The organism is Mesorhizobium sp. M0968 (assembly GCF_040319065.1).
Taxonomy (GTDB): domain Bacteria; phylum Pseudomonadota; class Alphaproteobacteria; order Rhizobiales; family Rhizobiaceae; genus Mesorhizobium.
Genome location: NZ_JAMYNL010000014.1, coordinates 112386 through 153729, shown reverse-complemented (window position 1 = coordinate 153729; position 41344 = coordinate 112386). Strand labels below are relative to the sequence as shown.

Here is a 41344-nt window from a genome sequence, read left to right as displayed (position 1 = left end):
ACTCTCTCCACGGCATCAACACCTCCGGCCAAAAGCCAAAAGTGTTACCCATGTGTCCGGTACAAAACGTCACCTATGTCTCAGGTCGCGCATCTTCAATCCTGCAGGCATGATGTCGAGTTTTCCGCTCGTCGGATTCTTTGACTGCCTGGGTTTAACAGGCCGGCCCGCTTCGGGGAGAACCGCCGCTCTGCCCCATGCAGCGCACCACCTCTCGCGTCGCTGAGATGCGACAGGTGCTGATCGTGGCAACGATACCAAAGTACCGGTGACACCATTGCGTAATCAACAACCTGCCACAAAGCGAAGACTGTCGCCCGCCGCGCAGCCGCGCTTCGTCGGGTTGCTTTCTCCGCGCGAATATGGTGCTTCTCCCGCCTATGAATAAACTATTTTCTGCGGTCCTCGCATGGATGATACTGGCTTGGCCGGCCAGCGCGATGGACAGCGCATTGCGCGCCGGCCTGCTGAAACTCGACCCGCAAACCCGGCTGGAGCAGCGATGCGACGCCGAAATTCTCGACCGGATTACCCGCGACGACCACAAATACAAAGCCGATCGTGTCGTCGCCTACGCTTTTGCGACGCCCGAAATGGGCGCCGATGCGATCAAGAGCCCGGGTGCTGCGTTTCGCAGCAAGGGACAGTGGTACCGGCTGAAATTCAAATGCGAAACAGCGCCGGACCATATGGAAGTCCTGCAGCTCCGCTACCGGATCGGTGATGAAATTCCGGAAAGCGACTGGCCCAAATACAATCTCTATAACTAGGCATTCACGACCTGTGGCCGCATTTTGTCGGTGTTCGGGCCGATCGTCGCAAACTCTGTATATCGCCGCAATAACGGGCGGTTTGCCGACCGTGTTCCAACCAGTCCCTTGACGCGCGGGAACCATACACGTTAGGCCCTCCAGGCATTCGACGCGAACGCGGCCAACCAGCAAGGGACTTCCAGTCGATGGAAATTTTCACTGCCGCGGGCTTCTCTGCCCTGCTCCAGGTCATCGCCATCGACCTCGTGCTTGCAGGCGATAACGCCATCGTCATCGGCTTGGCCGCGGCCGGCTTACCCGTCGAGCAGCGCAAGAGAGCGATTCTCATCGGCGTGGTGGCGGCGACGGTGCTGCGTATCGGTTTTGCCGCGATCACCGTCACTCTGCTGCAGATTGTCGGCCTGCTGCTGGCCGGCGGCATCTTGCTGCTGTGGGTGTGCTGGAAGATGTATCGCGAGCTGCGCACGTCGCATGCCGACGAGGTGGAGGCGACCGAAGCGCTGTCCAATTCCGATATCAACAGCGATGATATGGTGGCCGGCAAGGCGCGCAAGAAGACCTTGGGTCAGGCGGCATTGCAGATCGTCATCGCCGACGTGTCGATGTCACTCGACAACGTGCTGGCGGTCGCCGGCGCGGCGCGCGATCACTTCCAGGTGCTGGTGATCGGCCTCGTCCTGTCGATCGCGCTGATGGGCCTTGCCGCGAGCTTTATCGCCAAGCTGCTGCACCGCCATCGCTGGATCGCCTACATCGGCCTTTTGATCATCTTCTATGTCGCACTCGATATGATCTATCGAGGCGCTGTGGAAGTATTGCCGCATGTCAGCAGTGCGATGAGCTGACGCATCGACTCGAACACGCATCGGCCGGGCCTTTCAGCTTCGGCGACGCTGGCGGTTGCGTTTCGCCGCAGCCGCCGCCCATACCAATGCCGCGACAAGTGTGATACTGCGCCGCCGATCCTGAAAATCCGGAAAGCTTTGATGTCCGCCCCTCGCGTCAGTTTCGTCAGCCTTGGATGCCCGAAAGCCCTTGTGGATTCGGAGCGCATTATCACGCGCCTGCGCGCCGAGGGCTACGAGATCGCCCGCAAGCACGACGGTGCCGACCTGGTCGTCGTCAACACCTGTGGCTTCCTCGATTCGGCTCGCGACGAATCGCTCAACGCCATCGGCTCGGCACTTTCGGAGAATGGCAAAGTCATCGTCACCGGCTGCCTCGGCGCCGAGCCGGACGTCATCCGTGAAAGACATCCGAACGTCCTCGCCATCACCGGCCCACAAGCTTATGAAAGCGTGATGGCGGCAGTGCATGAGGCTGCCCCTCCGAGCCACGATCCTTACGTCGACCTTTTGCCGCCGCAGGGCGTCAAGCTCACGCCGCGCCACTATGCGTATCTCAAGATTTCGGAAGGTTGCAACAACCGCTGCACCTTCTGCATCATTCCGGCGCTGCGTGGCGACCTCGTATCGCGGCCGGCCGCCGACGTGTTGCGCGAAGCCGAGAAGCTGGCCAAGGCCGGGGTCAAGGAGATCCTCGTCATCTCGCAGGATACCAGCGCCTACGGCATCGATATCAAATACCAGACCAGCATGTTCGGCGATCGCGAAGTGCGGGCGAAATTCCTCGATCTATCGGAAGAACTGGGCAAGCTCGGTGTCTGGGTGCGCATGCACTATGTCTATCCCTACCCGCATGTCGCGGACGTCATCCCACTGATGGCCGAGGGCAAGATTCTTCCCTATCTCGATATCCCATTCCAGCACGCCTCGCCGCAGGTGCTGAAGAACATGCGCCGGCCCGCTCATGGCGAAAAGACGCTCGAGCGCATTCGCGGCTGGCGCGACGTCTGCCCGGACCTTGCCATCCGCTCCACCTTCATCGTCGGCTTCCCCGGCGAGACGGACGACGATTTCGAGATGCTGCTCGACTGGCTGGACGAGGCCAAGATCGACCGCGCCGGCTGTTTCAAATACGAGCCGGTCAGAGGCGCCCGCTCCAACGAGCTCGGCCTCGAGCAAGTGCCGCAGGAGATCAAGGAAGCCCGCTGGCACCGCTTCATGCAGCGCCAGCAGAAGATTTCGGCAACGCAGCTAACCAAGAAAATTGGCAAGCGACTGCCGGTCCTGATCGACGAGGCGCATGGCAATTCGGCCAAGGGCCGGACCAAATACGATGCGCCCGAAATCGACGGTTCGGTCCATATCCAGTCGCGGCGGCCACTGCGCGCCGGCGACATCGTCACGGTCAAGGTCGAGCGCGCCGACGCTTACGACCTTTACGGCTCAGCCGTCTGATATTCCGTCCAAAATGAAAAGGGCGCCGCGTGGCGCCCTTTCGTTCGATATGTTTCCGACCGCCTACTGCGGCAGCTTGTCGTCGACGCCCTTCACGTAGAAATTCATGCCGAGCAACGTGGCGTCGTCGGCGACCTCGCCCTCCTTCAGCCAAGGTGTGCCGTCCTGCTTGGCGACCGGCCCGGTAAAGGGGTTCCAGCCGTCGGCGATCTTCTTGGTGGTGGCTTCGGCCATCGCCTTGACATCGTCGGGCATGTTGGTGAACGGCGCCAGCTTGACGGCGCCGTCCTTAATGCCGAGCCAGACATTATCGGGCTTCCAGGTGCCGTCGAGCGCCGCCTGGACGCGGCTGATGTAGTAGGGACCCCACTCGTCGGTCAGCGCGGTCAGCTGCGCGTGCGGCGCGAACTTGATCATGTCGGAGGACTGGCCGAAGCCGTGCAGCTTGCGCTCTTCCGCCACCTGCAAGGCAGCGGTCGAGTCGGTGTGCTGGACGATGATATCGGCGCCCTGATCGAACAATGCCTTGGCAGCATCGGCCTCCTTGCCCGGATCGAACCAGGAGTTCACCCACACGATCTTCGCCTTGAAGTTCGGGTTGATCGACTGTGCGCCGAGCATAAAGGAATTTATGCCCATCACCACTTCCGGGATCGGGAAGGAAACGATGTAGCCGGCGACGCCCGACTTCGATTGCTTGGCGGCGATCTGGCCAAGCACGTAACGGCCTTCGTAGAAACGCGCATTGTAGATGCCGAGATTTTCGGCGGTCTTGTAGCCGGTGGCGTGCTCGAACATCACCTTGGGGAATTTCTTCGCGATCTTCACTTCCGGGTCCATGAAGCCGAAGGACGTGCCGAAAATGATCTTGCATCCCTCGCGCGCCAGGCGCTCGAAGGCGCGGTCGGCATCGGGGCCTTCGGAGACGTTTTCGAGATAGGCGGTCTCGACCTTGTCGCCGAGTGCCTTTTCCACCTCGAGGCGGCCTTGGTCGTGCTGGTAGGAGTAGCCGAAATCGCCGATCGGGCCGGTGTAGACCCAGCACGCCTTCAGCTTGTCCGCCGCCTCGGCTGATGCCGCCAGCGACAATGCGGCCGTCGCCGCCATCAGGGCAATAAGCAGTTTTTTCATTGTGTTACCTCTCTGAGTTAAGCCTTGGAGCTTCCGTCTTTTTGTTGTCAACGATCCGGAACGAATGGCTGGCCCAAGGAGGCCGGCGTGTTCATCATCGTCAAACGCTTGTTGCGCGAGATTAGAACGAGAACCACGACGGTTGCCAGATAGGGCAGCGAAGAAAGCAGTTGCGAGGGAAACGATTTTAAGAACGCAATTAACTTGTAGAGCAACCAGGGCGCGTCGACGAAGTCCTGCAGATTTATGGCTTGGACGTGAAGCTGGCCAACCCAGATCGCGCCGAAAATATAGGCGCCGGCCAGCACCCGCCAGGGCCGCCAGGAGGCGAAGACGACCAGAGCCAGCGCGATCCAGCCGCGGCCGGCGGTCATGTTCTCCACCCATTGCGGTGTGTAGACCAGCGATAGGTGACCGCCGGCGAGGCCGGCACAAGCGCCGCCGAAAATCACTGAGAGATAGCGGTAGCGGATGACATGGATGCCAAGCGCATGGGCGGATGCATGGCTGTCGCCGATCGAGCGCAGCGTGAGCCCGGTGCGGGTCTTGAACAGGAACCACATGACGGCGGCGGTCAGCGCGATCGAGATGTAGAAAATTGGATCCTGGCCGAACAGCAGCCTGCCAACGACCGGGATTGCGGTCAGGCCGGGAATATCGAGGTTTGGCAGCCTTTCGCCCGGCTGGCCGACAAAATTCGTTCCCATCATGCCGGAAAGGCCGAGGCCGAGCAGTGTCAGCGACAGGCCGGTGGCCACCTGATTGGTGGCCAGCGACAGCGTCATGACGGCGAACAGCAGCGAGAACACTGCCCCCATGGTGATTGCCGCCAACAGCCCTATCCAAGGCGAGCCGGTGAGATAGCCGGCGCCGAAACCGCCGACGGCACCCATGATCATCATTCCTTCGACGCCGAGATTGAGCACACCCGAACGTTCGACCACTAGTTCGCCGATCGCCGCGATCAGCAGCGGCGTCGCCGCCGTAGCGATGGTCAAGAGGATGTTGACGGTGATGTCCATCAGCGGGCTTCCTCCAGCTTCGGCCCTGCCTCGAGCTTCGGCGCGGAAAAGCCGGTCAGGCGAATGCGGTAATGGATGAGCGTGTCGCAGCCGAGCACGAAGAACAAAAGCATGCCCTGGAACACGCGCGCCACCTTGTCGGAGATGCCGAGCGCGCTTTGCACTGCCTCGCCGCCCAGATAGGTCAGCGCCAGCACAAGGCCTGCGGCGACGATGCCGAGCGGATTGAGCCGGCCGAGAAATGCCACGATGATAGCGGTAAATCCGTAGCCGGGCGAGATCACCGGCTGCAATTGTCCGATGGCTCCCGAGACCTCCGAAATCCCTGCAAGTCCGGCCAGTGCGCCCGACAGCAGGAAGGCAAAGAAGACCATGCGGTTAAGGCCAAACCCGGCGAAGCGCCCTGCCCTCGGGCTTGAGCCGAGCACGCGGACCTCGAAGCCTTTCAGCGTACGGCTCATCAGGATCCAGATCAGTATCGCCGCGATCAGCGCGAAGACAAATCCCCAGTTTGCCCGGCCGGATTCCGGGAGGAGTTCCGGCAGTATCGCCGAGTCGTTGAACTGGATGGTCTGCGGGAAACCATGGCCCTGCGGATCGCGCCACGGCCCGCGTACGAGCCAATCGAGGAAGAGCTGGGCGACATAGACCAGCATCAGGCTGGTCAGGATCTCGTTGGTGTTGAAGCGCGTCTTCAGCAGTGCCGGGATTGCAGCATAGGCGGCCCCACCGACCATGCCGAGCAGAAGCATCAGCGGCAGCACCAATGGGCCTTCGAACTGCGGAAACAGCACGGGGATGATCGAGCCGACAATGCCGCCCAGGATGAACTGGCCTTCGGCGCCGATGTTCCAGATGTTGGCCTTGTAGCAGACCGACAGTCCGACCGCGATCAGGATCAGGGGGGCGGCCTTGATCGCCAGCTCATGCAACTGCCAGACCTGGCTGATCGGTTCGATGAAGTAGATGCGGAACGCGGTCAACGGGTTGACGCCGAGCAGCGCGAACATGATGGCACCGGCAATGATCGTCAAAACGAAAGCGATGAAAGGCGAGAGTGCCGAAAACAGCATCGAGCGCTGCGGGCGTTTTACAAGTTCGAGGCGCATCAGGCCGTCTCCAGCGTATGTTCGGCATGACCGGGTTCGGCGCCGCCCATCAGCAGCCCGATTTTCTCGAATGTCGCTTCAGCTATCGGTAGCGGCTTCGACAATTCGCCATTGTGCATGACCGTGATCGCATCGGAAATCTCGAACAGCTCGTCGAGGTCCTGGCTGATCACCAGCACCGCCGAGCCGCTGCGCGCCAGTTCGATCAGCGCCTGGCGGATGTGGGCCGCCGCACCCGCGTCGACCCCCCAGGTCGGCTGATTGACCACCAAGACGCTCGGCCGGCGGTCGAGTTCGCGGCCAACGATGAATTTCTGCAGATTGCCGCCCGAAAGAGCCGCAGCCTCCGGATCCGGCGCGCTCTTGCGCACGTCCATTGCCTTTATGATGCGCTGGGCAGCGGTATGGATCGCATCGCCCTTGACCATTCCACCGGCGCCGACAAACATCTTGCCATCGGTGGCGTGGCGCGACAGAAGCAGGTTCTCCGAAAGCTTCATGCGCGGTGCTGCGCCATGGCCGAGCCGCTCTTCCGGGACGAAGGCAGCGCCCATCAGACGCCTGCCGGTGATGGTGAGGCCGCCGGCATCCTTGCCGCGGATGCGGACCGAGCCGGCATCCTGCTGCAGCACCTCGCCGGAAACGGATTCGAAGAATTCGCCCTGGCCGTTGCCGGCCACACCGGCAATGCCGATCACCTCGCCGGCGCGGACCTCGAGATTGATGTTCCTGAGCGGGATCGAGAACGGGGTCGCCGGCTTGCGGGTGAGTTCGCGGATTTGAAGCAGCACCGGCGCGGTCTCGATACCCTCGGCCGGCGCCCGCACCACGGCCAGCACCTCGTTGCCGACCATCATCCGCGCCAACGAAGACGCGGTTTCCTGGCGCGGATTGCAATGGCCGACCACCTTGCCGTGACGCAGCACGGTGGCGCGGTCGCAGATCCGTTTGACCTCTTCCAGCCGGTGCGAAATGTAGAGGATGGACTTTCCTTCCGAACGCAGCCGTTCGAGCGTCTCGAACAACTTATCGGCCTCCTGCGGCGTCAGCACCGAAGTTGGTTCGTCGAGGATGATAAGTTGCGGCGTCTGCAGCAGGCAGCGGATGATTTCGATGCGCTGACGCTCGCCGACCGACAGATCACCGACCAGCGATAGCGGATCGAGAGGCAGGCCGTAACTGTAGGAGAGCGCCCTCGCCTTGGCCGCGATCGTACTGATCGGCGAGCCGTCATCCAGCGACAGCGCGATGTTCTCCGCCGCCGTCAGCGCTTCGAACAGGGAAAAATGCTGGAAAACCATGCCGATGCCGAGTTTTTTTGCGGTGCCGGGGCTGGTGATCCTGACCGCCTGGCCATTCCAGAAAATCTCGCCGGAATTCGGTTCCAGCGATCCAAACAGCATTTTCACCAGGGTCGACTTGCCGGCGCCGTTCTCGCCAAGCAACGCATGGATCTCGCCCTTGGCGATGTTGAGATCGACATGGTCGCACGCCGTCAACGTGCCGAATATCTTTGTGAGGCCGCGAACCTCAAGCAGGTTTGCGCCGTCCTGATCTGCACTCACGGTGCCTCCATCTGGTTTGCCAGACATGTTCTGTGTTCCCGCAAGCATCGTATGCGCGGGCTGCTCTCTACGGTAAGCGCCTCACGACTTGAAAGAGCTTCAAGAATTTCAGCGGAAACTCAAGCGGTAAAAAGCAGTTCGCAAGAACGGTGGCGTCGGCGGCCCGAAACGGCGGGCACCTAAGGGATAAGTATTGTTGTCCCGGTGGTCCGGCGCCCTTCGAGATCGGAATGCGCTTTGCCGGCCTCGCTGAGCGCGTAACGCTGGTTGATCTTGATCTTGACGGCGCCGCTTAGCACCACGTCGAACAAGGCGGCGGCGGAAACCTCGAGGTCTTCGCGCCTGGCATTATAGACGAACAGCGTCGGCCGCGTTGCGAACAGCGAGCCCTTCTGCGCCAGCAACGAGATGCTGAAGGGCGGGATCGGCCCAGACGATTGACCGAAGCTGACGAAAGTGCCGAGCGGCCGCAGGCAATCGAGCGAGGCTGGAAATGTGTCGTTGCCGACTGAATCGTAGACAACGTCGCATTTCTTGCCACCGGTGATAGCGGCAACGCCGGCCACGAAATCCTGTTCGCGATAGTTGATCACGTGGTCGAAGCCATGCGCCTTGGCGAGCTCGATCTTGTCGGTGGAACTCGCCGTGCCGATCACTGTCGCGCCGAGATGCTGGGCCCATTGGCCGAGGATCAGCCCGACACCGCCCGCCGCCGCATGAAACAGGATCGTGTCGCCGGCTTTCACCTTGAATGTACGGCGCAACAGATATTCGGCGGTCATGCCCTTTAGCATCATGGCTGCGGCCTGTTCGTCGCTGATGCCGTCCGGCACCTTCACCACGCGGTCGGCGGCGATCACGCGCTGCCCGGCATAGGCGCCGGTCGTCACGGCGTAGGCGATGCGATCGCCGGGTTTGAGCCAGTCGACATCCGAGCCGACATCCAAGACCACGCCGGCCGCCTCGCCGCCAGGGATCAGCGGAAATCCGCCCTGCGGCGGATAAAGGCCAGAGCGATAATAGACGTCGATGAAATTGAGACCGATCGCGGTATGCTTGACCAGGATCTGTCCCGAGCCCGGCTGCCCGGGATCGGCATCCTCATAGGTCAGGACCTCCGGGCCGCCATGGGCATGGATGCGGATCGCTTTGGACATTTTCTGGCTCTCTTGGGATCAGGCTTTCTTATCCGGCTTGGCGCCGAGATTTGGGAAGAACTGCATGATAGCGCCGATGCAAGCGAGGTAAAGCCCGGTGACCGTAATCCCGATCTTGATGAAATCGCTGACCTGCTCGCCCAGCACGCCGATCTGGTCGTAGAAGGAGGCAAGTGCGGCCTGCGCCAGCGCCAGCGCGCCGAAAGCGCACCAAAGCAGCGTCATACCGAGATTGATTGGCCGCAGCCGCTTCACCCGCACCGGATGGATGAAATTGATCGGCACGAAGGTGAGAATGCCGGCCACCACGACCACGGCGAAAGAAACCCATTGTCCGGGCTCGATGACGAACAGCGTGAACACCACCATGTTCCAGACGACCGGAAAGCCCTTGAAGAAATTCTCCTTCGTCTTCATGCCGGTATCGGCATAGTAGATTGCGCTCGACACCACGATGATCGCCGCCGACAGGAACGACAGGCGCTCGCCCATGAAGCCGCGCTGATAGAGCGCAAAGGCCGGAATCAACACGTAGGTCACGTAGTCGATGATGTTGTCGAGCAGTTCGCCCGACCAAGTCGGCAGGATTTCCTTGACATCGAGCTTCCTGGCGATCGGCCCGTCGATGCCGTCGACGAAAAGCGCCAGCCCCAGCCACCAGAACATCGCCGTCCAGCGCTGCTCGCTTGCTGCCACCAGCGACAGAAACGCCAGGAATGAGCCCGACGCGGTCAAGAGATGGACCGAGAACGCCCGCGCCTGAGGCCATGTGACTTTCTTCTTCGGCCGCGGAATCCGGTCGGCGATTTTCCTGGCCGTCGTCTTCTTGCTCACGGGCCCCGCCAGTCCAGCTTGCAGATTTCGGCCGAACGGCCAGCAAAGTTCCAGTTGCGGCCAAAGGCCCGCATTTTGCTCTTGTCGGATTTGGCGACGATGATTTCCGGCGCAATCCAGTATTCCGAATTGCTGATGACCGTATCCTTGTCGCGATCCTTGCCGGTGATTGGCGTCACCGCACCATCGATGATCTTCGGTATCTGAAAGATGCGTGTTTTCTCACGCGTCTCGTAGGTGATCGGCACCTGCTCGGCACCGAGGAACTGTCCGACCAGGATGGAGAGCAGCGATGTGGTTCCACCGGCCTTGCCGGTGAATATCTTCGTCAGTCCCTTCATAGCGTAAACCGAGGCGCGCTTGTCGATGAACAGGCCCGCCGTCCAGTTGCCGCGGCTCATATAACCGGGGATTTCCATGACCAGCCCAAGATTGAGGCCGGACAGGTCGACCTCGCCGAAATGGCCGGCATCGATCCGGAACCCCGCCCAGGTTTGGCAATAGCCTTCCGTAGGCGGATGATTGCCGAGCGACAGAACGCAAGGGCAAAAAACCGTGCAATTGCAGGAAAGGATGAGCTCTCCCTTCATTGCCCAGTTTTGATCTGTCATCGAATTCTCCCCCCTCATGCCGAGACTACTAGTAGCGCGGCTGCCCAGACAAGCAGTATCGCACCGCCCAACCGCGTCGGCAGATTGCCTGCCGTCTGTTTTTCGACCAGGCTAAACAAGCCGATCAGCGCCATCCAGAACACGTTCATCACACCGACGGCAAACATTACCAGCATCAGCGCCCAGCAGCATCCAAGGCACCACAGGCCCTGCTCCATACCGAGCCGGAAAATGCGAATGGGCCTGGCGCTCCAGTTGGCGAACAGGACCGAGAACGGATTTCTGCACTTCTCCAGACAGGCTTCCTTCAGCCAGCTGAACTGATAGAGACCGGCGATCGACAGCGCGGCTGCTCCGGCAATTCCAAGCAGCGGATCGAGCATCTGCCCGGATGACACGAATGCATGGACTGCGAGCGTCAGGGCAGCGAATATTGCCGAGGCGGCAAGCCAGACGCTCAAATATCCAGCGACAAGGATCAGCGGATGGGCAACGGGTTCCCCCTTGATCCGGGCGGTATCTGCGATCTCGCAATAGGTGCGGATCATCGGCGCCGCGGAGGGCAGCATGGTCGCGATGGCCATCAACAGCCACATCGCGGTGAGTGCCCCGCCTTGCGCGCCTACGCTTGCGCGAAGCGGCGCCGGCGCCAGACAAAGGGCGAAGAAACGCGCAAGGAAATCCGGCAGCGGCAGTTGCGGCAGGTATTCCAGCACGGCGTCGCCGGGTACATCGGCGCCCGGGAGCCGGCTCACCGCCCCCCGAACTGCCATTGCGCCGAGAAGGAGCCAGGCAAGGGCGATGCCCATGCCGGCAACGACGCCCACCGTCAGTCGAGGGCTGCGCGCAACGCTCGCCATCGCGCGGCCGGTGCCGTCGAGGTGGCTGAAATCGTCTTGTTGGCCGGTCATGGCAACCGAATGGGCCGAATCGCCGCGTTGATCAAGCTGCATCACCTGACCTATATGGACCAGCAGGTCGGACGGGCCTCACCTCGCAATCCGGAAGCCGAATTTGAACCATCGGGAAACAGCACGGATACTGGTCGCCGGCAGCGGCCCTGCGGGGCTGATCGCGGCGCTTGGCTTTGCCGAGGCGGGTTTTCCCGTGACGCTCGTCGGACCCGATGCAGCCGGCCCCGACGGCCGGACGACAGCCTTGATGAACCCTGCCCTGAAGATGTTCGAACGGCTAGGGATCTTCGACGGAATCAGGCCGCACGCAGCGCCGCTCAAGGTGATGCGTATCGTTGACGCAACCAACCGGCTGATCCGCAGCCCGACAGTGACCTTTCGCGCCAGCGAGATCAACGAAGAGCAATTCGGGCTGAACTTGCCCAACAGCGTTCTCAACCGCATGCTAGCGGAGGCTGTCGCGCATTCGGGCATCGAATGGCGAAAGTCGATGGTGGAGGCATGGCGCCTCGATGCCGACCATGCCCATGCCGTTCTCGCCGACGGCAGCGAGGTTGAGGCATCGTTGGCAGTTGCCGCCGATGGCCGTCAGTCGCCGGCCCGCGAGGCAGCCGGCATCCGGACCTCGATCCGATCCTATCCGCAGGCGGCGTTGGTGCTCAATTTCGGTCACCGCAGCGACCATGCCTTCACCTCGACCGAATTCCACACCGAGACCGGTCCGTTCACACAGGTTCCCCTGCCCGGCAACCGGTCCAGCCTTGTCTGGGTGCTCGAACCCGATATCGCCAAGGACCTTGCAGCACTCGACGACGCCGAGCTTTCGACGCGGGTCGAACAGCGAATGCAATCGATGTTGGGCCGCGTGTCGGTTGAGCCCGGCCGGCAGGTCTACCCACTTTCAGCGGTGAGCCCGTGGCGGTTTGCGCATCGCCGCGTGGCACTTGTCGGTGAAGCCGCCCACGTGTTTCCCCCAATTGGCGCGCAAGGCCTCAATCTCGGCATCCGGGACATCGACGACCTGATTGGTGCCGCAAGCAGAAACCGCTCGGACCCGGGCGCCCCCAAGGCGCTTGCAGCCTATGATTTCAAGCGGCGGCCGGACATTCTGGCGCGCAGCAGCGCGGTCAACCTGCTCAACATGTCGTTGCTTTCCGACATGCTGCCGGCTCAGATGGTGCGCAGCGCTGGCCTTGGCGCGCTTGAGCGGTTTGCGCCGTTACGGGCGTTTTTCATGCGCGAGGGTCTTCGACCCGGCAGCGGTTTTGCGGCGTTTTTTGGCGGATTGCGAAAACCGGCTGAGCGATAGCGATCTTGGCCACCGCCCTTGATCCGCATCTCGCGATGCTCAACCCGGCATCAAGGGGATCGGGATTGAATTGACGCGGCGTCTGCGCCAAATAATGACGATGTCGACCTTAAGGTCTGGGCCAATCTTTGCCGGACCGGTGCGTAAGAATCTAAAGTCCTGGAGCGTTCCTTGCGTGTTCCGAGATGCGTGGCGTTCAAGAAGTTCAAGTGGTGAGTGCGATGAAGACAGCCAAATTCTCGATCGGACAGGTGGTTCGGCACCGGCTGTTTCCGTTCCGCGGCGTCATTTTCGACGTCGATCCGCAATTCGCCAATACTGACGAATGGTACGAGGCGATCCCCGCTGACGTGCGGCCGCGCAAGGACCAGCCTTTCTATCATCTGCTCGCCGAGAATTCCGAAACGGAATACATCGCCTATGTGTCCGAGCAGAATTTACTCGAGGACCGGTCGGGCGAACCGGTCCGGCATCCGCAGATTGGTGAAATGTTCGACAAGAAGCCGGACGGGCGCTACGAGCCGAAGCACCAATTGAGACATTGACTTAGTCGGAATCTGGCTGGCCTGAGACATGGCTGGACCCGACAAACAGCCGGTCCAAACGAAAAAAGCGGGGCATGAACCCGCTTTTTTATTCGTCCGAAACCCGTCGATCAGTTGGCGGCCTTCGCCTTTTCCTGCTCTTCCTTGAGCTTCTTGGCAAAGTCCTGATTGTTCTTGGCGACGAACTCCTGGAGCTTTTTCTGCCGGTCCTCGATATCCGACTGCTGCAGCGGCGGGCCGTCGAAGGCGCCGCTGAAGCCGGTCAGCGCAATCTTGATCGGGTTCGGCTGGTTCTGGAAATTGACCGAGGTGAGCGTCAGCGCCGATCCCTTCTTGAAGGATGCGACAAGCTGATCGCTCAGCGGCACTTCCGCCACGCAGCGATCCGGAAAACAGATCACATAGTCGAGCTTCTGCGCCTTGCCGCCGTCGATCTGGAGGCCGATGCCGGGAGGAACGAGACGGCCGGTCGGAACCGTCACCTGGAACACCTTGCGGTTCACCTTGCCCTTCAATTCGATCAGGCTGACGCCAGTGATGAGCTGGCCGTTGCCGGCGGTGGTGATGTTCTGGACATTGCAGATGTCGACGTCTTCCTGCTTGGTGCAGGCCTTGAACCAGCCTTGCGGAATCTGCTGTTGCTGCTGCGCGGAAGCAGCGGGAATCCCGGCGCCCAGAATGCCGACCACGCCAGCGGCCATGACCGACAGGCGGTACGCGTTGCTGTTCAGGCTCGTCATGTCGTGCATTCCTCTCAAATGATCCCGGAACCGGCTTTTTTCATGCCGTGTGGTCCAGCTACCTGTTGCCGAAATGAGGCAACAGAATGACTTCGGACGGCGTGTTACACTGCAAGCGGTGCCGAATCCAGCCCGGGTCTCGCGAATCTTGGCCAAGGGATAGGCTCAAGGGGTTGGCCGGTGCACGACCGGCTCATGTATGCTGCGCATCGAATCGGGAAGGAGACGGTCATGGGCCGCGTTGTCGTTTGGCTGATCGCCGCAATCTTGTTTGTCGGCCTTTCCCTGCAGCCGGCCGTGTCGGAACCGGTCCACGCGCTTGCCATGCAGGGCGAGCCGGCGCTGCCGGCCGACTATGATCATTTCAACTACGTCAATCCCGACGCGCCGAAAGGCGGCAGCATTACCTATTGCGTCGTCGGCAGCATCGACAATCTCAATCCGTTCATCCTGAGAAGTCTGCGCACCACCGCGCGTGGCATGATGGATCAAGCCTATGGCAATCTCGTCTTTGAGCCCCTGATGCAGCGCAACTACGACGAGGCCTTCAGTCTCTACGGCCTGCTCGCCGATACCGCCGACATGGACCCCGAGCGCAAGAGCATCGAATTCCACCTCGATCCCAGGGCCAAATGGTCGGACGGCGAGCCGGTGACGCCGGAAGACGTGTTGTTTACCTATGACGTCTTCACCGAGAAGGGCCGCCCACCTTACAGCCTACGAATGAAAGCGATTGCCAAGCTCGAAAAGACCGGCGACCGCAGTGTGCGTTTCACCTTCAACGACAAGGCCGACCGCGAATTTCCGCTGATCATTGCGCTGACGCCGATCATCCCGAAACACGCCTTCAACAAGGACACCTTCGACAGGACGACGCTAAAGCCGGTGATCGGCAGCGGGCCTTACACGGTGGCGCAAGTCGTGCCCGGTCAGCGCATCGTGTTCAAGCGCAATCCGGACTATTGGGGCAAGGACGTGCCGTCCAAGCGCGGCTTCGACAATTACGACCAGATCACCATCGAATATTTCCTCAACGCCAACGCCAAGCAGGAAGCGTTCAAGAAAGGCATCTGCGCCATCGACGACGACAGCGACCCGGTCAAACGCGAGCGCGATCTCGATTTTCCGGCTTTCCACAGGGGCGAGGTCATCGCCGAAACTTTCGATACCGGCATTCCGCCGGTGGTCAACGGTTTCCTGTTCAACACGCGGCTGCCGAAATTTTCCAATCCGGTCGTGCGGCGCGCGCTCGGCATGCTCTACGATTTCGAATGGGCCAACAAGAATCTGTTCGGCGGCAAATACGCGCGCACGATGAGCTTTTGGCAGAATTCCGAGCTGTCCGCGCTCGGCCACCCGGCCAGCGAAAAGGAAAAGGCCCTGCTGGCCCCCTACCCCGGCCGCGTGCCCGCAGATGTCATGGACGGCACCTACAGGCCGCCCGTTACCGACGGCTCCGGCCAGGACCGCAAGGTGCTGAAGGCGGCATTCGAGCTGCTGAAGAGCGCGGGCTATGCGGTGCGGGACGGCGCGATGGTCGATGCCGAGGGAAAGCCGTTCGGTTTCGAGATCCTGACCGCCTCGCAGGACGAAGAGCGACTTGCCGCTATCTATCAGCGCACCCTTGAGAAGCTCGGCATCGATGTCGGCATCCGCAGCCTCGACGGAGATCAGATCCAGTCGCGCAAGCAGCGTTTCGATTTCGAGGTGCTGGTCGGCTCGACCGGTTTCAACAACTCGCTGTCGCCCGGTATCGAGCAAACCGGGCGCTGGGGATCCGCTGCTGCCAAGGCCGAAGGATCGTTCAACCTCGCCGGCGTCGCCGATCCGGCGGTGGATGCGGCGATCGAGGCGATGCTGAGAGCTCGTTCGAAGGAGGACTATGTAGCGGCCGTCCGCGTTCTCGACCGGCTGCTGATCTCCGGCAACTACATGGTGCCGACGCAGCACAACAACCAGCAATGGCTCGCTTATTGGAACTATCTGGAACATCCGCAAAAGACGCCCATATACGGTTATCAGTTGCCGACCTGGTGGCGCAAACCGAAGTGACCTCTTCACAACAGGAGATCAAGATGAACGACGAGAACTCGATTACCGTCGATGTGGTCTCCGACGTCGTGTGCCCCTGGTGCTTTATTGGCCAGAAACGGCTCGACAAGGCGATTGCCGCCGTCGATATCGACGTTCACATACGCTGGCGGCCCTTCCAACTCGACCCGACAATCCCGCCCGAAGGCAAGAACCGCCGCGACTATATGGTGGCGAAATTCGGCAGCGAGCAACGCATCCGCGAAATCCATGCCCGGATCGAGCCGCTGGGCGAGGCTGAAGGCATCGCCTTCGCCTTCGACGCCATCAAGGTCGCGCCCAATACGCTGGATGCGCACCGTCTCATTCGCTGGGCCGGCACGGCCGGCGAGGCCATTCAGAACCGGCTGGTGCGCCGGCTGTTCCAGCTGAATTTCGAGGAAGGCGCCAATCTCGGCGATCATGCCGTGCTGATCGAAGCCGCCCGCGAGGCCGGCATGGATGCGTCCGTGGTCGAAACGCTTCTGCCGACCGACGCCGATGTAGAGGCGGTGCGCACCGAAATCGCCACCGCTTCGCGCATGGGCATATCGGGTGTGCCGTGCTTTCTGCTTGAAGGCAAATATGCGGTGATGGGCGCCCAGGACGCCGATACGCTCGCCGATGCACTCCGCCAGGTCGCCGCGGCCAAGGCACGCGGCGAACTGGAGACGGCGAACTGAGTCGGACTATTTCCTATTTCACCGTCACCTTGGCCTTGCTGACGAAAAAGCCATGGCCATGCATGCCGGTGCAGGTCAATCCCTTGGTGGATGACTGGCAGGAAAACGGCCCCTTGCTCCAGCTGTTGCCGTACGCCAGCCTGGTGACGTCGCCGCCTTGCTCGCCCGGATTCTTGATCAGCGTCGCCGGACCTTTCGGGCCGAGGATGACGGTGACGTAGCTGGGCTCGACGCGCGAACAGCTCAACTCCGGTCCGCCATCCTGCGGCTCGTAGGTGCTGGTGCCGCCGTTCGGCGTGTAGATGCAGCCAATATTGCCGGACGGCGTGTTGAACTCGATCTGTCCCTCGGCGTTTGCGGGAACGGTCCGGCTGCCGGCCTATGTTTGCGGCAGCCAGGCAAACATCGCGAGCATCGCCACAAACAATGTCCGTGCAAGCATGGCGAACTTCCCCCCGGTTCAAACCTGGATGCGTCCGGCAGGTTCGATCCGCAGCGCATCATTGTCAAACGCAGTTTTGTTCGTACTCTAATAAAGCACGGTCTAATGGATGTTGGTCCGCATCCTGGACAGTGCCAGCGAAGTCATTGCTTGGCAGATTACGGGTTCCTGACATTGCGACTTCAACCACGAATCATACGGTCACTTTCTGGTCGCCGACGAGGTCGGAGCTGACCGTGAAGGCGGTTCAGGCTGTGAAGATCGACCGCTGGACGGCGCTTCTATGTTCACAAAGCTGTGTGAAGACCTTCCCTTAGGGAAGGTCACTGCTTGCTCCGGCTCAGGCAAGTAACTATTTGAAATTGCGTTGGTATTCCGCCCCTCGAAGCATGACGGCATAGCGCCATGATCATTCATTCTGTTGCTCCACTGCAACGGCCGGCAAGCTAAGCCACCTGCGACTGGTGAAAAGCTAATGGAAAATGATCAATTGGTGTTACTGTCCGTAACAAAAGAAAAATCGTTTGGGCGGGATAGTGATTCGGGTCGATAGACCAACGCGACATTCAATATCGGAAAAATGGCTCCGCGGTGCCGCAAGGCAGTCGCCCCTGACGCCCGTATCGTCGATGCGCAGCTTCTGGGGACTGATGCGGGCCTACTGGTTCTCGGACAAGTGGGTCGAAGCCTGGACGCTCACCTTGGTAATAGGCTTGCTGACAGGGCTCTCCAGCAAAGCCGACGTCTGGTTTACCGTGGCGGCGGCTGAACTATATACCTCAATCGCTTTTTTTCACGACGCCGCGAATACCACGCCGCTCAAAACGTTGCTGACCAATGCCGGCCTGCTCGTGCTGCTGGTCGTGCTCAAGGACATGGGCATTACCAGTACATGCAAGTTTGTATCGGCGACATTGCATCGCAAATGGCGCGGCTGGCTAGATAGCCGCTTCAATGCGGCGCTACTCGACCCCAACCATTCACACTACCACGCCCAGCATGGCTCGTCCGGCACGGCAGCGCCCGACAACATCGACCAGCGCGTGCAGGAATCGATCAAGGACATGACAGGCGGCGCTATTGGGCTTGCCATGGGAGTATTCAGTGTCTTTACCTCGCTCTACTTTGTCGGTGGAGCTTTGTTGGCAAATTCTGTGGAGGTAAAAGGACTCGAGTTCCTCGGCAGCTACGGGAGTGTCGTGCTTGCTCTGCTGGCGGTCGCTCTCTACGTGCCGTTCAACACCTGGATCGCAGTCAAAATCGGCGGAATGCTGGAGTGGCTCAACATCAGGATGCAGAAGGCTGAAGGCAGCTATCGGGGCGAACTGATCACGTTATTGCGCCGCAGCTTTCATGTGGCGGCCTCGCAAGGCGAAGTCGTGCAGAAGACGATACATAGCCGGCTCTATCTCGACATCGATAGGACTTGGTCGAAGTTCAACATCGTCAACACCATCTATTCGGGATTCGAATCGGTCTATAACTTTGTCGGTGCCAAAATTGTCGCCTTCGGGCCTGGCCTTGTGCCGTTTATCCATAACGGCCTCGACCTCAGGGGTTACATAACAGGTTCCGAACAGGTCAACGCGCTGATCAGCAAATGTTCGTGGTTCATCCATGTCATGCCAAGTCTTGCCACCTTGCGCGCCAACAGCTTGCGCGTCATTGAATTGGCGCAGGCGATCGAAAACGTCCAGCACCCGCAGGAATTCTATCAGCAGACCGGCCGCTCCGACTTCCGCTACGACCGCCAAAACCCGGTCTTCGGACTGACCATCCAGAAGCTCGAACTGGCGCATCAGGGCGAGGACGCAACGCCCTTCCTGAGTGCCGCGAACTTGCGCTTCCGGCGTGGCGAGTGGACTTTCCTCAAGGGCGAATCCGGTTGCGGCAAGACCTCGCTCGTCAAGGCGATCAACGGCCTGTGGCCTTATGGCCGCGGCACCATCGTCTTCCCGGAAGGGGTCAGGAGTTTCTACGCCGCCCAGGAGGTGAAGCTGCAGCAGGTTTCGTTGAAGCAACTGGTCTGCCTGCCCGGTTCCGAGCATGATTACGCCGACCTGCAGGTCGCATCCGCCTTGCACAAGGCCGGCCTCGGCGATTTCATCGAGCATTTGGCCGATGAGAGCCGTGAAGGAAAGATCTGGGATCAGGTTCTTTCGGGTGGGCAGAAACAGAAGCTGGTTGTCGCCCGCATCGTGCTGCAGCAGCCGGGATTGCTGTTCCTCGATGAAGCCACCGGCGCGCTCGACCCCGATGGACGGATCGCCTTCCACCAGGCGATCAAGGACAATTGCCCTGATGCAACCGTGATCTCGATCATGCATGAGGCGACGCCGCCGAGATCGCTCGCGGGCACCGAATTCTACCACAGCGTGGTTGCGATCGCCGACGGCGTCGCTACCAAGAAGCCGCTGGTTCCGAGTCTGCCGGTAGAGCTCACCACCATCCTCACGCAGCCGACACGGCCGGCCGAGGACAAGTGGCTGCGCTTTCCCCGCCGGCTGAAGCAGAGATAGCCGCGGCACCACTGCCGGCATCCAGCCAGCCTGCCACGTAGCCCGATCACAGTCTCGCGATCCAGTCGGTTTGCCGCCGTTTTAACCCGCTCTCGCGATTGACTCGGCAAGGCGCGCTCCTATGTTGCGCCGGCTTGCAGAATCTCAACTCGAACCCGCGAGCAGAAAGGTCACCGCGCCATGCCTGGCGACAGTCACAGTCGAACGCAACCGCCGTCCGCTTGACGTGACCTGACAGGCTCACGTCCTGCCGGACGGCAAGGAGTGAGCCATGAACGAGTTTTCCCCCGTCGCGGGCGGCGATGCCATCGCCATCGCTCGCGTACTTGCCAACGAACACGTCGCCGACATCGTCGAGGCCTTGAACCAGGAGCCCCGCGAGACGGCATCGGAGCTGCTTTGCGAAGTGCCGTTCGGGCGGCTGGTCGAGATCTTCGACCAGCCTGAACTCGACGGCGCATCCGAACTGGTCGAGGCGCTGCCCCGCATCAAGGCAGGCAGACTGCTTGCCGCCATGTCGGTCGACCGCGCCGCCGACATACTGCGCGATCTGAACGAGCCGGCTCGTTCCGAACTGCTTGGTGGCCTGGCGCCACCGCTGCGCGCGACGCTGCTTGCTATTCTCGGCTACCCCGAGGGCAGCGCCGCCTCGCTCATGACGACCGAATATGTCAGCGTGCCGCCCGACTGGAGCGTAGCCCGCACGCTGGATTATATCCGCAAGGTGGAGCGGACGCGCGAAACCGTCTACGCGATCTACATCGTTGATCCGCAAACGCATGTCCTGTTGCGCTCGACCAGCCTGCGTCGACTGATCGCTGGCGGGCCCGACGAGCTGATCATGGCAATCGCGCCGGATCGTGCGCCTGTCACCGTTTCACCGCTGACCGACAGTGAAAAGGTTGCTCAGCTGATCTCGAAATATGATCTGCTCGCCGTTCCGGTCGTGGACAACGGCAAACTGCTCGGCATCGTTACCATCGACGATATTATCGACACGATGATCGAGGAAACGACGGAGGATGTGCATCGTTTCGGCGGCATGGAGGCTCTCGACGAGCCCTATATGAAGATGGGCTTTCTGGCGATGATCCAGAAACGCGCCGGCTGGCTGTGCGCGCTGTTTATCAGCGAGATGCTGACCGCCAACGCGATGCAAAGTTACGAGGGCGAGCTGGAAAAGGCGATCGTCCTGACGCTATTTATTCCATTGATCATGAGCTCCGGCGGCAATTCCGGCTCGCAGGCGACCTCGCTCGTCATCCGGGCGCTGGCACTGCGCGAGATCGGCCTTGGCGACTGGTGGCGGGTGGCCCTGCGCGAGCTGCCCACCGGCCTGGTGCTTGGCTCGATCCTTGGCGTGGTCGGCGTCTGCCGCATCGCGCTCTGGCAGTATCTCGGCTTCTACGACTACGGCCCGCACTGGCCGCTGATCGCAATGACGATCGGCGCCACGCTGGTTGGCATCGTCACCTTCGGCTCGCTGTCTGGATCGATGCTGCCGTTCGCCCTGAAGCGCATGGGCTTCGACCCGGCCAGCGCATCGGCCCCGTTCGTCGCCACGCTGGTCGACGTCACCGGGCTGGTGATCTATTTTTCTGTGGCGCTGGTGATCCTGCGCGGAACGTTGCTGTAAGAAAACGCACGCACTTCCATCGCGGCAATTTCGTTGCCGCGATGGGTTGTCGTCGCGTCAGACGCGCTCACCATCTCTCACCCGGTAAGTCGGCTTGTACATGGTGACGAGTTCTTCCGCGGCGGTCGGATGCACCGCCATGGTGCGATCGAAATCATCCTTGGTCAGGCCGGCCTTCAGCGGTATGCCGAGAAGCTGCGCCATTTCGCCGGCATCCGGCCCGAGGATGTGGGCGCCGAGGACCTTTTTCGAGGCGCCGTCGACGACCAGCTTCATCAGCATCTTTTCGTCGCGGCCGGAAAGTGTGTGCCGCATCGGCCGGAAGGTGGCGCGGTAGATTTCAACATCCGAAAAGCGCTTTGCCGCCTCATCCTCCGACAGACCGACCGTACCGATCTCGGGCTGCGAAAAGACTGCGGTAGCGATCGTGTCATGGTCGGGCGCCGTCGGCTTGTCCTTGAAGGCGGTCTCGACGAAGCACATCGCCTCGTGGATTGCCACCGGCGTCAATTGCACGCGATGGGTGACGTCACCGATTGCCCAGACGTTGTCGATGTTGGTGCGGGAGTATTCGTCGACGTGGATTGCCCCGGTTTTGGTCATCTCGATGCCGACGCCTTCCAGGCCCATGTTCTCGGTATTGGGAATGCGGCCGATGGCGAGCATGACCTGGTCGACCGTCAGCACCGTGCCACCGGTGACAAGCGCGTCGAGCCGGCCGTCAGGCCGCTTCCTGACCCACTCGGACACGGCGTGGCAGAGGATTTTTATCCCTTTCTTTTCCATCGTGTCGTGCAGCATGCGTCTGAGGTCCATGTCGAAACGGCTGAGGATCTCCTTGCCGCGGTAGACCAGCGTCGTGTCGACGCCGAGGCCGTGAAAGATGTTGGCGAATTCGACGGCGATATAGCCGCCGCCCTCGATCATGATTGCCTTCGGCAGTTCCTTGAGGTCGAAGGCCTCGTTGGAAAAGATGCAGTGCTCATGGCCGGGCAATGCCGGATGCGGCGCCGGTCGCCCGCCGGTAGCGATCAGGATCTGGTCGGCGGTAACGGTGCGATCCTCACCAAGAAGATGCACCACATGCCGATCGACCAGGGTGGCGCGCGAATGAAAGACCTCGCCGCCGGCGCCCTGCACGTTCTTCTTGTAGATGGCCTCCAGCCGGCTGATTTCGCGGTCCTTGTTGGCGACCAGCGTCTGCCAGTCGAAACGCGCCTCAGGCACCGTCCAGCCATAACCGGCGGCGTCGGCGAAATGCTCGGGGAATTGCGAGGCGTAGACGTAGAGCTTCTTCGGCACGCAGCCACGGATCACGCATGTGCCGCCATAGCGGTATTCCTCGGCGATGCCGACCCGCTTGCCGAGTGCGGCCGCGACGCGCGCCGCCCTCACCCCGCCGGAGCCGCCGCCGATGACGAAAAGATCGTAGTCGTAACCGGCCATGGCTGAACTCCTTGCCCCTCAAACCCCGAGACAGGTAGGCTGCCGACTATCAAAAGAAAAGCCCGGACTTGCCGGGCTTTTGGTCCAGTGGCGGTCAGGCGGCTCGGAAGTCCGCAATCAATTCGGTGTAGCGTCCGCGGGAGCTGCGCCATCGGCCGGAGCGGTACCGTCGGCAGGTGCAGCCGGCGCCTTGGCATTCGCCGCCGCACCCAGGGTCTCGCCGACCTGCTGGGCGAGATCGCGAGCCAGGCCGTTCTGCCAGATCTCGGCAGCCTTCACCAGTTCGCGCGTCACGATCGGGCCGTTGTCGAGCAGCTTCTTGCCGGAATCGGAATTGTAGAAGGCGGCAATTTCATTGAGTTCCTTTTCCGAGAACACCTTTGCATAGGCGAGCGCCGCTTCCTTTTCCAGGTCGGCGCGGCGCGATGCCAAGGCCATCGCCTTCTCGTTGATCGTCTTGGCGATCAGTTCCTGCATGTCCGGGTTCTTCTGGATCAGCTGCTGCTCCAGTGCCGCGGCTGCTTGCGGCAGGATGCTGTCGAACGTATCCGTCGCATGGATCGCCGCGACGGCGGCGCGCGCCGCCTTCAAATGCGCATCGGTGACGTCCTGCGAAAACGCAGGCGACGAAAACGCGAAAACGGCCGAGGCCGCCAGAATGGCAAAAAAGCGGCCAACCCGGTTATGCAACATCATGATCGGTAAAACTCCCTGATTTTCGGGCGGCATGGACGGTTTGAATGCCGTCGCCGCCGGCTATGATGGCCGTTGATGCCAGCCCGATGAAAAGACCATGCTCGACCACGCCCGGAATGGCGTGGAGAGCATTCGAAAGCGCTCTTGTATCCGGAATGCGGCCAAAAGATGCATCGAGGATAAAATGGCCGCCGTCTGTAACAAATGGCTGGCTCCCCGTCATCCTCAATGTAACAGGGCCGGAAAGGCCAAGGTTTGCAGCCGCCGCGCCGACCGCAATTTCGGTGGCGCGCAGGCCAAACCGGTTGACTTCGATGGGCAGCGGAAAACGGCCGATCATCTCGACCATCTTGGAGCTGTCGGCGATGACGATCATGCGGGCGGAGGCCGCCGCGACGATCTTTTCGCGCAGCAGCGCACCGCCGCCGCCCTTGACCAACGTCAGCGCCGGATCGATCTCGTCGGCGCCGTCGATGGTGAGGTCGAGCTCGGGGGTTTGCTCGAGGGTGGACAGCGGCACACCAAGCTCGGTGCAAAGGACGGCGGTGCGCTCAGAGGTCGGCACGCCGATGACAGTCAGGCCGGTGGCGACCTTGTCTGCGAGCAGCCGCACGAACTCGTCCGCCGTCGTGCCGGTGCCGATGCCGAGCCGCATGCCATCCGTGACATGGGCAAGCGCTGCCCGCGCGGCCTCAACCTTCAATTGCCTCGCATCCATGCCGGGTCCCGAGATTTGTTTCGGCGCTCGTAGCATTTTTGCCGGGCTGGTCAAAGGACCTTGCCCGCGGTGGATAAGCCGTCTTGCCTGAACGGGCCGTAGCGGTTATCGCCTGCCGGCAATCAAATCGTCACAGGACAGGCCATGACCCGACCGATCATCGTGTTCGACCTCGACGGGACGCTGATCGACACGGCGCCGGACCTGCTCGACAGTCTCAACCACAGCCTTGCCGCCAGCCAGCTCGCGGCCGTCGACGAAGCCGGCTTCAGGCGCTTCGTCGGCCATGGCGGCCGGGTGATGATCGAGCGCGCCCACGCAGCGCAGCACAGGTCGCTGGCAGTGGAGGAGCACGATCGCCTGCTCAAGCTGTTTCTGGACCATTACACCGTTAACATCCCCGGCAAATCGCGCCCCTATCCCGGCGTCCCCGAGGCGATCGCGCGGTTCGAGGCGGCCGGTTACCTGCTGGCCATCTGCACCAATAAATACGAGGCCAATTCGGTGGCGCTGATCGAGGCGCTCGGTATGACCAGGCATTTCGCGGCGATCTGCGGTCAGGATAGTTTTCCGTTCCGCAAGCCCGACCCGCGCCATCTCACGCAGACCATCGCGCGCGCCGGCGGCGACCCGCACCGTGCACTGATGGTCGGTGATTCGCAGACCGACATCGACACGGCGAAAGCCGCCGGGATTCCGGTGGTGGCAGTCGATTTCGGCTACACCGATCGTCATGTGCGAGAGTTCGAGCCGTCGGCGGTAATCTCGCATTTCGATTCGCTGACGCTCGATCTGGCACAAAGACTGATGGCCGCGGCAGAAGGCTGAAAGCCGCCCATCGGGCGGACCGCCAAATGCCGACCGACAAGTGGTTGACTTAGCAGGCCGGCCTCCCTTATATCGCGGCGCGCTTGGCCTTCGGGCAACGAGCGGGCGATTAGCTCAGCGGGAGAGCACACCCTTCACACGGGTGGGGTCGCAGGTTCAATCCCTGCATCGCCCACCATTTGCTTTCCTGAATCAATTCCAAGCCAGAACGGCTAGCAGCTGCAGGTAGCGCCCTCGCCGCCAAAATTCTTTTGGGCGAAATTCAAGGCGCTGCTGTAGCTCGTATAGCTCTGGAACTGGCAAACGTTGGAGCCGGCCCGCACCTTCATCTGCTCGATATCCCAGAACGAAACCTCGATACGGTCGTCGGCGCAATAGACCGTATAGCGTTCAGGTTCCAGCGCCTCGGCCTTCTGCACGGGCATCGAAACGGCCGAGATGGAAAGTATGAAAAGTACAAATATGATGGCATGACGCATTTGCATGTAGACCCCCGAATGACCACCGGCAGTATTATGGCCGCGATGTTGAGGCGACGCATCATGATTTTAAGCAGTCGCCGTGTTCTTTCGGCAGCCATAAATCAGGTACGGACGGCGCCTCCTTGTAGCGCAACCCTCCGCGATCCCGGAACAAACCTGCATGGACGTGAGTTTCTGCTGATCGAGATGTGAGGGAAAGCCATGTCCAGACTTGTTTTGGCGGCCGCCGTGCTGCTTGTCGGCGGTTCGGCCTTTGCCGCGGACGAAAATCCGGTGCCGCCGCAGAATGCCAAGAAGCTGTCGGAAATCATCGCCAAGGTCGAGCAGCGCGACGACTTCCGCTACATCAAGGAAATCGATTGGGACAGCGATGGCTACACCGTCATTTATTACACGAGCGACAAGGCGAAAGTCGAAATCACCTACGATCCGGTGACAGCCGCGCCGAAATGAAGCTGGCCGCCAACGGTCCAGATTCTAAAAAATGGCGCGCCTCCAAGGCCCCCGGCCTTCGGCACACGCTTGCGTAGACATGACTTTGATGGCTGACTGGGTGCTATCATTGCGCGCGGGGGTGGGCATGGCGACGGTAAAGCACGTATTGAAACGCTTTCTGATGATGCTCGCGGGTTATTTCATAGCGGTACTGGTTGGGCTGATCGCGGTGGCGGCGATCTATGGCGGGCTGAGTTCGCTGCCAAATGCGCCGAATTATTTCGACGTCATGGGTGTCACCCCCGTTGCGGTGCTGCTGTTGCCGCCGCTCGGCATGTTCATCTATTTTCTGACGATCGTGCTGACCGGCCTGCAGACGCTGATCTTCGCACTGATTGCCGAGTTTTTCTCGCTGCGCTGTTTTTGGCTGCACATGGTCTTCGGCGCGGCGGCCGCTGTTGGCGGCTTCGCCTTGATCTGGCCCAGTGTACCGGATGAGACGAACCCGGAGCGCTGGGCCGATATCGGCATCATTGCCGCCGCAGGCATTGTCGCGGGCCTGGTCTATTGGCTCATCGCCGGACGCGATGCCGGTTTCCGGCGCCCACTGTTTCAGCGCTAGAACCGCATTCGTCAGCTTGCCGGCGAACGCACCGCTTCCGTGCTGTCGAGCGCCTGCTGCAGCCTTGTATCGCGGCCGTAGACGTCGTTGAAATATTCGACCTTGCCGGACAGGTCCGGCCACGCGGTGAAATAGGCGACATAGACCGGGATCTTGCGTGTCACGTCCTCGGTCGAATGTCCGTGTTTCAGTTTGTCCTCGATGTAGTCGACCGAGGTGCCGAGCACGGCAGCGGCCATGCCGCGCGGATCCTGCAAGCGAACGCAGCCATGGCTGAGCGCACGCATGTCGCGCTGGAAAAACGACTTCTGCGGCGTATCGTGCATGTAGATTGCATGCTTGTTGGGGAACAGTATCTTCAGCTCGCCCAGCGCATTGGCCTCGCTCGGCAGCTGGCGCACGCCGTAGGGTATCTTTGCGCCGTAGGCGCCCCAATTGACCGAGGACGAGGGAATGCGCTTGCCGCGGGCATCGACCACCTCGTAGCCGGCGCGGTCGAGATAGCCAGGATCCCGGCGCAGCCGCGGCAGCATCTCGTTGACCAGGATCGATTGCGGCACGCCCCAATAGGGATGGAAGTCGACCTGCTCTATCTGGTCATAGAAGAAAGCAGTCTGGTTGGTGGGCCTGCCAACCACGGCGCGGGTCTTCAGCTTCTCCTCGCCATCATCGATATAGCTCGCGGTGAAAGCCGGCTGGTTGATGAAGACGCGCGGGCTGCCAAGGTCGGAAGGCAACCAGCGCAACTCTTCGAGCGCAACCCGAACCTTCTGAACTTTGTCGGCCTTGGACGTTCCGGCCAACGATGCAACGGTACGCGGGCCGATGACGCCGTCGCCTTTCATGCCGGCCCGTTTCTGCACCGCCTTGATCACCGGCACCAGCTCCGGATCGTAGACCTCGCTGGTAGCGAGCCTCGCCAGGACCTCGCCATAGGCGCCGCCCATCTCGTCATCGAGATTGCGCGCGATCTTTGTCAAAAGCTTCGGCAGCTCGGGGCTTGTCTGCCCCGGCTTCAACAGCAGATCGGGATCGATGGTGATTTCGTCTTCGGCGCTGGCCTGGAGCGCTTCCAGTTCGACGCGCAGCGCCTGATACTCGGAATTCTGTGGATGCCGTGACTCGAGATAAGTGCGCACTTGCTGGGTATGGGCCAGCGTCTTCAGCACCCCTTCCATGTCGAGCGGCTTAGGCGGAAAATCGTAGTAGCCGGTCATGCGGTTGGGATCGACGCGGCCGCTTTGTGCGTCACGGGCGTAGCGCAGGACACGCGCCGACAGCGCCATCTCGAAGCGGACCAGCTCTTTCAGGCGTTCATCGACATTGCCCGCCGATGTGCCTGCTGCCGGAACTTCGACGGTGTAGTCGGCGGGCGTCAGGCCGTAGCTCGCGGCCTCGCCCAGCACCCGCACGGCATCCTGGGCACGGCTGCTGGGACTGGTTCCCGCCACCCAGATGAAATCCGGATTGGCCGAGTAATAGGCGATCAGCGCCTTGGCGATGTCCTTCTCGGCGTAGAGGTCATAGCCGTCGAGGCCGGCAATGGCTTCGCGGAATGCAGCCCCGGTGGCCGCCGGCTCGAAAGCAGCGTCCTGAGGCGTTGCTGGTTCAGGCGCTGCCGACAGTGCCGAAAAATCGACGCGCACCAGCGGATCGCTCTTGTAGGTATAATAGGACGGGCTGCTGATTTGCGCACCACCACCGGAAGCGGCCGGCGCCTTGGGCTTCGGCTTGTATTTTGACGGTGGCGGCGGAAAGTCACCTTTCGGCGGTGCGTGTTTGACGCCGCCGCCGAAAAGCATGTCGAAGAACCCTTGCGCTTCAGCCTTCGGCGCCCCGAAGGCCAGCATTGCCGCGGCCACCGCAAACGGCAGCACGGTTGCTTTGTTTCCAAGGAGTTTCATGGATCACCCGCTCCGGTTGAACCGGATCCCGTTCCGCACCGCTTTCACGGTCTCGCCCACCCCATGGCGGATGTAAGGCGTGACTACACTGATTCATACTGATTTCGTTAAGCTTTCATAAATTTCGGAACGTCTGTTGCAGAACGGTTTCACAACGTCGTGACGGGGGGAGCGAATCCGCCGTCGCTCCCGACCAATGGTAGTGCCCGTGAGCCAAACCTCAAGCGTTGGCGCCGCCGTCGATGGTCAATGCAGCGCCTGTCACGAAGCGCCCTTCGGGGCCGGCAAGCCAGGCGACCATGCCGGCGATCTCGTCGGCCGTGCCGAAGCGAGGCATCGCCATCTTCTGACGCTGATGCTCGGCGTGCGGGCCGGCTGCCGGATTCATGTCGGTATCGGTCGACCCCGGATGGACGACATTGGCGGTGATGCCGCGCGGACCAAGATCGCGTGCAAAGGCCTTGGTCAGGCCAACCAAGGCAGCCTTGCTGGCCGAGTAGGCGCTCAGGCCGGCGTCCGTGGCACGCTCGGCCAGATTGCTGCCGATCGAGATGATCCGGCCACCCTCGCCCATATGCGCTGCTGCCGCCTTGGCGGCGACGAACGGGGCTCTGAGGTTGACCTCCATCGTCTCGTCGAAATCGGCAAGCGACAGGGCATCGATCGGCGCAGCGCGCCAGATGCCGGCGCTGTTGACCAGGATGTCGAGCCGTCCGAAGGCTGTTGCTGCCTCATCGACTGCCGCCTCGATCGCCCCAGCATCGCGATTGTCGGCCTTGATGGCAAAGGCCCGGCCGCCGGCCGCCGCGATTTCCCTGACCACCGCACACGCCCCTTCCTCGCCATTCACATAGGTGATCGCCACGCCTGCCCCGTCGGCCGCGAGCCTTCTTGCGATCGCCGCACCAATGCCGCGGCTGCCGCCGGTGACGAGGGCGGCCTTGCCGTTCAAGCTTCTGGATGACATCTGCTTCTCCATTTTGTAGTGATTGATACATAAATATCTGCCAGCCTTGCTGAACCACGTCAACGGAATTATGTATCGATCAATACAGAAAGAATGCCATGCCGGAACGAGGCCGCCCCCGCACCTTCGATCGAGCCGCCGCCTTGCGGCGCGCAATGGAAGTGTTTTGGGCCAAGGGTTATGAGGGCGCGTCGATAAGTGACCTGACCGCTGCAATGGGCATCAACTCACCCAGCCTCTATGCCGCCTTCGCCAGCAAGGAAGCGCTGTTTCTCGAGGCAACCGAGCTTTACACGCGGGTCGAGGGAACCGAGATCTGGTCCGCGCTGGAAAAGGCGCCGACCGCGCGCGAGGCCGTCGAACGGTTCCTGCGGCAGACTGCCAGGGCCTATTCACAGACCGGTCGTCCGCAAGGCTGCCTTATCACGCTCGGCGCATTGCACCAGGATTCAAGCCGCGGCGCCATCTGCGATGATCTGCGCCGTCGCCGCGCCGAAAACCGCGAAGCCTTGCTGAGACGCCTCGAGCGTGGCGTCGCCGAGGGAGAGTTGCCGGCCGATTTCGACTGCGGTACGGCCGCGACCTTCTACGCGACCGTGCAGCACGGCATGTCGATCCAGGCGCGCGACGGCGCGTCGCGCTCGGCTCTTCTGGCGACGGTGGCCGGGGCAATGGCGGCTTGGATAGCGATGGCCAGCACCGGGGCAGCGTGACGTCGAACCCGGCTGACAAGAACGATATTCAGGTCACTGCAGAGACGGCTCGAGCCTGCCGGCAACGAAGCCAACGGCACGCTCCGCCACACCCCTGTCGGCGAGAATGCGGCGGTGGCCGAGCCCGTCGGCCCAGTAGAGCCGCACATGGTCGCCGGCGCGCGTGTAGAGCCTTGCATGCTCGGCGGACACTTCGCGGTCGTCCGGCGCGTGGATCACCAGCGTCGGCAGCGGCGTGCTTGCGAGCTGGCGGTCACCGGTGAACTCGCGCAACGGCCGGCCGGCGATGCGCTCGACCCGGTCGGCCATGGCGGCCTGCGAGCGCGAGCCGACATTCAGCATGCGGCTGAAATCAGCGAAGATCGCCGGCAGCGAGCTCGGCGCGGCGATAAGCACCAGCCGCCCGGCCGCCAATCGCGGGATGTTCCTGATCGAACCGGCGACGGCGTTGGCGGCAACGGCACCACCGAAGGAATGGCCGACAATGGCCGCGAACGGGCCGAACCATTCGCCGGCAACCCGTGCCGCATCGACCGCGCTGACCAGGGTAAGCCGGCGGCCCTGCGACTGGCCGTGGCCCGGCAGGTCGAGCGAGACCACCTTGTAGCCGGCATCGCGATAGGCTTCGATCAGCGTGCGCATGTATTCGGTGCGCGAACGCCAACCATGGATGACGAGCACGGTGCCGGCAGCCGCACTGCCCGGCTCGGGCCGGAACTCATGCACCATGACGCAGCCGGTTCTGGTCTTTAGCCGATGATGGCGTGCCTGGGTCATGAAATCGGCGGCGCGGTCGATTGCGCGGCGCTCGCCTTCGCTCAGGCTTTTCTCGTGCGGCGTGCGGCAGAACAGCTCGAATGCAGCACGCCCGGTGAGTCGCGGTGCCACATGCTCAGCCACGCCGAACGTGCCGCGGATGACCTTCAGTCCAAATGATGCCATAGTGGCGATCCATTCATTGGTTCAAGCATGAACATAATAGTTCAAACATGAACATTAAGCAAGACCTGCCCTGGGACAACCCGCGTTTTCGCAACTGGGTCGCGGTGGCGCGCGCCTGCCATGTGCTGGAACGCACCCTGGCGGTGAAGCTTGCGCCGCTCGACCTGAAGCCGGCGCAGCTCGACGTGCTGATGAACCTCTACCGTCATCCCGGCATGTCGCAGCACGACCTCGCTCGCCGGCTGCTGGTCGGCCGCTCCAACATCACCATGCTTTTGCCGCAGCTGGAGACGCGCGGCCTGCTGCGCCGCGAGGGCGATGAGAAGGACAAGCGCGTGCTGCGGCTTGCGTTGACCGAGGCCGGCGAGGCACTGCTGATGCAGGCGCTGAAGGTCCATATGGCGCTGATCGAGAAGGCGATGAGCCAGTCGACACCGGAACAATGCGACATGATCGGCGAACAGATGCGTAGGGTTGCCGAGGTTTTGAAGACCGCCTGACAGCCCAGTGCTCCACCACCAGATGCTTCACCACATCGATTTTTTCGCGCGCTCGGGCCATTCCTTGTCGTAGACCTCGCCGTCAATGTTCTTGCGGCTGGTGATTTCCAGGATTTGGCCGGGAGTCGGCATCGTTCTCGGGTCGACATGCCTTGCCGGGTTCCACAGTTCCGATCGGTGGATGGCGCGGGCGCACTGGAAATAAACCGCATCGATCTCGATGATCGTCACCGAGCGCGCCGGCTTGCCCTCGACGGCGAACGAGGCGCAGAGCCCGGTATCGGTGGTGATGTGGGCGCGGCCATTGACGCGCAGCGTCGTGCCGGAACCCGGCACCAGGAACAGGAGCGCGACGCGCGGATCGCGAAGGATGTTCCTTAGCGAATCGGCACGGTTGTTGCCGCGTCGGTCCGGCATCATCAGCGTTTTCGGATCATGGATGCGGACGAAGCCGGCAAGATCGCCGCGCGGCGAGCAGTCCAGCCCTTCTGGCCCGCAGGTTGCGAGCGCGGCAAACGGCGAAGCCTCGATGATAGCTGCGTATTCGCGAATCAGCTGGTCGAGTTCCTTGACCACCGACGCCTCGCCGGGCAGGCCATAGAGCGCTTCAAGCTGTTCGATGCTGGTGATCACGGACATGTTTTCGTCTCCAAAGCTTTGCCGGCGCTACTCCAGATGGATGACGTTTTCACGACAAGTGCCCGTTTGCCGGTCATCAGGAAACGGGTGTCGAGGCAACGCAAACAAGGGCAAACCGCTTTACCTGCATGATCGTGCCAACGGATACGGAGGTCAAAAATGGATAAACCGCTCGACCGGCGACGCACCGCCATGGAACTTATTGAAAACATGTTCAATGTTGAAATGCGTTTCCTGCAATCAGGGTCGGAGAGCCTCGATGTGCTTGCCTGCGCATTTCATGCCGAGATTGTCGTGCATGAGCCGCGCTCCCTGCCCTATGCCGGTGACTGGAACGGCCTCGACGGCGTTGGCGCCCTTTTCCGCAAAATGCGGGAAATCTGGAGCGACGTGGCGGTGGAGGACCTTCAGGTCGCCCAAAACGATGACACGGTGTTCATGAGCTGCTCGCTTTCGCTGACATCGCGGGCCAATGGCGCAACCATCAAACAGCCGTTTGCCGAAGTCTTGCGCTTCAAGGATGACCGGCTGATCGAAGGCACGCCGTTTTATCACGACACCAGCGAGATACTGGCGATCTTGCGTTGACCTGGGAGTCCTGCGGGATCCATTTCAACGGTCGCGGCTCAGCCCCTTCTCTTCCAGTTCGGCGAGATAGGCGGCCCAGCGTGCATCCTTCTCATGACCCAGCGTATGCAGGTAGTTCCAGGTGAAGATACCGGTGTCGTGGAAATCGTCGAAGGTGATGCGCACGGCATAATTGCCGACCGGCTCGATCTTCAGGATCGCCACATTGCGCTTGCCGGGAACGGTGACGCGCTGTTCGGGCGAATGGCCCTGCACCTCGGCCGATGGCGAGGCGACGCGCAGAAGCTCAGCCGGCAACTCGAACGGCTGATGTCCCGGAAAGGTGACGGAAAGCAGCTTGCGGTCCTTCGAGACCCTGAGTTCCTTTGGCGCTGTCATGGTGGTGGATCCTGCGGAGAACTGCCCTTCCTACGCCGCTTCGCGTCGAGGGAAAAGGCCGCATGGAAAGTTCCGACATGATCTGTCGGCTGGGGAATGTTGCCGAAGATTCCGAGCTTCTATCTTGAATGGCAAGTTGGCTCGTATCACATAGCCATATATAACGAAGCCGTTCACGGCCACGGAAAGCGCATACGCATGGATATGATCGATCCTTTCGGTCGCACGATTACCTACCTGCGCGTGTCGGTTACCGACCGCTGCGATTTCCGCTGCACCTATTGCATGGCCGAGGACATGACGTTCCTGCCGAAGAAGGACCTGCTGTCGCTGGAAGAGCTCGACCGGCTCTGCACGGTCTTCATCGAAAAGGGTGTGCGCAAGCTCCGCCTCACCGGCGGTGAGCCGCTTGTGCGCAAGAACATCATGCACCTGGTGCGCCAGCTTTCGCGGCATCTCGAGAGTGGTGCACTGGAAGAGCTGACGCTGACCACCAACGGATCGCAGCTTTCCCGCTTTGCCGCCGAGCTCGCCGACTGCGGCGTCAAGCGCATTAACGTCTCGCTCGATACCCTCGATGCCGACAAATTCCGCCAGATCACCCGCTGGGGCAATCTGGACAAGGTCATGGACGGCATCGACGCCGCGCAGGCGGCCGGGCTAAAGGTAAAGCTCAATGCCGTGGCGTTGAAGGACTTCAATGACGCCGAATTGCCTGAAATGCTGCGCTGGGCGCATGGCCGCGGCATGGATCTGACGGTCATCGAAACCATGCCGATGGGCGAGATCGATGCCGACCGCACCGACCAGTATTTGCCGCTGTCGCTGCTGCGCGCGGCTCTCGAACGCCAGTTCACGCTAAGCGACATTCCCTACAAGACCGGTGGCCCGGCCCGCTATGTCCAAGTCGCCGAGACCGGCGGGCGGCTGGGCTTCATCACACCGATGACGCATAATTTCTGCGAAAGCTGCAACCGGGTCCGGCTGACCTGCACCGGCACCCTTTACATGTGCCTCGGCCAGGAAGATGCGGCCGACCTGCGCGCGCCGCTGCGTGCGTCGGAAGGCAACGAGCTGGTCGCCGGTGCCATCGACGAAGCAATCGGCCGCAAGCCCAAAGGCCACGACTTCATCATCGATCGCCGCACCAACCGTCCGTCGGTGTCGCGGCATATGAGCGTCACCGGCGGCTGATTTTTGGCCGATTTCGTGCAAGAATAATCGCCTTGGCACCGGCTTCGAGGCAAGGCGTGCAGCGGTTTTTTGCAATCACGACGTTTTTCGGAGTGATGGCGGCCACCATGGCATTTGCCGCGCCATTTACCTACACGAACGAGCGCTTCGGCACCGTCTGCACCTTTCCGGATGAAATCTTCACTCTTCGCCAGCCTGAGCCGGACAATGGCGATGGACAACAATGGCTCACTGCCGATGGCGCCAGCCTGATCTGTTCGGGTATCCTCAACATCGATGACGACACCCCGACAGCCTTCGTCTCCGCCGAGAGGGCCAGCAAGGAACCTGGCTACAGGATCACCTACAGCAAGACCGGCAAGGACTGGGCGGTGCTGTCGGGCATCAAAGGCGAGAACATCTTCTACGAACGCCGCCTGTTCGGAAAAGACGGTGTCATCCATACGGTCTGGATCGAATATCCGCCTACCCTGAAATCGAAATACGACCCGTTCGTCGGAGCCATCGCCGGCAGCCTCAGGGGACCGTGAGCATCCGGCGACGTCAGAACTTATTGGCAGCCTATTGTTTTTGCTAGCGAGTCACGGTTGTTGGCGCGTGTAGTCATATCGTACGGCAAGCCATTTTTTGCCGCTGCCATTGGCCTGGAGAAAATGTTGCTCGGCCACTTCGTGATTGTCGCCGTCCCTGGAAATGACGAAATCGGAGGCCGTGAACCGCCCTTCGACCTCGGGGCCGAAGCCGACGAAACCAAGCGGCTGGAACAGGAGTGAAATCTTGCCGTCCTCCTCACCACCAAAACTCCAGGCGGGCATGATCCCTGCCGGGAAACGGGTGTCCATGGAGACATACTTCCAGCGGCCCTCCACCCGGTCATAGCTCAAATAGGCTATCCGCTGGAAGTCCGGCATTTTCGACCCGGGCGCCGGGCGCATCACCTCCTGCATGAAGGGACCGATCATCGTGCGCTCGGCCACCAGCCCGGTCATGACGATCGGCTGCGCACCGGGCGTTGGCCAGATCGTGTTGACGACGGACCATTTCCCGACGCGGCGAGCGAGCTCATCCGCTTCGTGACCCGGCGTGGACATCCGTTCGACTGCCGACGCCGAAGCGCCGTTCTCGGCGAACGCAGGCGCTATCGCCATGAGGATGACCGCCAGGGCAGAAGAGAACCGGAAAGCCGACGAAACATGCCGCCTGCTGCCTGGGCCAAGCCAGTCCGCATTGCCTCGTGCATTCATCATGGACCATCTCCCAACACGATCAGAAGCTTACAATGACCAATTTGGTGAATCTTGCCGAGCAAATTTGATCTCGTCGAAAAATTTTCCTCGAGCCGCAGTGTGATAAATTTGCCCTCCGAACCCATCCTTTAGAACGGCACCTTTTTGGGGTCACACCCAGAAAAGGTCTTGTCCGCAAACGGTCACCGGATTTACCGCAAGCCCATTCGGGCCTAGCCTCTGCTCTGGAGCGGTTCTTCGCCCAGTGGGGGAATACGATATGCGCAAACTCATTCTTTCTCTTGCATTGCTCAGCCTCGCGGCCCTGCCCGCGGCGGCTCAGTCGATCGGCGGCACCTATGCCGTGGCCGGCACCAATTTCGATGGGTCGTCCTATGGTGGCGACGCGACGATCACTCTGACCAGCGAGACGACCTGCACGATCCATTGGGAGACAGGCGGCTCGTCCTCGGACGGTATCTGCATGCGCAATGATGATGCCTTCTCCGCCGGTTATGTCATGGGCAAGGCGGTCGGTCTTGTCGTCTACAAGGTGCAGGACGACGGCTCGCTGCGTGGCCTGTGGACGATTGCCGGCAAGGAAGGCAACGGCACCGAGGTACTGACGCCCAAATAAGCCCTGCCGCTCTTGCGCGACAGACGTTACGGGCCATAGAAAGGCTGTGGCCCAGCCCTTTGACGTTGCTGTTTTGCGGGTGCCTGCTAGACGCTTGCTGCAGGACTCACCCGGTAATCGCCTTGCCTCTTTCGCCAAACCTGCGCGGCGCGTTGTTCATGATGGTGGCCATGGCTGGTTTCACCCTCAACGACGCTATCACCAAATTCTCGTCGGAATCGATGAACATGGCGCAGGTCATGCTGATCCGCGGCGCCTTTGCTTCGCTTTTCGTTGGCCTGCTTGCGTGGCAACGCGGCGCGCTTGCCCGGCCAGGTTCGATGCTGCAGCCGACCGTTGCGCTGCGCGTCGCCGGCGAGGCCGGCGCCACGGTGTCCTTCCTGGTTGCTCTGGCGCATCTTCCGATCGCCAATGTCTCCGCCGTGCTGCAGGCGCTGCCGCTGGCGGTGACGATGGGCGCAGCACTTGTGTTCAACGAGGGCGTCGGCTGGCGGCGCTGGCTGGCTATTGCCGTCGGTTTTGCCGGCGTGCTGATCATCGTGCGGCCGGGCTTCGAAGGGTTCAGCGTCTTTTCTCTGCTGGCGCTGGCCAGCGTGGCATGCTGTGCGGTGCGCGATCTCGCCACCAAGCGGATACCGCAGGCAATTCCGACATTGCTGGTGTCGAGCGCCACCGCCCTTGCCATGACGTTTCTGGGCGCGGCATTGCTTTCACCGATGGGCGGCTGGACACCGATGACGGGACAAAGCACGGCGTTCCTGGCGCTGGCGGCGGTGCTCGTGCTCATCGGCTACCACTTCATCATCACGGCGATGCGGGTGGGCGATATCTCCTTCATCGCGCCGTTCCGCTACACCGCCCTGCTCTGGTCGATCCTGCTTGGCTTCACGATCTTCGGCGATGTCCCGGATCTGCCGATGATCGTCGGTGCCACGATCATCATCGCGTCGGGCCTCTATGCACTCTACCGCGAACGGATCGTCGGCCGGCGAAAGACAGCCGCCGAAAGCACTGGACCGGACATGGCGCCGGACGGCATATAGAGTGACTGTCGACGACTGTTTGATTTGAAAACTGGATTTTGGGTCTAGGCAGCAAACGATGGGCCGACATATCGCAGGGATCATTCTGGCCGGCGGCCGGTCGAGCCGAATGGGCGGCGGCGACAAGACGCTGCTTGCGCTGGGCGACGGCACCCTGCTCGACCGTGTCGTTTCGCGCCTTGGCCCGCAGGTCGGACCGCTTGCGCTAAACGCCAATGGCGATCCGACACGGTTTGCCGCGACGGGGCTTCCGGTGCTTGCCGATACCGTCAAAGGTTATGCCGGGCCGCTTGCCGGGATCCTGACCGGCCTCGAATGGGCTTCCGACACGACCTGCCAGGCGCTGGTCACGGCTGCCGGCGATACGCCTTTCCTGCCGAGGGATATGGTCGAGCGGCTGCTCGCGGCAGCCTATGCGCGCTCTGGCTCGATCGCCGTTGCTTGTTCCGGCGGCAAACGGCATCCGACCTTTGCACTCTGGCCGCTAGGGTTAGATCAGGCCTTGCGACAATTTCTCGTCGAGGAAGACAACCGGCGCGTTGCGGCGTTCATCGACCGGCACGGTTTTGTCGAGGTGGAATTTCCCATCCTGAAATCGGGGGGGGCCGAGGTCGATCCGTTCTTCAACATCAACACTCCCGACGACCTTGCCCAGGCCGCGCATCTGTTGCAGAGCATCGAGCCATGAAAAGACGTATCTTCGGCATCACCGGCTGGAAGAACTCCGGCAAGACGACATTGACCGAAAAGCTGGTGGCCGAGCTCGTCCGGCGCGGCTGGAAAGTGTCGACGGTAAAACACGCCCATCATGATTTCGACATCGACAAACCCGGAGCGGACAGCTTTCGCCACCGGCAGGCGGGAGCAGTGGAGGTCGCGGTCGTGTCGGGCAGGCGCTGGGCGCTGATGCACGAATTGCGCGGCGAGGACGAGCCGACGCTGGACGCGATCCTGTCACGGCTGGCACCCTCCGATATCGTGCTGGTCGAGGGTTACAAGCGCGAGGCGCACAAGAAAATCGAGACGCGACGGCTCGAGGCCAAGGACCGGACACCGCTCTCGGCAGGCGATCCACACATTGTCGCCATCGCGTCCGACTTCCACATTGTCGGCGAAGACCTGCCGGCCTTCGATCTCGACGACACGAATTCGATAGCTGACTTCATCGAGCGCGCCACCGGCCTGACGCGCTGAGATCGCGGCCGCAGGGGGCTTCCGGCCACTTTCTCTCCATTCAGGCGTTTGACCCAGCGTCACCGTTTCCTGAACATGACCTTCCCTCAAGCGACGGTTTTGCAGTTGCTTTTTCTTGGGAAAGAATGGGAGTATCGCGCCAGCGGGCGGTCAAAAGCACCGCCCACAGAGCCGTTCGGGAACGACGGCCGGGACCAACAGAGAGGACCATTATGCGTATTGCACTGCGTATCGCGCTCGCCGCTTCGGCTGCGCTGCTGACGCTTGGCGTTGCCCAGGCGCAGGAAAAAACCTTGAGGATCGGCACCGAGGGAGCGTATCCGCCATTCAACAACCTCACCGCCGACGGCCAACTCGTGGGCTTCGATATCGACATCGCCAAGGCGCTTTGCGACGAGATGAAGGTGAAGTGCACCTTCGTCGCGCAGGACTGGGACGGCATCATTCCAGCCCTTCAGGCAGGCAAGTTCGACGCCATCGTCGCGTCGATGTCGATCACGCCGGAACGCGCCGAGAAGGTCGACTTCACCCACAAATATTACAATACGCCGCCGGCGATCGCCGCGCCCAAGGACACCGACATCAAGGGTGTCACCAAGGAAGATTTGGCCGGCAAAACGATCGGCGTGCAGGCGTCCACCACGCATTTCAACTATTCGACCAAGACTTATACCGACAGCACCGTCAAGCCGTACCCGACCGCACAGGAATACCAGCTCGATCTGGCCAATGGCCGGCTCGATGCCGCCAACGACGACGTCGTCGTGCTGCAGCAATGGCTGGATTCGCCGGACGGCGCCTGCTGCAAGCTGGTCGGCACAATCAAGCCGGTTATCGAAATCCACGGTCCGGGCGCCGGCATTGCCGTGCGCAAGGGCGAGACCGATCTGGTCAACCAGTTCAATGCGGCGATCGACGCCATCCGCGCAAACGGAAAGTACAAGGAAATCAACGACAAATACTTCAAATATGACGTTTATGGCGGCGAGTCCTGATCGACCGACATAGGAGCACGTGAACGGCGGGAGATTCCCGCCGTTCTTATAAGGACGCCGCGCACGAGGGGTGATGCGGTACGGGTCTCGGAGAGCCTCAAGGAGAACAGGCAGGCGGATGCAGAGCGCACTGACGCTTCTCAGTTGGGGACCCGAAGGCTGGCTCGACGACATCGCCGCGGGTGTATTTGTCACGGTATGTCTTGCGCTGGCCACTCTGCCTTTCGGGCTGACGCTCGGCTTTTTCGTGGCGCTGGCCAAACAATCGGAAGAGCCGTCGCTGAGACTGGCCGGGAACATCTACACCACGATTTTTCGCGGAATACCCGAGCTGCTCACCCTATTTCTCATCTTCTTCGGCATCCCATTGATCCTGCAGTACATTGTCCGGCTGGTGAGCCCTGGCACCTCCGCCGACGTCAACAGCTTCGTCGCCGGCATGATCGCGCTGTGCTTCATTTTCTCCTCTTATTCCAGCGAGGTGTTTTTATCCGCGTTCCGCGCGATTCCAAAAGGGCAATATGAGGGCGGCTATTCGGTTGGCCTGTCCAGCGGCCAGACGATGCGGCTGATCGTGTTGCCGCAGTTGATCCGCATCGCGTTGCCCGGACTTGCCAATCTCTGGCTTATCCTGCTCAAGGACACCGCGCTCGTCTCGGCCGTCGGGCTCAACGAGATCCTCCGGCAGAGCGGGGTTGCCGCTCGCGTCACCAAGCATGCCTTCCTGTTTTACGGTTTTGCCGGCCTGATCTATCTCCTGCTGGCGATCGTCTCCTCCTTCGGCATCAATGCGATCGAACGAGCGGTCGGCAGCAGCGAGGTCAAGAGATGAGCCTGGCCACCGACACGCTGAAGGTCGACCGGCCGCCGCCGCCCGCACGCGGCTGGTCGCGCCAACGCATCCTCGGCCATGTCCTGGTCGGCCTGTGGATCGCTCTCGGCATCGGCATGGTCGTCTACCTGGTCGCTGCGTGGAACCCGGAGTTCTTCCAGAAATATGCACCCGGCTACATATCCGGCCTCGGCATCACCCTGTTGCTGGTTGCCATCTCGATTGTGCTTGGCGCGATCCTGTCGGTGCCGATCGCCTATGCACGCATGTCGAAGAACCCGATCCTCTCGGGGTTTGCCTATGCCTATGTCTATTTTTTTCGCGGCACGCCGCTGTTGGCGCAGACCTTCCTGGTCTACTACGGATTGGGCTCCTTCCGGCCGGAGCTCGAGATGGTCGGCCTGTGGGGCTTCTTCCGCGAAGCGTTCAACTGCGCGATCTTCGCCTTTTCGCTGAATACGGCCGCCTATCAAGCCGAGATTTTGCGTGGCGCGATCGAGAGCGTACCGAGGGGTCAATGGGAAGGTGCCGCCTCGCTCGGCCTGCATAAACTACAGACGATGTGGAAAATCATCCTGCCGCAGGCGCTGATTGTGGCGCTACGCCCCTATGGCAACGAGATCATCCTGATGATCAAGGGCTCGGCAATCGTCGCCATTATCACGGTCTACGATTTGATGGGCATCACCCGGCTCACCTATGCGCGCACCTTCGACTTTCAGTCGTATATCTGGGCGGCGATCATCTATCTGATCATCGTGGAAACATTGCGCCACGGCGTCGAGTGGATCGAACGGCGCATCACCATCCACCTGCACCGCTGACTCCCATCGCCTTGCCTGATCCGGTAAGAAGACCGCAAAGCAGGCTTCTAAGGGATTCGAAAACATGGCTTCGGTGGCATTTCTTGGTCTTGGCGTCATGGGTTATCCGATGGCCGGACATCTCAAGAACAAGGGCGGTTACGATGTCACCGTCTACAATCGTACCAGCGCCAAGGCCGAG

45 protein-coding genes, 1 tRNA gene and 1 pseudogene (1 of these 47 running past the window's edge) are annotated in these 41344 nt (G+C 61.3%); 26 read left to right on the top strand and 21 right to left on the bottom strand.

All coding sequences use genetic code 11. From position 1 onward, the window contains the following. The first annotated feature begins 362 nt into the window (after nt 1–362). The 3 genes from NKH67_RS22615 (at nt 363) to rimO (ending at nt 3073) form a co-directional block, all read left to right on the top strand. Entirely contained in the window at nt 363–770 is a 408-nt protein-coding gene (locus NKH67_RS22615) for a DUF930 domain-containing protein (RefSeq protein WP_352471864.1), read from the top strand. Nucleotides 771–958: 188 nt separating this feature from the next. Next, on the top strand, nt 959–1618 hold the full coding sequence (locus NKH67_RS22610) for a TerC family protein (protein ID WP_352471865.1): 660 nt from the start codon (nt 959–961) through the stop codon (nt 1616–1618). 141 nt (nt 1619–1759) lie between these two features. Further along, the gene (gene rimO, locus NKH67_RS22605) at nt 1760–3073 is read left to right on the top strand and encodes a 30S ribosomal protein S12 methylthiotransferase RimO (protein WP_352502447.1); all 1314 of its coding nucleotides are present in this window, start codon (nt 1760–1762) and stop codon (nt 3071–3073) included. 63 nt (nt 3074–3136) lie between these two features. Here rimO and NKH67_RS22600 read toward each other — a convergent pair whose 3' ends face one another. The 8 genes from NKH67_RS22600 to NKH67_RS22565 form a co-directional block, all read right to left on the bottom strand. After that, nucleotides 3137–4204: a BMP family ABC transporter substrate-binding protein gene (locus NKH67_RS22600; RefSeq protein ID WP_352502446.1), complete on the bottom strand. Its 1068-nt coding sequence runs from the start codon at nt 4202–4204 to the stop codon at nt 3137–3139. 47 nt (nt 4205–4251) lie between these two features. Continuing rightward, nucleotides 4252–5226: an ABC transporter permease gene (locus tag NKH67_RS22595; protein WP_352448916.1), complete on the bottom strand. Its 975-nt coding sequence runs from the start codon at nt 5224–5226 to the stop codon at nt 4252–4254. After that, nucleotides 5226–6338: an ABC transporter permease gene (locus tag NKH67_RS22590; protein WP_353031846.1), complete on the bottom strand. Its 1113-nt coding sequence runs from the start codon at nt 6336–6338 to the stop codon at nt 5226–5228. Before NKH67_RS22590 ends, NKH67_RS22595 begins: the two co-directional genes overlap by 1 nt. Next, nucleotides 6335–7927: an ABC transporter ATP-binding protein gene (locus NKH67_RS22585; RefSeq protein WP_502893792.1), complete on the bottom strand. Its 1593-nt coding sequence runs from the start codon at nt 7925–7927 to the stop codon at nt 6335–6337. The genes NKH67_RS22590 and NKH67_RS22585 overlap by 4 nt, the downstream gene beginning before the upstream one ends. A 152-nt stretch (nt 7928–8079) precedes the next feature. Beyond that, nucleotides 8080–9057, bottom strand: a complete 978-nt coding sequence (locus tag NKH67_RS22580) for a quinone oxidoreductase family protein (RefSeq protein ID WP_352502445.1) — start codon at nt 9055–9057, stop codon at nt 8080–8082. A gap of 18 nt (nt 9058–9075) precedes the next feature. After that, a complete protein-coding gene (pcsA, locus tag NKH67_RS22575; RefSeq protein WP_502893794.1) occupies nt 9076–9852 on the bottom strand; it encodes a phosphatidylcholine synthase in 777 nt (258 codons plus the stop codon). A gap of 35 nt (nt 9853–9887) precedes the next feature. After that, the gene (locus tag NKH67_RS22570; protein ID WP_352502444.1) at nt 9888–10502 is read right to left on the bottom strand and encodes a DUF1326 domain-containing protein; all 615 of its coding nucleotides are present in this window, start codon (nt 10500–10502) and stop codon (nt 9888–9890) included. Nucleotides 10503–10516: 14 nt separating this feature from the next. Further along, on the bottom strand, nt 10517–11455 hold the full coding sequence (locus NKH67_RS22565) for a DUF2182 domain-containing protein (RefSeq protein ID WP_352502443.1): 939 nt from the start codon (nt 11453–11455) through the stop codon (nt 10517–10519). Nucleotides 11456–11516: 61 nt separating this feature from the next. Here NKH67_RS22565 and NKH67_RS22560 point away from each other — a divergent pair, with 61 nt between their 5' ends. Further along, a complete protein-coding gene (locus NKH67_RS22560; protein WP_352502442.1) occupies nt 11517–12725 on the top strand; it encodes a UbiH/UbiF family hydroxylase in 1209 nt (402 codons plus the stop codon). A 221-nt stretch (nt 12726–12946) separates the two neighbouring features. Next, nucleotides 12947–13270: a heat shock protein HspQ gene (gene hspQ / locus NKH67_RS22555; protein WP_023675043.1), complete on the top strand. Its 324-nt coding sequence runs from the start codon at nt 12947–12949 to the stop codon at nt 13268–13270. A gap of 110 nt (nt 13271–13380) precedes the next feature. On the opposite strand, the gene NKH67_RS22550 is transcribed toward hspQ, so the two are convergent. Then, the gene (locus tag NKH67_RS22550; RefSeq protein WP_352448908.1) at nt 13381–14010 is read right to left on the bottom strand and encodes an invasion associated locus B family protein; all 630 of its coding nucleotides are present in this window, start codon (nt 14008–14010) and stop codon (nt 13381–13383) included. Between the two features lie 231 nt (nt 14011–14241). Here NKH67_RS22550 and NKH67_RS22545 point away from each other — a divergent pair, with 231 nt between their 5' ends. Beyond that, nucleotides 14242–16062, top strand: coding sequence for an extracellular solute-binding protein (locus NKH67_RS22545; RefSeq protein ID WP_353031843.1), 1821 nt, complete (start codon nt 14242–14244; stop codon nt 16060–16062). A 23-nt stretch (nt 16063–16085) separates the two neighbouring features. Continuing rightward, the gene (locus NKH67_RS22540; RefSeq protein ID WP_352502440.1) at nt 16086–16763 is read left to right on the top strand and encodes a DsbA family oxidoreductase; all 678 of its coding nucleotides are present in this window, start codon (nt 16086–16088) and stop codon (nt 16761–16763) included. Nucleotides 16764–16776: 13 nt separating this feature from the next. Here NKH67_RS22540 and NKH67_RS22535 read toward each other — a convergent pair whose 3' ends face one another. After that, nucleotides 16777–17010 (bottom strand): hypothetical protein, encoded by a 234-nt coding sequence (locus tag NKH67_RS22535; protein ID WP_352502439.1) that lies wholly within the window; start codon nt 17008–17010, stop codon nt 16777–16779. Nucleotides 17011–17834: 824 nt separating this feature from the next. Between NKH67_RS22535 and NKH67_RS22530 the strand changes: the two genes are divergently transcribed. Both NKH67_RS22530 and mgtE read left to right on the top strand, forming a co-directional pair. Next, entirely contained in the window at nt 17835–19724 is a 1890-nt protein-coding gene (locus NKH67_RS22530) for an ABC transporter ATP-binding protein/permease (RefSeq protein ID WP_352502438.1), read from the top strand. Nucleotides 19725–19995: 271 nt separating this feature from the next. Then, nucleotides 19996–21360, top strand: coding sequence for a magnesium transporter (gene mgtE / locus NKH67_RS22525; protein ID WP_352502437.1), 1365 nt, complete (start codon nt 19996–19998; stop codon nt 21358–21360). Between the two features lie 57 nt (nt 21361–21417). Here the strand turns inward: mgtE and gor are convergent, their stop codons facing one another. From gor to rpiA, 3 genes are all read right to left on the bottom strand, one after another. Then, entirely contained in the window at nt 21418–22806 is a 1389-nt protein-coding gene (gor, locus tag NKH67_RS22520; RefSeq protein WP_352502436.1) for a glutathione-disulfide reductase, read from the bottom strand. Nucleotides 22807–22923: 117 nt separating this feature from the next. After that, nucleotides 22924–23502: a DUF2059 domain-containing protein gene (locus NKH67_RS22515; RefSeq protein WP_352448901.1), complete on the bottom strand. Its 579-nt coding sequence runs from the start codon at nt 23500–23502 to the stop codon at nt 22924–22926. Further along, nucleotides 23489–24220: a ribose-5-phosphate isomerase RpiA gene (gene rpiA / locus NKH67_RS22510; RefSeq protein WP_023675034.1), complete on the bottom strand. Its 732-nt coding sequence runs from the start codon at nt 24218–24220 to the stop codon at nt 23489–23491. Before rpiA ends, NKH67_RS22515 begins: the two co-directional genes overlap by 14 nt. A gap of 144 nt (nt 24221–24364) precedes the next feature. On the opposite strand from rpiA, the gene NKH67_RS22505 reads away from it, so the two are divergent. Together NKH67_RS22505 and NKH67_RS22500 are read left to right on the top strand one after the other, a co-directional pair. Next, the gene (locus NKH67_RS22505) at nt 24365–25048 is read left to right on the top strand and encodes a phosphoglycolate phosphatase (RefSeq protein ID WP_352502435.1); all 684 of its coding nucleotides are present in this window, start codon (nt 24365–24367) and stop codon (nt 25046–25048) included. Between the two features lie 103 nt (nt 25049–25151). Then, nucleotides 25152–25226: transfer RNA gene (locus tag NKH67_RS22500), tRNA-Val, on the top strand. A gap of 34 nt (nt 25227–25260) precedes the next feature. Here NKH67_RS22500 and NKH67_RS22495 read toward each other — a convergent pair. Then, nucleotides 25261–25473, bottom strand: coding sequence for a hypothetical protein (locus NKH67_RS22495; protein WP_023717618.1), 213 nt, complete (start codon nt 25471–25473; stop codon nt 25261–25263). A 258-nt stretch (nt 25474–25731) separates the two neighbouring features. Between NKH67_RS22495 and NKH67_RS22490 the strand changes: the two genes are divergently transcribed. Then, a complete protein-coding gene (locus tag NKH67_RS22490) occupies nt 25732–25983 on the top strand; it encodes a PepSY domain-containing protein (RefSeq protein ID WP_023675031.1) in 252 nt (83 codons plus the stop codon). Nucleotides 25984–26110: 127 nt separating this feature from the next. Then, entirely contained in the window at nt 26111–26587 is a 477-nt protein-coding gene (locus NKH67_RS22485; protein ID WP_352502448.1) for a hypothetical protein, read from the top strand. An 11-nt stretch (nt 26588–26598) separates the two neighbouring features. On the opposite strand, the gene NKH67_RS22480 is transcribed toward NKH67_RS22485, so the two are convergent. Together NKH67_RS22480 and NKH67_RS22475 are read right to left on the bottom strand one after the other, a co-directional pair. Then, nucleotides 26599–28491 (bottom strand): L,D-transpeptidase family protein, encoded by a 1893-nt coding sequence (locus NKH67_RS22480; protein ID WP_352502434.1) that lies wholly within the window; start codon nt 28489–28491, stop codon nt 26599–26601. A gap of 220 nt (nt 28492–28711) precedes the next feature. Beyond that, nucleotides 28712–29458, bottom strand: coding sequence for a 3-oxoacyl-ACP reductase family protein (locus NKH67_RS22475; protein ID WP_352502433.1), 747 nt, complete (start codon nt 29456–29458; stop codon nt 28712–28714). Nucleotides 29459–29556: 98 nt separating this feature from the next. Between NKH67_RS22475 and NKH67_RS22470 the strand changes: the two genes are divergently transcribed. Further along, nucleotides 29557–30171 (top strand): TetR/AcrR family transcriptional regulator, encoded by a 615-nt coding sequence (locus tag NKH67_RS22470; RefSeq protein WP_352471884.1) that lies wholly within the window; start codon nt 29557–29559, stop codon nt 30169–30171. Between the two features lie 33 nt (nt 30172–30204). Here NKH67_RS22470 and NKH67_RS22465 read toward each other — a convergent pair whose 3' ends face one another. Then, nucleotides 30205–31113: an alpha/beta hydrolase gene (locus tag NKH67_RS22465; RefSeq protein ID WP_352502432.1), complete on the bottom strand. Its 909-nt coding sequence runs from the start codon at nt 31111–31113 to the stop codon at nt 30205–30207. Nucleotides 31114–31160: 47 nt separating this feature from the next. Between NKH67_RS22465 and NKH67_RS22460 the strand changes: the two genes are divergently transcribed. After that, nucleotides 31161–31613: a MarR family winged helix-turn-helix transcriptional regulator gene (locus tag NKH67_RS22460; protein ID WP_352502431.1), complete on the top strand. Its 453-nt coding sequence runs from the start codon at nt 31161–31163 to the stop codon at nt 31611–31613. Between the two features lie 27 nt (nt 31614–31640). Here the strand turns inward: NKH67_RS22460 and NKH67_RS22455 are convergent, their stop codons facing one another. After that, nucleotides 31641–32252: a pyridoxamine 5'-phosphate oxidase family protein gene (locus NKH67_RS22455; RefSeq protein WP_352502430.1), complete on the bottom strand. Its 612-nt coding sequence runs from the start codon at nt 32250–32252 to the stop codon at nt 31641–31643. A 159-nt stretch (nt 32253–32411) separates the two neighbouring features. Here NKH67_RS22455 and NKH67_RS22450 point away from each other — a divergent pair, with 159 nt between their 5' ends. Then, nucleotides 32412–32840 carry a nuclear transport factor 2 family protein gene (locus NKH67_RS22450; protein WP_352502429.1) on the top strand — a complete coding sequence of 143 codons (429 nt, stop codon included), beginning with the start codon at nt 32412–32414 and terminating at the stop codon, nt 32838–32840. Between the two features lie 24 nt (nt 32841–32864). On the opposite strand, the gene NKH67_RS22445 is transcribed toward NKH67_RS22450, so the two are convergent. Continuing rightward, on the bottom strand, nt 32865–33218 hold the full coding sequence (locus NKH67_RS22445) for a gamma-butyrobetaine hydroxylase family protein (RefSeq protein ID WP_023717628.1): 354 nt from the start codon (nt 33216–33218) through the stop codon (nt 32865–32867). A gap of 198 nt (nt 33219–33416) precedes the next feature. Here NKH67_RS22445 and moaA point away from each other — a divergent pair, with 198 nt between their 5' ends. After that, a complete protein-coding gene (gene moaA / locus NKH67_RS22440) occupies nt 33417–34412 on the top strand; it encodes a GTP 3',8-cyclase MoaA (RefSeq protein WP_352502428.1) in 996 nt (331 codons plus the stop codon). Here the strand turns inward: moaA and NKH67_RS22435 are convergent. Beyond that, entirely contained in the window at nt 34399–34521 is a 123-nt protein-coding gene (locus NKH67_RS22435) for a hypothetical protein (protein ID WP_352502427.1), read from the bottom strand. The genes moaA and NKH67_RS22435 overlap by 14 nt on opposite strands. Between NKH67_RS22435 and NKH67_RS22430 the strand changes: the two genes are divergently transcribed. Then, nucleotides 34520–34942, top strand: coding sequence for a hypothetical protein (locus tag NKH67_RS22430; protein WP_352502426.1), 423 nt, complete (start codon nt 34520–34522; stop codon nt 34940–34942). The two genes, NKH67_RS22435 and NKH67_RS22430, sit on opposite strands and share 2 nt — an antisense overlap. 51 nt (nt 34943–34993) lie before the next feature. Here the strand turns inward: NKH67_RS22430 and NKH67_RS22425 are convergent, their stop codons facing one another. After that, entirely contained in the window at nt 34994–35659 is a 666-nt protein-coding gene (locus tag NKH67_RS22425; protein ID WP_353031838.1) for a DUF1579 family protein, read from the bottom strand. Nucleotides 35660–35918: 259 nt separating this feature from the next. Between NKH67_RS22425 and NKH67_RS22420 the strand changes: the two genes are divergently transcribed. The 8 genes and pseudogenes from NKH67_RS22420 to NKH67_RS22385 form a co-directional block, all read left to right on the top strand. Beyond that, nucleotides 35919–36275, top strand: coding sequence for a hypothetical protein (locus NKH67_RS22420; protein ID WP_352448884.1), 357 nt, complete (start codon nt 35919–35921; stop codon nt 36273–36275). Nucleotides 36276–36397: 122 nt separating this feature from the next. Next, nucleotides 36398–37318, top strand: a complete 921-nt coding sequence (locus NKH67_RS22415) for a DMT family transporter (protein WP_352502424.1) — start codon at nt 36398–36400, stop codon at nt 37316–37318. A gap of 58 nt (nt 37319–37376) precedes the next feature. Continuing rightward, nucleotides 37377–38006, top strand: a complete 630-nt coding sequence (mobA, locus tag NKH67_RS22410) for a molybdenum cofactor guanylyltransferase MobA (RefSeq protein WP_352502423.1) — start codon at nt 37377–37379, stop codon at nt 38004–38006. Continuing rightward, nucleotides 38003–38512: a molybdopterin-guanine dinucleotide biosynthesis protein B gene (mobB, locus tag NKH67_RS22405; RefSeq protein WP_352502422.1), complete on the top strand. Its 510-nt coding sequence runs from the start codon at nt 38003–38005 to the stop codon at nt 38510–38512. The genes mobA and mobB overlap by 4 nt, the downstream gene beginning before the upstream one ends. A 212-nt stretch (nt 38513–38724) precedes the next feature. Continuing rightward, nucleotides 38725–39507, top strand: coding sequence for an ABC transporter substrate-binding protein (locus NKH67_RS22400; protein WP_352471894.1), 783 nt, complete (start codon nt 38725–38727; stop codon nt 39505–39507). Between the two features lie 118 nt (nt 39508–39625). Further along, nucleotides 39626–40339: an ABC transporter permease gene (locus NKH67_RS22395; RefSeq protein WP_352471895.1), complete on the top strand. Its 714-nt coding sequence runs from the start codon at nt 39626–39628 to the stop codon at nt 40337–40339. Beyond that, complete coding sequence (locus NKH67_RS22390; RefSeq protein WP_352502421.1) at nt 40336–41163, top strand: ABC transporter permease; 828 nt, start codon at nt 40336–40338, stop codon at nt 41161–41163. Before NKH67_RS22395 ends, NKH67_RS22390 begins: the two co-directional genes overlap by 4 nt. A 58-nt stretch (nt 41164–41221) precedes the next feature. Continuing rightward, nucleotides 41222–41344, top strand: a pseudogene (locus NKH67_RS22385) (NAD(P)-dependent oxidoreductase); its annotated part runs 753 nt beyond the window's last position; the annotation flags it as partial.

Coding starts and splice junctions, on each gene's coding strand:
- NKH67_RS22615 (WP_352471864.1), top strand. CDS start 363: ATGGTGCTTCTCCCGCCTATGAATAAACTATTTTCTGCGGTCCTCGCA.
- NKH67_RS22610 (WP_352471865.1), top strand. CDS start 959: ATGGAAATTTTCACTGCCGCGGGCTTCTCTGCCCTGCTCCAGGTCATC.
- rimO (WP_352502447.1), top strand. CDS start 1,760: ATGTCCGCCCCTCGCGTCAGTTTCGTCAGCCTTGGATGCCCGAAAGCC.
- NKH67_RS22600 (WP_352502446.1), bottom strand. CDS start 4,204: ATGAAAAAACTGCTTATTGCCCTGATGGCGGCGACGGCCGCATTGTCG.
- NKH67_RS22595 (WP_352448916.1), bottom strand. CDS start 5,226: ATGGACATCACCGTCAACATCCTCTTGACCATCGCTACGGCGGCGACG.
- NKH67_RS22585 (WP_502893792.1), bottom strand. CDS start 7,927: ATGTCTGGCAAACCAGATGGAGGCACCGTGAGTGCAGATCAGGACGGC.
- NKH67_RS22580 (WP_352502445.1), bottom strand. CDS start 9,057: ATGTCCAAAGCGATCCGCATCCATGCCCATGGCGGCCCGGAGGTCCTG.
- NKH67_RS22570 (WP_352502444.1), bottom strand. CDS start 10,502: ATGACAGATCAAAACTGGGCAATGAAGGGAGAGCTCATCCTTTCCTGC.
- NKH67_RS22565 (WP_352502443.1), bottom strand. CDS start 11,455: ATGCAGCTTGATCAACGCGGCGATTCGGCCCATTCGGTTGCCATGACC.
- hspQ (WP_023675043.1), top strand. CDS start 12,947: ATGAAGACAGCCAAATTCTCGATCGGACAGGTGGTTCGGCACCGGCTG.
- NKH67_RS22550 (WP_352448908.1), bottom strand. CDS start 14,010: ATGACGAGCCTGAACAGCAACGCGTACCGCCTGTCGGTCATGGCCGCT.
- NKH67_RS22545 (WP_353031843.1), top strand. CDS start 14,242: ATGGGCCGCGTTGTCGTTTGGCTGATCGCCGCAATCTTGTTTGTCGGC.
- NKH67_RS22540 (WP_352502440.1), top strand. CDS start 16,086: ATGAACGACGAGAACTCGATTACCGTCGATGTGGTCTCCGACGTCGTG.
- NKH67_RS22530 (WP_352502438.1), top strand. CDS start 17,835: ATGCGCAGCTTCTGGGGACTGATGCGGGCCTACTGGTTCTCGGACAAG.
- mgtE (WP_352502437.1), top strand. CDS start 19,996: ATGAACGAGTTTTCCCCCGTCGCGGGCGGCGATGCCATCGCCATCGCT.
- gor (WP_352502436.1), bottom strand. CDS start 22,806: ATGGCCGGTTACGACTACGATCTTTTCGTCATCGGCGGCGGCTCCGGC.
- NKH67_RS22515 (WP_352448901.1), bottom strand. CDS start 23,502: ATGATGTTGCATAACCGGGTTGGCCGCTTTTTTGCCATTCTGGCGGCC.
- rpiA (WP_023675034.1), bottom strand. CDS start 24,220: ATGGATGCGAGGCAATTGAAGGTTGAGGCCGCGCGGGCAGCGCTTGCC.
- NKH67_RS22505 (WP_352502435.1), top strand. CDS start 24,365: ATGACCCGACCGATCATCGTGTTCGACCTCGACGGGACGCTGATCGAC.
- NKH67_RS22495 (WP_023717618.1), bottom strand. CDS start 25,473: ATGCCCGTGCAGAAGGCCGAGGCGCTGGAACCTGAACGCTATACGGTC.
- NKH67_RS22490 (WP_023675031.1), top strand. CDS start 25,732: ATGTCCAGACTTGTTTTGGCGGCCGCCGTGCTGCTTGTCGGCGGTTCG.
- NKH67_RS22485 (WP_352502448.1), top strand. CDS start 26,111: ATGGCGACGGTAAAGCACGTATTGAAACGCTTTCTGATGATGCTCGCG.
- NKH67_RS22480 (WP_352502434.1), bottom strand. CDS start 28,491: ATGAAACTCCTTGGAAACAAAGCAACCGTGCTGCCGTTTGCGGTGGCC.
- NKH67_RS22475 (WP_352502433.1), bottom strand. CDS start 29,458: ATGTCATCCAGAAGCTTGAACGGCAAGGCCGCCCTCGTCACCGGCGGC.
- NKH67_RS22470 (WP_352471884.1), top strand. CDS start 29,557: ATGCCGGAACGAGGCCGCCCCCGCACCTTCGATCGAGCCGCCGCCTTG.
- NKH67_RS22465 (WP_352502432.1), bottom strand. CDS start 31,113: ATGGCATCATTTGGACTGAAGGTCATCCGCGGCACGTTCGGCGTGGCT.
- NKH67_RS22460 (WP_352502431.1), top strand. CDS start 31,161: ATGAACATTAAGCAAGACCTGCCCTGGGACAACCCGCGTTTTCGCAAC.
- NKH67_RS22455 (WP_352502430.1), bottom strand. CDS start 32,252: ATGTCCGTGATCACCAGCATCGAACAGCTTGAAGCGCTCTATGGCCTG.
- NKH67_RS22450 (WP_352502429.1), top strand. CDS start 32,412: ATGGATAAACCGCTCGACCGGCGACGCACCGCCATGGAACTTATTGAA.
- NKH67_RS22445 (WP_023717628.1), bottom strand. CDS start 33,218: ATGACAGCGCCAAAGGAACTCAGGGTCTCGAAGGACCGCAAGCTGCTT.
- moaA (WP_352502428.1), top strand. CDS start 33,417: ATGGATATGATCGATCCTTTCGGTCGCACGATTACCTACCTGCGCGTG.
- NKH67_RS22430 (WP_352502426.1), top strand. CDS start 34,520: ATGGCATTTGCCGCGCCATTTACCTACACGAACGAGCGCTTCGGCACC.
- NKH67_RS22435 (WP_352502427.1), bottom strand. CDS start 34,521: ATGGTGGCCGCCATCACTCCGAAAAACGTCGTGATTGCAAAAAACCGC.
- NKH67_RS22425 (WP_353031838.1), bottom strand. CDS start 35,659: ATGATGAATGCACGAGGCAATGCGGACTGGCTTGGCCCAGGCAGCAGG.
- NKH67_RS22420 (WP_352448884.1), top strand. CDS start 35,919: ATGCGCAAACTCATTCTTTCTCTTGCATTGCTCAGCCTCGCGGCCCTG.
- mobA (WP_352502423.1), top strand. CDS start 37,377: ATGGGCCGACATATCGCAGGGATCATTCTGGCCGGCGGCCGGTCGAGC.
- mobB (WP_352502422.1), top strand. CDS start 38,003: ATGAAAAGACGTATCTTCGGCATCACCGGCTGGAAGAACTCCGGCAAG.
- NKH67_RS22400 (WP_352471894.1), top strand. CDS start 38,725: ATGCGTATTGCACTGCGTATCGCGCTCGCCGCTTCGGCTGCGCTGCTG.
- NKH67_RS22395 (WP_352471895.1), top strand. CDS start 39,626: ATGCAGAGCGCACTGACGCTTCTCAGTTGGGGACCCGAAGGCTGGCTC.
- NKH67_RS22390 (WP_352502421.1), top strand. CDS start 40,336: ATGAGCCTGGCCACCGACACGCTGAAGGTCGACCGGCCGCCGCCGCCC.